At 63.0% G+C, this 56,176-nt stretch carries 55 protein-coding genes (2 of these 55 only partly in view); 10 read left to right on the forward strand and 45 right to left on the reverse strand.

Annotation, left to right across the window (positions count from 1 at the left end; translation table 11 throughout):
• The 23 genes from ACB030_RS06540 to ACB030_RS06650 form a co-directional block, all read right to left on the reverse strand.
• On the reverse strand, nt 1-1,663 hold the 5' portion of the coding sequence (locus ACB030_RS06540) for a YhdP family protein (protein ID WP_371158690.1). The gene continues 2,240 nt to the left of window position 1, outside the view; 1,663 of the gene's 3,903 nt are visible here — the first part of the coding sequence; its start codon is at nt 1,661-1,663; its stop codon lies beyond the left edge, outside the window.
• A complete protein-coding gene (rng, locus tag ACB030_RS06545; RefSeq protein ID WP_025325452.1) occupies nt 1,664-3,133 on the reverse strand; it encodes a ribonuclease G in 1,470 nt (489 codons plus the stop codon).
• A gap of 79 nt (nt 3,134-3,212) precedes the next feature.
• Nucleotides 3,213-3,800: a nucleoside triphosphate pyrophosphatase gene (locus ACB030_RS06550; RefSeq protein ID WP_139439228.1), complete on the reverse strand. Its 588-nt coding sequence runs from the start codon at nt 3,798-3,800 to the stop codon at nt 3,213-3,215.
• Nucleotides 3,801-3,851: 51 nt separating this feature from the next.
• A complete protein-coding gene (gene mreD, locus ACB030_RS06555; protein WP_010672635.1) occupies nt 3,852-4,337 on the reverse strand; it encodes a rod shape-determining protein MreD in 486 nt (161 codons plus the stop codon).
• Complete coding sequence (mreC, locus tag ACB030_RS06560) at nt 4,337-5,245, reverse strand: rod shape-determining protein MreC (RefSeq protein WP_371158691.1); 909 nt, start codon at nt 5,243-5,245, stop codon at nt 4,337-4,339. Before mreC ends, mreD begins: the two co-directional genes overlap by 1 nt.
• Before the next feature lie 41 nt (nt 5,246-5,286).
• A complete protein-coding gene (locus ACB030_RS06565; RefSeq protein ID WP_005308111.1) occupies nt 5,287-6,327 on the reverse strand; it encodes a rod shape-determining protein in 1,041 nt (346 codons plus the stop codon).
• Between the two features lie 216 nt (nt 6,328-6,543).
• Entirely contained in the window at nt 6,544-10,326 is a 3,783-nt protein-coding gene (locus ACB030_RS06570; RefSeq protein WP_371158692.1) for a DUF6701 domain-containing protein, read from the reverse strand.
• Entirely contained in the window at nt 10,323-10,799 is a 477-nt protein-coding gene (locus tag ACB030_RS06575) for an MSHA biogenesis protein MshP (protein WP_371158693.1), read from the reverse strand. The genes ACB030_RS06570 and ACB030_RS06575 overlap by 4 nt, the downstream gene beginning before the upstream one ends.
• Nucleotides 10,789-11,676, reverse strand: coding sequence for a PilW family protein (locus ACB030_RS06580; protein WP_371158694.1), 888 nt, complete (start codon nt 11,674-11,676; stop codon nt 10,789-10,791). The genes ACB030_RS06575 and ACB030_RS06580 overlap by 11 nt, the downstream gene beginning before the upstream one ends.
• A complete protein-coding gene (locus tag ACB030_RS06585) occupies nt 11,676-12,251 on the reverse strand; it encodes a prepilin-type N-terminal cleavage/methylation domain-containing protein (protein ID WP_371158695.1) in 576 nt (191 codons plus the stop codon). Before ACB030_RS06585 ends, ACB030_RS06580 begins: the two co-directional genes overlap by 1 nt.
• Complete coding sequence (locus ACB030_RS06590; protein ID WP_371158696.1) at nt 12,238-12,717, reverse strand: Tfp pilus assembly protein FimT/FimU; 480 nt, start codon at nt 12,715-12,717, stop codon at nt 12,238-12,240. The genes ACB030_RS06585 and ACB030_RS06590 overlap by 14 nt, the downstream gene beginning before the upstream one ends.
• A gap of 68 nt (nt 12,718-12,785) precedes the next feature.
• Nucleotides 12,786-13,247, reverse strand: coding sequence for a prepilin-type N-terminal cleavage/methylation domain-containing protein (locus ACB030_RS06595; protein WP_371158697.1), 462 nt, complete (start codon nt 13,245-13,247; stop codon nt 12,786-12,788).
• Between the two features lie 18 nt (nt 13,248-13,265).
• Entirely contained in the window at nt 13,266-13,925 is a 660-nt protein-coding gene (locus ACB030_RS06600) for a type II secretion system protein (RefSeq protein ID WP_371158698.1), read from the reverse strand.
• A gap of 76 nt (nt 13,926-14,001) precedes the next feature.
• A complete protein-coding gene (locus ACB030_RS06605) occupies nt 14,002-14,463 on the reverse strand; it encodes a hypothetical protein (protein WP_371158699.1) in 462 nt (153 codons plus the stop codon).
• Between the two features lie 143 nt (nt 14,464-14,606).
• Nucleotides 14,607-15,827 carry a type II secretion system F family protein gene (locus ACB030_RS06610; protein WP_371158700.1) on the reverse strand — a complete coding sequence of 407 codons (1,221 nt, stop codon included), beginning with the start codon at nt 15,825-15,827 and terminating at the stop codon, nt 14,607-14,609.
• 3 nt (nt 15,828-15,830) lie between these two features.
• Complete coding sequence (mshE, locus tag ACB030_RS06615) at nt 15,831-17,540, reverse strand: MSHA fimbrial ATPase MshE (protein WP_371158701.1); 1,710 nt, start codon at nt 17,538-17,540, stop codon at nt 15,831-15,833.
• A 218-nt stretch (nt 17,541-17,758) separates the two neighbouring features.
• Nucleotides 17,759-18,919 (reverse strand): tetratricopeptide repeat protein, encoded by a 1,161-nt coding sequence (locus ACB030_RS06620; protein WP_371158702.1) that lies wholly within the window; start codon nt 18,917-18,919, stop codon nt 17,759-17,761.
• A complete protein-coding gene (locus ACB030_RS06625; RefSeq protein ID WP_371158703.1) occupies nt 18,916-19,806 on the reverse strand; it encodes an ExeA family protein in 891 nt (296 codons plus the stop codon). The genes ACB030_RS06620 and ACB030_RS06625 overlap by 4 nt, the downstream gene beginning before the upstream one ends.
• A 68-nt stretch (nt 19,807-19,874) precedes the next feature.
• Complete coding sequence (gene mshL, locus ACB030_RS06630; protein ID WP_371158704.1) at nt 19,875-21,554, reverse strand: pilus (MSHA type) biogenesis protein MshL; 1,680 nt, start codon at nt 21,552-21,554, stop codon at nt 19,875-19,877.
• A gap of 70 nt (nt 21,555-21,624) precedes the next feature.
• Nucleotides 21,625-21,939 carry an MSHA biogenesis protein MshK gene (locus ACB030_RS06635; protein WP_371158705.1) on the reverse strand — a complete coding sequence of 105 codons (315 nt, stop codon included), beginning with the start codon at nt 21,937-21,939 and terminating at the stop codon, nt 21,625-21,627.
• Entirely contained in the window at nt 21,932-22,579 is a 648-nt protein-coding gene (locus ACB030_RS06640) for an MSHA biogenesis protein MshJ (RefSeq protein ID WP_265435505.1), read from the reverse strand. The genes ACB030_RS06635 and ACB030_RS06640 overlap by 8 nt, the downstream gene beginning before the upstream one ends.
• Nucleotides 22,579-23,172 (reverse strand): PilN domain-containing protein, encoded by a 594-nt coding sequence (locus ACB030_RS06645; protein WP_371158706.1) that lies wholly within the window; start codon nt 23,170-23,172, stop codon nt 22,579-22,581. Before ACB030_RS06645 ends, ACB030_RS06640 begins: the two co-directional genes overlap by 1 nt.
• A 109-nt stretch (nt 23,173-23,281) precedes the next feature.
• Entirely contained in the window at nt 23,282-24,145 is an 864-nt protein-coding gene (locus tag ACB030_RS06650) for an MSHA biogenesis protein MshI (protein WP_371158707.1), read from the reverse strand.
• Between the two features lie 69 nt (nt 24,146-24,214).
• On the opposite strand from ACB030_RS06650, the gene ACB030_RS06655 reads away from it, so the two are divergent.
• Entirely contained in the window at nt 24,215-25,162 is a 948-nt protein-coding gene (locus ACB030_RS06655) for a 1-aminocyclopropane-1-carboxylate deaminase/D-cysteine desulfhydrase (RefSeq protein WP_371158708.1), read from the forward strand.
• Between the two features lie 80 nt (nt 25,163-25,242).
• Here the strand turns inward: ACB030_RS06655 and ACB030_RS06660 are convergent, their stop codons facing one another.
• Nucleotides 25,243-27,162 (reverse strand): EAL domain-containing protein, encoded by a 1,920-nt coding sequence (locus ACB030_RS06660; RefSeq protein ID WP_371158709.1) that lies wholly within the window; start codon nt 27,160-27,162, stop codon nt 25,243-25,245.
• Between the two features lie 508 nt (nt 27,163-27,670).
• Between ACB030_RS06660 and ACB030_RS06665 the strand changes: the two genes are divergently transcribed.
• Nucleotides 27,671-29,221 carry an EAL domain-containing protein gene (locus ACB030_RS06665; protein ID WP_371158710.1) on the forward strand — a complete coding sequence of 517 codons (1,551 nt, stop codon included), beginning with the start codon at nt 27,671-27,673 and terminating at the stop codon, nt 29,219-29,221.
• A 232-nt stretch (nt 29,222-29,453) separates the two neighbouring features.
• Here ACB030_RS06665 and ACB030_RS06670 read toward each other — a convergent pair whose 3' ends face one another.
• On the reverse strand, nt 29,454-29,582 hold the full coding sequence (locus tag ACB030_RS06670; RefSeq protein ID WP_371158711.1) for a hypothetical protein: 129 nt from the start codon (nt 29,580-29,582) through the stop codon (nt 29,454-29,456).
• Between the two features lie 232 nt (nt 29,583-29,814).
• Here ACB030_RS06670 and ACB030_RS06675 point away from each other — a divergent pair, with 232 nt between their 5' ends.
• Nucleotides 29,815-30,912 carry a calcium:proton antiporter gene (locus ACB030_RS06675; protein WP_371158712.1) on the forward strand — a complete coding sequence of 366 codons (1,098 nt, stop codon included), beginning with the start codon at nt 29,815-29,817 and terminating at the stop codon, nt 30,910-30,912.
• Between the two features lie 274 nt (nt 30,913-31,186).
• On the opposite strand, the gene hutH is transcribed toward ACB030_RS06675, so the two are convergent.
• The 10 genes from hutH to ftsY all read right to left on the reverse strand — a co-directional run bounded on the left by hutH (nt 31,187) and on the right by ftsY (nt 43,187).
• Nucleotides 31,187-32,719 carry a histidine ammonia-lyase gene (gene hutH / locus ACB030_RS06680; RefSeq protein ID WP_371158713.1) on the reverse strand — a complete coding sequence of 511 codons (1,533 nt, stop codon included), beginning with the start codon at nt 32,717-32,719 and terminating at the stop codon, nt 31,187-31,189.
• 1 nt (nt 32,720) lies between these two features.
• Complete coding sequence (gene hutU, locus ACB030_RS06685) at nt 32,721-34,424, reverse strand: urocanate hydratase (protein WP_371158714.1); 1,704 nt, start codon at nt 34,422-34,424, stop codon at nt 32,721-32,723.
• Nucleotides 34,425-34,490: 66 nt separating this feature from the next.
• Nucleotides 34,491-35,429, reverse strand: coding sequence for a formimidoylglutamase (gene hutG, locus ACB030_RS06690; protein ID WP_371158715.1), 939 nt, complete (start codon nt 35,427-35,429; stop codon nt 34,491-34,493).
• Complete coding sequence (gene hutI, locus ACB030_RS06695; protein ID WP_371158716.1) at nt 35,422-36,657, reverse strand: imidazolonepropionase; 1,236 nt, start codon at nt 36,655-36,657, stop codon at nt 35,422-35,424. Before hutI ends, hutG begins: the two co-directional genes overlap by 8 nt.
• A gap of 155 nt (nt 36,658-36,812) precedes the next feature.
• Nucleotides 36,813-37,517, reverse strand: coding sequence for a histidine utilization repressor (hutC, locus tag ACB030_RS06700; RefSeq protein WP_139439250.1), 705 nt, complete (start codon nt 37,515-37,517; stop codon nt 36,813-36,815).
• Nucleotides 37,518-37,528: 11 nt separating this feature from the next.
• Entirely contained in the window at nt 37,529-38,188 is a 660-nt protein-coding gene (gene can / locus ACB030_RS06705; RefSeq protein ID WP_042076162.1) for a carbonate dehydratase, read from the reverse strand.
• Between the two features lie 189 nt (nt 38,189-38,377).
• Nucleotides 38,378-39,232, reverse strand: coding sequence for an RNA polymerase sigma factor RpoH (rpoH, locus tag ACB030_RS06710; protein ID WP_205642670.1), 855 nt, complete (start codon nt 39,230-39,232; stop codon nt 38,378-38,380).
• 453 nt (nt 39,233-39,685) lie between these two features.
• A complete protein-coding gene (gene ftsX / locus ACB030_RS06715; protein ID WP_371158717.1) occupies nt 39,686-40,639 on the reverse strand; it encodes a permease-like cell division protein FtsX in 954 nt (317 codons plus the stop codon).
• 97 nt (nt 40,640-40,736) lie between these two features.
• Nucleotides 40,737-41,408, reverse strand: a complete 672-nt coding sequence (ftsE, locus tag ACB030_RS06720; RefSeq protein WP_005323433.1) for a cell division ATP-binding protein FtsE — start codon at nt 41,406-41,408, stop codon at nt 40,737-40,739.
• A 129-nt stretch (nt 41,409-41,537) separates the two neighbouring features.
• Nucleotides 41,538-43,187, reverse strand: a complete 1,650-nt coding sequence (gene ftsY, locus ACB030_RS06725) for a signal recognition particle-docking protein FtsY (protein ID WP_371158718.1) — start codon at nt 43,185-43,187, stop codon at nt 41,538-41,540.
• Between the two features lie 110 nt (nt 43,188-43,297).
• Between ftsY and rsmD the strand changes: the two genes are divergently transcribed.
• Nucleotides 43,298-43,927, forward strand: a complete 630-nt coding sequence (gene rsmD / locus ACB030_RS06730) for a 16S rRNA (guanine(966)-N(2))-methyltransferase RsmD (protein WP_371158719.1) — start codon at nt 43,298-43,300, stop codon at nt 43,925-43,927.
• A 120-nt stretch (nt 43,928-44,047) separates the two neighbouring features.
• Nucleotides 44,048-44,362 (forward strand): DUF1145 domain-containing protein, encoded by a 315-nt coding sequence (locus ACB030_RS06735; protein WP_025325417.1) that lies wholly within the window; start codon nt 44,048-44,050, stop codon nt 44,360-44,362.
• A 37-nt stretch (nt 44,363-44,399) separates the two neighbouring features.
• Here the strand turns inward: ACB030_RS06735 and ACB030_RS06740 are convergent, their stop codons facing one another.
• Nucleotides 44,400-44,765, reverse strand: a complete 366-nt coding sequence (locus ACB030_RS06740; protein WP_205642674.1) for a YijD family membrane protein — start codon at nt 44,763-44,765, stop codon at nt 44,400-44,402.
• 19 nt (nt 44,766-44,784) lie between these two features.
• Entirely contained in the window at nt 44,785-45,405 is a 621-nt protein-coding gene (gene fabR, locus ACB030_RS06745; RefSeq protein WP_025325415.1) for an HTH-type transcriptional repressor FabR, read from the reverse strand.
• 149 nt (nt 45,406-45,554) lie between these two features.
• On the opposite strand from fabR, the gene ACB030_RS06750 reads away from it, so the two are divergent.
• On the forward strand, nt 45,555-46,673 hold the full coding sequence (locus tag ACB030_RS06750; RefSeq protein ID WP_371158720.1) for a fatty acid desaturase: 1,119 nt from the start codon (nt 45,555-45,557) through the stop codon (nt 46,671-46,673).
• Nucleotides 46,674-47,149: 476 nt separating this feature from the next.
• Here ACB030_RS06750 and ACB030_RS06755 read toward each other — a convergent pair whose 3' ends face one another.
• Nucleotides 47,150-48,400 (reverse strand): phospholipase D family protein, encoded by a 1,251-nt coding sequence (locus tag ACB030_RS06755; protein WP_371158721.1) that lies wholly within the window; start codon nt 48,398-48,400, stop codon nt 47,150-47,152.
• A 75-nt stretch (nt 48,401-48,475) separates the two neighbouring features.
• Here ACB030_RS06755 and ACB030_RS06760 point away from each other — a divergent pair, with 75 nt between their 5' ends.
• Entirely contained in the window at nt 48,476-48,637 is a 162-nt protein-coding gene (locus ACB030_RS06760) for a hypothetical protein (RefSeq protein ID WP_193353982.1), read from the forward strand.
• 4 nt (nt 48,638-48,641) lie between these two features.
• On the opposite strand, the gene ACB030_RS06765 is transcribed toward ACB030_RS06760, so the two are convergent.
• The 3 genes from ACB030_RS06765 to tatA form a co-directional block, all read right to left on the reverse strand.
• Complete coding sequence (locus ACB030_RS06765) at nt 48,642-50,102, reverse strand: transglycosylase SLT domain-containing protein (RefSeq protein ID WP_371158722.1); 1,461 nt, start codon at nt 50,100-50,102, stop codon at nt 48,642-48,644.
• Between the two features lie 224 nt (nt 50,103-50,326).
• Nucleotides 50,327-50,629, reverse strand: coding sequence for a YfcZ/YiiS family protein (locus tag ACB030_RS06770; protein WP_205642679.1), 303 nt, complete (start codon nt 50,627-50,629; stop codon nt 50,327-50,329).
• Nucleotides 50,630-50,643: 14 nt separating this feature from the next.
• Complete coding sequence (gene tatA / locus ACB030_RS06775) at nt 50,644-50,805, reverse strand: twin-arginine translocase TatA/TatE family subunit (RefSeq protein WP_205642680.1); 162 nt, start codon at nt 50,803-50,805, stop codon at nt 50,644-50,646.
• A 281-nt stretch (nt 50,806-51,086) separates the two neighbouring features.
• Here tatA and ACB030_RS06780 point away from each other — a divergent pair, with 281 nt between their 5' ends.
• Nucleotides 51,087-52,088 (forward strand): LysR substrate-binding domain-containing protein, encoded by a 1,002-nt coding sequence (locus tag ACB030_RS06780; RefSeq protein WP_139439258.1) that lies wholly within the window; start codon nt 51,087-51,089, stop codon nt 52,086-52,088.
• A 30-nt stretch (nt 52,089-52,118) separates the two neighbouring features.
• On the opposite strand, the gene ACB030_RS06785 is transcribed toward ACB030_RS06780, so the two are convergent.
• A complete protein-coding gene (locus tag ACB030_RS06785; protein WP_205642682.1) occupies nt 52,119-52,718 on the reverse strand; it encodes a YhgN family NAAT transporter in 600 nt (199 codons plus the stop codon).
• A gap of 109 nt (nt 52,719-52,827) precedes the next feature.
• Nucleotides 52,828-53,073, reverse strand: coding sequence for a YecH family metal-binding protein (locus ACB030_RS06790; protein WP_025325408.1), 246 nt, complete (start codon nt 53,071-53,073; stop codon nt 52,828-52,830).
• 207 nt (nt 53,074-53,280) lie between these two features.
• Between ACB030_RS06790 and ACB030_RS06795 the strand changes: the two genes are divergently transcribed.
• Nucleotides 53,281-54,564 (forward strand): dicarboxylate/amino acid:cation symporter, encoded by a 1,284-nt coding sequence (locus ACB030_RS06795; protein WP_371158723.1) that lies wholly within the window; start codon nt 53,281-53,283, stop codon nt 54,562-54,564.
• Between the two features lie 21 nt (nt 54,565-54,585).
• On the opposite strand, the gene ACB030_RS06800 is transcribed toward ACB030_RS06795, so the two are convergent.
• Nucleotides 54,586-54,900: a DUF2007 domain-containing protein gene (locus ACB030_RS06800; RefSeq protein WP_371158724.1), complete on the reverse strand. Its 315-nt coding sequence runs from the start codon at nt 54,898-54,900 to the stop codon at nt 54,586-54,588.
• An 86-nt stretch (nt 54,901-54,986) separates the two neighbouring features.
• Nucleotides 54,987-55,889: a LysR substrate-binding domain-containing protein gene (locus tag ACB030_RS06805; RefSeq protein WP_371158725.1), complete on the reverse strand. Its 903-nt coding sequence runs from the start codon at nt 55,887-55,889 to the stop codon at nt 54,987-54,989.
• Nucleotides 55,890-55,987: 98 nt separating this feature from the next.
• Here ACB030_RS06805 and ACB030_RS06810 point away from each other — a divergent pair, with 98 nt between their 5' ends.
• Nucleotides 55,988-56,176: the 5' end (the start) of an HlyD family secretion protein gene (locus ACB030_RS06810; RefSeq protein WP_371158726.1), read on the forward strand. Its footprint extends 864 nt past the window's final position; 189 of the gene's 1,053 nt are visible here — the first part of the coding sequence; it begins with the start codon at nt 55,988-55,990; its stop codon lies off the right edge, out of view.

A 56,176-nucleotide genomic window follows, 5' to 3' on the forward strand; every position in this document is an offset into this window, starting at 1 on the left:
GCACGGCAACCTGGAAGACCCCCTGGCCCTTGTCGTAGGGGAAGTCGCGGAACTCCCCATACCAGAGCAGATCGGCCCCCTTGGCCTTGCCCCCCTTGATGGCGCCGCTCAGGTAGTCCACCAGGCCGTCGCTCATCACGGCCAGCGGATAGTAGCGATCCGCATGGGCCGCATTCTTCACGTCGATGCGGCCGGTCAGGGCGAGGAAGGGGTGCTCGAACAGATCGAGGCGGAAGCGGCTGGCGAGGCTCAAGTCCTCGTTATCCAGCGCTATGTCCTGGCCGTAGAGCACCCAGCCTTGGGTCTCGCGCCACCAGTCGAGGCGCGCCGAGAGGCTGTCGACCGGGATCGGCACCTTGAAGTGTCGGGCGGGATCCACCTTGCCCTTGCCCAGGGTCAGGCGGGCGCTGCCCCCGGCCGGGGTCAGCCAGAAGTCGCCGTCCAGTTTCTGCAGCCCGGGCACGTCGTGCCAGGCGCTGGTCTCGAAGCCCCTGAGCTGGCCGCTCAGGGAGAGCCCCTGCCAGTCGCCATCGGCCTGCAGCACCAGCTCCTGCACCTTGCCCTTGGGCTGGGTGTGCTTGAGGGTCTTGGTCAGCTCGGGATAGAGGCCCGAGACCAGCTGGCTCAGGTTGGCCATCTGGTTGAGATCGATGGCGGGCACATAGCCCTGGATGCGGGAGCCGACCCGCTCTAGCTGCAACCGGCTCTGCAGCCAGGTCGCCCCGTCGAGCTTGAAGGTCACGTCATGGCTGGCGAGCTGCCACTCCTCACCGTCGCGCCGCAGCTGGATCTTGCCCCCCTGCAGATCGAGCCGGTGCGGCTCCCCCTTGACCTCGTCCTTCCAGATCAGGTGGTTGTTGCCAAAGGCCAGCAGGGAATTGCCGAGCCTCCCCCCCTCGAACTCGCTCCACAGCTGGAAGTCGAGCTGGCCGGTCACCCTGGGTTCGCCGGCGTGGATCCGCGCCAGCATGGGGCTGATGTCCAGCTCGCTGGCCCCCAGGTAGAGCTGGCCCTTGAGCCTGTCGAGGCGCACTTGTGGGGCATCCACGTCGATGATGAGATCGATGGCGCTCTCGCCCACCCCGTTGATGAGGTAGGCCTTGCCCACCCCCTGATGCCGCTTGCCGCGATTCTGCCAGCGCAACTGGGCGATGTTGAGGGCGCGCACCTCTCCGAGCGCCGTGGTGACGCTCAGGCGGCTGTCATGAATGTCGAAGGTGGAGAGCTGGGTCAGCAGGAAGCGCAGCAGGGCCCGCTGCTGGTTCGGGCCCTTCTCGTCGGTCGGGGCGGCCGGCTGCGCCAGATCCAGCGCCATGTCGCCGTCGCTCAGCAGCAGCTGGCCGAACACCGGCTTCCAGTCGTTGAGGGAGCGCCAGAAGTCGAGGTGGGCCCACACCTTGCCAAGGCGCAGGGAGAAGCGCCCCGAATCGGGTGCGATGGCCAGCCCTTGCAGCTCGAGGGCCGGGCCGCGCTGGGTCCAGCTCAAGCCGACATGCTCGACGCTCACCTCCAGCTCGCTGTCGCCGATCAGGGTGGCGATCAGTGCCTGCCTGTGCTGGTTGAGCAGGGGGCCGCCAAGGCGTACCACGCTGACCAGGATGGCCAGCAGCACGAAGAAGACCCCGAGGGCTAACCAGCCCCGACTCAGCCAGCGGTAGATCAATTACATCATCACCACATCGAATTGTTCCTGCCCACAGAGCGGCTCCGTCACCACCCTGACCTGCTTGCCGATGAAGACTTCCAGCTCCGCCAGACTGTGGGACTCCTCCCCCCGCAGGTAGTCGGCCACCGAGGGGGCCGCATAGACGGTGAACTGATCCGCATCGTAGGCGCGGTTGACCCGGATGATCTCCCGCAGGATCTCGAAGCAAACCGACTCCACCGTCTTGACCCGGCCGCGCCCCTTGCACTCGGGGCACTCGGAGCAGAGCACGTGTTCCAGGCTCTCCCGGGTGCGCTTGCGGGTCATCTCCACCAGCCCGAGCTGGGAGAAGCCATTGACGTTGGTCTTGGCCCTGTCTTTGGCCAGCGCCAGCTCCAGGCTGTGCAGCACCCGGCGGCGGTGATCCTCGGACTGCATGTCGATGAAGTCGATGATGATGATGCCGCCCAGGTTGCGCAGCCGCAGATGGCGGGCGATGGCCGCCGTCGCCTCGACGTTGGTATTGAAGATAGTCTCTTCCAGATTGCGATGGCCGACAAAGGCACCGGTGTTGATATCCACCGTGGTCATGGCTTCGGTCTGGTCGATGATGAGGTAGCCGCCGGATTTCAGCTCCACCTTGCGCTCCAGGGCGCGCTGGATCTCGTTCTCCACGTCGTAGAGATCGAAGATGGGCGACTCGCCGGAGTAGTACTCCAGCTTGTTCGCGAGCTCGGGCACATACTCCCCGGTGAAATGCGAGAGCAGCTCGAAGCTCTGGCGCGAGTCGACGCGGATCTTGTCGAGCTCGGCACCGACGAAGTCGCGCACCACCCGGAAGGCCAGGCTGGGATCCTCGTAGAGGATCTTGCAGGGCGGGTACTTCTGCTTGCGCTCCAGGATCTTGCGCCACAACCGTTTCAGGAAGGCGGCGTCCTGCTCCAGCTCCTGCTCTCCCACCCCTTCGGCGGCGGTGCGGATGATGTAGCCACCCAGCTCGTCCACATAGCCGGCCACGGTGCGCTTGAGACGCTCCCGCTCCGCTTCGGACTCGATACGCTGGGAGACGCCGACGTGGGCACTGCCCGGCATGAAGACCAGGTAGCGGGACGGCAGGGTGATGTCGGTGGTGAGGCGGGCACCCTTGGTGCCCAGGGGATCTTTCACCACCTGCACCATGATGTCCTGGCCCTGGCGCACCAGCTCGGCGATGTTGCCGGCCTGGAACTGCTCCTTCTCCTTGATCGCCACGCACTCGGTGTGGGGCACTATGTCGGAGGCGTGCAGGAAGGCGGCCTTGTCCATGCCGATGTCGACGAAGGCGGCCTGCATGCCGGGCAGCACCCGGCTGATCTTGCCCTTGTAGATGTTGCCCACTATGCCGCGCTTGGCCTGACGTTCTACATGCACTTCCTGCAGCAGCCCGTTCTCGACCAGGGCGACCCGGGTCTCTGAGGGGGTGACGTTCACCAGCAGTTCTACTGACATAAGTTACCTTGCCTTTCTAGTTTTGAATTCTGGCACGACGAACAACGGGTAACTCAGCAGCGTACTGCTGACGAGGGGATTACCGAGTCTGCTCGAGGTGCTGCTTGATCAACAGGTCCGTCTCCAGCAGGGGCAGGCCGACCACGGCACTGTAGCTCCCCTCGATGCGGCTGACGAACTTGCCGGCTATCCCCTGGATGGCATAGGCACCGGCCTTGTCACAGGGTTCACCTGTGCGCCAGTAGGCCTCTATCTCGGCCTCGTCCAGCTTGCGGAATGCCACATTGGTGGTCACCAGCCGCACGTCGCAGCGCTCCGGGGTGGCCAGCGCCACCGCCGTCATCACCTGGTGAACCTTGCCGGAGAGCGCCTCCAGCATGTCCTTGGCATCGAGCAGGTCGGAGGGTTTCTCCAGCACCCTGTCCCCCAGCACCACTATGGTGTCGGCGCCCAGCACAGGCAATGGGGTCGGGGCCGCGGCCACACCGGCCATCGCCTTGTCACGGGCGAGCCGGCAGACGTAATCCTGGGGCTTTTCGCCCGCTTCCCGTTGCTCGGGCACATCCAGCCTGAGCACCTCGAAACGGTAGCCCAGCTGGGTCAGCAGTTCGTGCCGGCGGGGCGAGCCCGAGGCGAGATAGAGTTGCAGTTCGTTGTGCTTGTTCATATTCACTCAATGAGATGAGACGCAGTTACAATCCGTTGTTTTTGCTCATGTTCACTTGATATTGAAGCGACGGCGTACCTTGCGCAAGACCATAAAAATCCAGGGCCATATTAACATCGTTGTCAACGTCGACCAAAAGTAGGCGAAATTGAGGCTGGCACGGCTGAACAGGTGCTCGGCCCAGAACACGGTGATCTTGCCCACCAGGGAGAGCAGACCGATGATCAGCGCCTGCTGCCAGAGGGAGAAGTTGCGGATCTTCTGGAACTGGAAGGCCGCCAGATAGGTGGTGATGGCCATGGCCATGGCCCGCACGCCCAGGGTGCTGCCGAGCAGCACATCCAGCAGCAGGCCCGCCACCCAGGCGGTGCCGACGTTGGTGCGGTGCGGCAACGCCAGCGCCCAGTAGATGAGCACCATGGCGAGCCAGTCCGGCCGGAAGGGCTCGAATTGAAAGGGAAGCGGCAGGATAGAGAGGCACAGGGCCAGCAGGATCGAACACCAGATCCAGATCCTGCCGCTGGCGGGTTGCAGCATCAGCGTGTCGCCTCCGCCGCCGAGGTGGCCGTCGCCGCAGAGGGCGCCACCGCAGGCGCCAGGGCCTCGTCGTCATGCACTTCCGGCTTCTTGTCAGTCCACAGCAGCAGCAGGTAACGCAGCCTGTCCAGCGCCACCAGGGGCCTGGCCTCGATCTGGGCGAAGGGCTTGCCCTCCACATAATCGGATCGGGTCACGGTCGCCACCGGGTAGCCTTCCGGGAAGCGGCCGCCGAGGCCCGAGGTGACCAGCAGATCGCCGACCTGGACGTCGGTGTTGCGCGGCAGGTTGCGCAGCTCCAGCTTGTCCAGCTCGCCGCTGCCGGAGGCGATGGCGCGCAGATCGTTGCGCAGTACCCGCACCGGAATGCCGTGGCTGGAGTCGGTGATGAGCAGGACGCGGCTGGTGGTGGAGCCCACGTGCAGCACCTGACCGACCACCCCCTGATCGTTGATCACCGGCTGGCCGTTATAGACGCCGTCCAGCGCCCCCTTGTTGATCAGCACCTGATGGCTGAAGGGGTCGGAATCCACCGACAGCAGCTCGGCCACCATCTTGCGGGACTCCTTGTGCACGGGCGAACCCAGCAGCTCGCGCAGACGCTGGTTCTCGTGCTCCAGCTGATCCAGCTTGAGCAGGCGGGAGCGCAGGGTGAACAGCTGCTGCTCCTGCTGCTTGGTCTGCTCGATCAGGCTGGATCGGGTCTGCACCTGGGTCGACATGGTGTCGAGCAGGATACCGGGCGCGTTGGCGATGTATTGCAGCGGGCTGACGAGGGAACTCAGATAGACGCGGACGTGCGTGAACACACCGAAGCGGGAATCCGCGACGATGGCAGCGACAGAGATGATGACGGCGAGAAACAACCGTAACTGAAGCGAAGGGCCTCTACCAAAGATGGGTTTCATGAGTCGTCAAAAAAGAGCCGGCGCTCGGCCGGCTTTGGGTCTTATTCGTAGTGGAACAGATCGCCACCGTGCATATCGATCAGTTCCAGCGCCTTGCCACCGCCACGGGCGACACAGGTGAGGGGATCTTCAGCCACGACGACCGGGATGCCGGTCTCTTCCATCAGCAGACGGTCGATGTCTTTGAGCAGGGCGCCACCACCGGTCAGCACCATGCCGCGCTCGGAGATGTCGGACGCCAGCTCGGGCGGGGACTGCTCCAGCGCTACCATGACGGCGGAGACGATGCCGGACAGCGGCTCTTGCAGCGCTTCCAGGATCTCGTTGGAGTTCAGGGTGAAGCTGCGCGGCACGCCCTCGGCCAGGTTGCGACCACGAACTTCGATCTCGCGCACCTCTTCGCCCGGGTAAGCGGAGCCGATCTCGTGCTTGATGCGCTCGGCGGTGGCTTCCCCGATCAGGCTGCCGTAGTTGCGGCGCACGTAGCTGATGATGGCTTCATCAAACTTGTCGCCACCGATACGCACGGACTGGGAGTAGACCACGCCGTTCAGGGAGATGATGGCCACTTCAGTGGTACCACCACCGATGTCAACCACCATGGAACCTGTTGCTTCGGAAACCGGCAAGCCGGCACCGATGGCGGCGGCCATGGGTTCGTCGATCAGGTAAACCTCGCGGGCACCGGCGCCCAGCGCGGATTCCTTGATGGCACGGCGCTCGACCTGGGTGGAGCCGCACGGCACGCACACCAGCACACGGGGGCTGGGGCGGAAATAGTTGTTGTCGTGAACCTGCTTGATGAAGTGCTGCAGCATCTTCTCGGTCACGTAGAAGTCGGCGATCACGCCGTCCTTCATCGGACGAATGGCGGAGATGTTACCAGGGGTACGACCCAGCATCTGCTTGGCGGCATGACCGACGGCAGCGACCGATTTGGCGTTCCCGCGCTCTTGGCGAATGGCGACAACTGAGGGTTCGTTAAGGACGATCCCTTGATCTTTTACGTAGATCAGGGTGTTGGCAGTTCCCAAATCGATCGACAGATCGTTGGAAAAGACGCCTCTGAGCTTTTTGAACATGGCTACGGGAAATCCTAAGAATTTGGAGGTGCAGAAAACCGGCTAACTTTACCAATGCCCACCCCAATGGGCAAGCGCTCAAACTGTCGCCAGTCAATCAAGCGCGACAAAAATGCGAGTCATCACTCACCCGCTCAGGCCGACAAACACTACGAAACAAGGAGATAAGACGCAGGCCCATCCCAAAGCGCCCCTCTCCTTGTCCCCATATCATTTTCAGGGCATCACTTCGCGGCGATAAATAATGCGATCGTTGCCTCGAGTGGAGCCGAAAATGGCCTCCCCCGCCTGAGTGAGTGGATCCGACAGCCAGAGTGGCCGTGACGGCTGTTTCGACAATTCCACCTTGTAGGGAATTCGCACCTCGACATTTGGTGCAGAGAAATGAAACAGGATCTCACCTTTGTTTGCCGTCGCTACACTGGCTGGCGCAGCCAGACCACTGAGGGTCAAAGTACTACTGAAGGATTGCGGCGGCGTGGTTTCTGGTACCTGACCCGTGACCTCATAAGAGCCGTTGTTGAAACTGATCTTGCGCGTAAGATCCAGCTTAGTTGTCGGATCAAAACCATTATTAGCCAGAGATAGTTGTGTACAAACATCCGCTTGATTGATTTTCCAACCACCCCCTTCGAAATATTGCACCTGCAGAGGCAACGTAAGCGGGGCGCTGGCAACCCCCTGCCGGGTACTGGCCTGTAATCGACCGAAATAGGCTTGCATCGGCACACTGTCGAGCAGCCGGGCATTGCATCCGCTACCGCTGCAATCCCCCGCCACCGTCTCATTGAAGTTCGGGCTGGCAATCTGGGAGTTATCACCATCGTTGTCCCTCATATAGAGACCAAATAACAGCGACTTGTAGGGTCCGTCTGGCTGGGTGTCGGACAGGCGCACGAACTCGCTGCTACCGGTAAACGCCGCTCGCCCGTTGAGCCATGGCAGGGGTTGTAGGCTACGCAAGCGGCTCGACAGCGAGTTGCCATCCTTGTTGTTGGCTGTCGTGATATAAGCTCCCCCCTTGGCAAAGAGACCCGTATAGTTCTGGGTCTCGCCCCCGGCCATATTACGGGCCACCACCTCCAGCTTGATGCCAAATGGCTGACTCATATAGGTAAAGTCTCGCTCTGGTGCCGTCGTGTCCACACAGGCTGGCACAACATCACTGCTCACCAGATTGAAGTCCCAGGGCACGAAGCGCCCGACCGGCACGCTGGCAGCGGGCGGTATGGTGTAGTTGAAATAACCTGCCGCCGGTGGGGTCGCCGTCATCCGGAACACTCCCACCTCACTCACTGTCTGGCTAATGGTATTGGCACTGTTGGTCGCTGCCACATGGTTATAGGTGGTAGTACCCAGCGCGGCATTGGTGCCCGGGCTTGGTGCCACCAAGGTGCTACCCAAGCCAATGCCACTCAGCACAAAGTTGGGCGTAGTCTGATTCCCTGCGCAGATATCCCCATCATTGGCCGACTCCCAGGCCATCGCCTTGATATCTATCTGGAACGTCTCCCCCGCTTTTCTGAATACAGGGCAGCTGCTATCACCTGCCGCGCAGACCCCTTGCGGGGGCGTAATACACAGACCGACCGGACGCGCCACAAACTGATCCGCGCCTAGCATCACCAGACCCGCCGTCTCACCACTGCCATTATGGCGGGCATAGAGCTGCATCTGACCAGCATCGGGGTAGGTCACTTTTTTCAAGGTCGCCTTACCCTGATTATCAAAAGTCAGGTTGAGGGTGGTTGGTGTTGGTAAAGGAACACTGGCGGCATAAGTAGCAATGACATTGCCATCGATGGAAATCTTGCTACCAAAGCTATTGGTATTTGGATTGTTGTACGTTCCCCAAAAGCCGACAGACCTCACCCCGGTAAATCCTGGCACACACTGCTGGGTAAGATCGTCTTTCTTGACCGCACTAATAGTCACATCCTGAGGCTGGTTGGAATAGGTATCCGGCACGTTGAACACAAAGCCGCTGTCGGCAAAGTCCAGGGTACAGGCGGCGTCGCTCAGGGCACCGCTGCCCGCCCGGCAAAGCGTCGTGCTAAGCGGCTTGGTGGACGGTGTCGAGCCACTCACCCCCACCCTCATGGCGCTCGCCAGATTGTTGCGCAGCTGCAATTTGGTGGTGCCGCCGCTGAAATTCACGGTAGCGGTGTTGCCGCTGTAGCTCACCTGGCTGTCGGCCACCCAGCCGTTGCTGCCGTTTTTAAGCGGCGTCAGGACGGCGCTCACCGGATCCATGAACAACTGGCTGCAGCTGGCGTTGGCGCAGGCCCGGATGATGAGGGTTTCCGGGTTGCAGGTCAGGGCCTGGCCGGAGTGATCGAACTCGAAGTGATCGATCTGGGTGCCCACAGGACTGGACTTGAGGGCGCAGATCCGGACGTTGTCGATCTGGTGGGCGTTGGTCGCATCCCCGGTCGAGCCGGTCAGAGACAACAGCAGATTCTCGGGAATGGCCGCCTGGCCGCTCTGGGCGGCGGCATTGAAGCTGTCGATCAGGGTGCTGTAACCGCTCCCCGTGTTGCGCTCCACCTTGACCATGGACTGGTCCTTGGTACGCGAATCTATGGTCAGTCGATAACGGTGAGGACGATTGCTGTCCGAGCCGCTGTCCACGGTCGGCGACAGGCAGTTGCCGCTGGCGTTGTCGGCGCCGTCTTTGCAAGTCCCTTTGAGATAGTTGTAGCCGCTGGTGCCTGAGCCCGAGCCACGCACCACCACGGACTGCTTGCGCCGCCCCTTGTTGAGCGTACCGCCCTCCCCGGAGAAGTTGCCGTACTCATCTATCCCCACCCCGAGCCAGCCTCCGGCAAAGCCGTTGACCCCTGGCTTGAAACCATACCCGAGGGGCCCGCCGAAGGCGCCCGGCTGGGGGGTATCCTTGGCATTCGAGAGCACCACCGCCATGCCGTCTGCCCCATTACCCCCGTGGGCATACTGGTCAAACTCTATGGTCACCAGGTTGTTGGCGGCGGGGAAGATCCGCTGGTAAGTCGCCGAGGTGGATTGCTTGGGGCTGGCCTGGGTCATGCCGAGCCGGCCATTGACGATGGCGGGGGTAAAGTTGCCGCTGCTGCTTGCCACCACCCAGTTATTGCTGAGGGTACTGGCGGAGAAGTCGTCGCTAAAACAGGTGAGCAAAGGCTCCCCCCCGTCATAGATGACCTTGCTGTTTCCCTTCAAATTGACGTTCCTGGCGCTCAGTTGGCCCCGCAGAACCACGTCGTTCTCGAAGGTTGCATCTCCCTCTGCATAATAGGTCCCTGCCAACTGGTCACTACCAGTAAGAGTGAGGCTACCGACCACATAGGCCTTGAAACCGGATCCCGTCTGCAGTTGTGAATCGTTATGGGCCGAGACATTGCCCTTAACATAAAACGAGGTCATGCCAGTGCCAACCAGCTTGATGAGACTGCCCCCATTCAGATTCAGGTCCCCCTCGATGATGTAGGTCTTGCCCGCCGTCAGCGTCATCACGCCACTATTCTGCATGGTCAGGTTTTTCATCACATAGGTGGTGTAACTGTCCGAGAAGCTGACATTGCCCGACCCATTGGAGTTGACCGAACCATCTATGGTCAGGTTGCCCAGATCCCAGCGACTGCCGCTGGCTGACTTGCCGTAATTTGGGGTAGTACCGAGAATGACCGTGGGCGTCGTCCAATTCGCAACTGTATAACTGGCAGAATCCGTACTGCCTGGAAACGTGGGTCGAGTCTGCTTCAAGCTAGCAACGCCGGTTATCTGGCATTTGCCCGAACCACAGGCTTGCGAGTTCATTTCATAGTCATAACCCGTGACACGTTTGAAACAGACCTCCAAGCCATTGTAATTCTCCACCCGCGCACCTGACTGCATGTAAAGCGTGCCAGCCGAGTCATGGCTCTGGATCGGGCCAGGGAAGATGCTGTTGCAATCCAGAGCTGCCTGCACAGGCACGCCTATCAACAATAAAAACAGAGCGGAACAAAGACGACCTATCACGGCATCACTCCATCAAAGGCTTCCGCCACCAGGGTGCGGCTGACGGCAAAATCCGGGTTGGCACCCGCCTGAGCTTCTGTACCACAGGTGCCCAGGCTGGTGAGCCGGTAGGTGGTGCTGGTCTCCCCCCCCTGACTGGCCTGGATCTCGTTGCAGCTCACCGAGACCCGGCACCCGCTCAGGCCGGGCTCCTTGTCAAAGGCCCGGGACGCCGCCACCCTGGTGCAAGCGGCGGGCAACTCGGCGCCACTGCGATTGGGAAACAGCTGATAGAGTGCGATTTCCAGCCCGCTCTGGGCCGCCATCAGGGCACGCACCCCGCGCACCTCCACCGTGTTCTTCTCGCCGCTGTCCACCAGGAAGCGGCCCATGGCTGCCGCCAGCAGGGCCATGATGACGATGACGAAGAGGGCGACCATGATGGCGCTGCCGCGCTGGGCCGCCATGGTGGAGGGGAAAGATCTAGGGGACATTGAGCGGCTCCAGCTTGTGGTTGAAGAGGACGCGCTCGCCGCGCTGCTCGAACACCAGCCGCAACCCCACCTCGCTCGGGCTGAACGCGGCGGGGTCTCGGTAGAAATAGGATTCGGATTCGGTGGGCCGAATATGTTCTGCCATCAGGGCGTGCGCGGACCCACGCGTAGATTCACTGTACCGCATCAAGGTACCCTGAACGTCGATACAATAACGCACCTGCTGATTAGCAAAATAAATGCGTTTGGCGGGGGATTCCCCATCAAACGCTGCATCCACGGTCACAGTCCCTATCCCGTTCACGGCGCTCGGTGGTGGCGCCTTCACAGTCGCCACACAGTTGCCATAGATGCATCCCGCTTCTAGACCTCCATCTCCGGAGATGGGATACACAACGGCCCAATCCTCAGCAGTAGGAAGTTCACTGGCGGATGAAGCCACCAGCGTTAGCTCGAAACGACCTGCTACGGGCTTATTGAGGCTCAGATAGCGACTAGCGGTGGCGATGGGCCAGAAGCGCAGGCAGGTCCCCTTATCCAGAGGGTTGCCCGCCTCATCCTCGATGCGCACCGAGCCCGGCACCGCATCGCGCAGCTCGCGGTTGAGCCGCTCCAGGGCGAAGCGGGCATCGCTCATCAGCTGCTCCCGGCGGCTGGCATCGCCATAAATCTGGGTGCCGATGCCGATAAACTGGCTGGTAAAGGTGGCCATGACCCCGAGCAGCAGTATCACCATCACCAGTTCCACCAAGGTGAAGCCCTGCATACGCCCAGGTCGGGCGCAGGTTCGATGAGCGAAGCCTAATCGGACGCGGTAACGGGCTGTGGTAACAGATGCGTCATCGGACGCGGCATAACGGGAATGCGGCTTGCCCATCAGTAGTTCCCCCGGTAGAGGGTGAAAGCCAGCTCGCTCTGGTCCGGCAGCCGCACTGTCAGGGCGACGCGCTTGCCGATGGATTCGGCCCCCAGGCCCGGGCTCCCGAACAGGGTGTCCGGGGTGACGGCGATCCTGACCTGATAGTGGCGATACTCCTGGTCGCTGACCCCCTCGGCATTCGTCTGGGTAAACAGGTTGGCGTCCACCCAGTTGCCCGCGGTATCGAAGTCATCCACGTCGTTGAACTCGTAGGGGCGCGTCTCGCCCCCATCCGGGCCGTAATCGGCGACCGGGGTGCAGGCGGGATAGGTTACCGCAGGGGTGCCGACTCTCTCGCCACAGCGAAAACGGCCGCCATTGTGATCCGAGTGTTCATCGAAGGATTTTTGCAGCACCTCGCCGAGGATCCGCTGGGCCAGCTGGGCGCCCCGCACCTGCTGCACCGGATCCACCCCCTGGGGTGCCTGATTGATAAGAAGCCCCAAAATGCCGGTCAGTGCTATGGCCAGCAGCACAATGCCGACCACGAACTCGATCAGGGTGAAGCCGCGACCGGCCTTAGGGGATCGCATGGATATACCCTTCCGGCTCGATGCGCAGCCGGGCGCTCTCCTGCCCGCTGCTCACCACCAGGTTGCAGCCATTGACGCAGGTGGAGGGTGAGAGCGGACGGCCGCTGCGCTTGTCGAAAAAGAAGCTGCCTTGCGGCAGGGCGGTGCCGCCGGAGGCCGTGACTACGCGCCCCCGGCTCTGTTCGTCCGCATCCCAGTTCGAGATGGACTTGGCCACGCAACTGCCCGTCTGGGTCAGATGAGCGAAGCGGCTCTGCTCCAGCACCAGCTGGGTGCAGCGCGCCTCCCCTTCATGCATGTTCATGGTCTGCACCAGCCGCAGCCGGGTCACCAGCTCGTCACGCAGGGTATGGGTTTCAAAGCCGCCTTTGCCCAGCCACTTGGGCACGGCAAAGGCGGCCAGAATCCCGAGCAACAGGATTACGATCACCAGTTCTATCAGGGTGAAACCCTTGGCTGTCGTCATTCACTCTCTCATCGGGGATATCGTAGATAAAGAAAAAGCGAGGCCGAAGCCTCGCCATACTCTGCTATTTAGCCACAGTTGTCGCCGGTTACTTCAACAGTGAATGCTTCACCTTCAGACTGAGCTTCTTTGTAAGTTACAGTACAGCTGTTGGCTTGGTCGGACGTGAATTCAGCCGCAGCAGTACCATCCCCATCTTTACTCAGGGTCCAGCCTCCATCCAGAGAAACCACCATACCAATGCCGGCGGATGTAGCTTGAGGATAACCAAAAGCTATCGTGGCATGACCGGTGCCTACTGCAACAGAAGCACCTTCGGTACGATCCATTTTTTCTGTTCCATCGATCGCCGAACGACTAAAGGCCAGCTGGGCTCCACTCTTCACAGCAGCAGCAACGCCCTGAGCCGCAGCTTTATTGGCATCATCCTGCAAATTCAGGAACTTGGGCGCGGCGGTGACCGCCAGAATGCCCAGGATGATGATCACGATCACCAGTTCGATCAGGGTAAAACCCGCCTGCTTTTTCATTACGTTTTCCTCGGTTTATCAATTGATATTGGTAGTCACCTGGCCGGAGGCCGGGCGGTAACTGAAACTCATGTAGGCATCGGTGCTCCCTTGCGGGTCCTGATAGCGCCCATCACTTCCCTTGCTCAGGCTGTTGACCAGATAGTAACGGCAGACCGAATCCAGTCCATTGTTGCTCACCGTGGCATAGAACTTCAGGTCATTGCCACTACCGCGCACCTCGTCAAAGTTGGCAGTAGCCTTGGGAGGATTCTGCAACAAGCCCTCCCAAATATTGAGACAGCGGGCCGCCGTCAGATTGGCCGGATCCACATCGGGAACGCTGCTCGCCGCCGTGTCCATGGGATAGCCGGGGGAGAGCTCGCCGTTGCTGACCTGGCTGTCGGTCGGCGTGGTCAGATAGAAACGGGAACCGTCGTACAGCACCGTATTGAGGCTGTCCTGCTTGGCGCGCCCCTCGGCTTCCCACTGGGCCCGCACCAGGGAGACCCCGGTGGCGAAACCGCCTGACACCCCTTCCACACTGGCCTTCTTCGCCTCGTCGGTCACGTCGAGAAAACGGGGCAAGGCGGTGACGGCCAGGATCCCCAGAATCACGATGACGATCACCAGCTCGATCAGGGAAAAACCGGCCATCTGACCCTGTCCCTGGCCGGCGCTCACTCTCTTTGCTGCCATGCTGCCTCCGTAATGGTCCGCATTATTTCATGCAGATAGAAAAAAATCATGTCGCTGAAGCACTTGAGGGATCGACTCAAGGCTTCGTCAGTACCCGGCCATCGCTGAAACGGTAGAACAGCCAGTGCCCTTCCCAACCAAACTCGCACCCATCCCCATGCTGGCTGGCGAGCGCCTGCCAGGAGGGCAGCCCCGGATCCTCGGGGCCTATCAACGTCAGCCAGAGCTGGCGGCAGTTGGCGGAGGGTGACTGCAGCGGCAGCACCGCCAGCGGCCAGCCCCGCCCATCGAACTGCCAGGCCACCCCTTCTGCATGCAGCACCTCGGGGCGCCGCTCATCGAGCCAGCGCCCGTGCAGTCGCTGGGCCCGCTCGGCAAATTGCTCCCCCAGCAGGCTCAGGCTGACCGCCAGCGCTTCTTCCCTGTGGCTGCGATAGCTCAGGGCCAGGGTGGCAAGGATGACCAGCAGCAGGAGACAGGCGACCAGCCGCCTGTAGCCTCCCAACCAACGCTCATCCTGCTCGGACTGTCTGCTCATGCCTCTCCCGCATCTTGTCTACCGCAAACCGCACGCTTCATCATGTCCCACCATCAGGGGAGTGAAGATACCGCGACCTGTCATTGACCCCGAACCGCTCGCATCATGTCCCCCACCAGGAGGAGTGAAGATGCTAAACCACATCACTGGCCGCGAACCGCTCGCATCATGTCCCACATGGGCGTAAAGATACCGAGCGCCAGCACCAGCACCATGACGGCCACTATGCCGATGAGGATCGGCTCGATGCGGGCGGTGAGGCTCTTGAGGTCATAATCCACCTCCCGCTCGTAATACTCGGCCGCCTCGTGCAGCAGCTCGTCCACCTGGCCCGTCTCTTCCCCCACCGCGATCATCTGCATCACCAGGGGGGTGAACAGGCCGCTGGCCCCTGCGGTGCGCAGCAGGCTCTCGCCCCGCTCTATGCCCGCCCGCATGTCGCGGATCTGCCCCGCCATATAGGCGTTGTCCACCGCATCGGCCACCAGGGTCAGCGCCGTGTTGAGCGGCACCCCGGCCTTGAGCATCATGGAGAAGCTGCGGGCGAAGCGGGCCAGCAGGGAGCGCTCTATGATGGTGCCGACGATGGGCAGTTTGAGCTGCCATCTGTGCCAGGTCAGCTTGCCCCGGGGGCTGGCGACCCAGCGGCGCCAGCCAAACACCATGCCCGCCAGGATGGCCAGCAGCAGCCACCAGTAGTGGACGAAGAAGTGGGAGGTGGCGAGCAGGATCCGGGTCGCCAGCGGCAATTCGACGCCAAATTTGGCGAACATGCCGGCAAACACCGGGATCACCATGATGTTGAGGATCACCATGGCGATGCCGATGGCCATCATCACGAAGCTGGGGTAGCGCATGGCGGTCTTGATCCGCTTGCGGGTCTCCAGCTCCAGATCGAAATAGTTGGCGAGCTGCAGGAAGGCCTCCTCCAGCTGGCCGGTGTTCTCGCCGACATGGATGATGGCGACGAACAGGCTGTTGAACACCTTGGGGTGCGCCTGCATCGAGCTCGACAGCGGCCGCCCGTTGCCGAGATCCTCCCCCAGGGCGTGCAGTGCCCGCTTGAGGGGCTTGCTGTGGGCGCTCTCCTCCAGCCCGGCGATGGCGCGCAGTATAGGGATCCCCGCCCGGGTCAGGGCATACATCTGGCGGCTGAACACCACCAGCTCCTCCAGCTTGACGCCCCCCTCCAGCAGCAGCGACCAGTCGATACCGGCAGACTTGGCCTTGCCCGCTTTGAGCTCGGTGGGCATCACCCCTCGGCGCATCAGCTGCTCGGCGGCGGCCAGTTCGCTGGCGGCCTCCAGCACGCCGCTGACGGCGTTGCCCTGACTGTCGCGCCCCTTGTAGTTGAAGCTGCCCATGGCTTATCCCAGATCCTCGGCCAGCCTGAGCACCTCATCCACCGAGGTGATCCCCTCACGGGCATAATCGAGTGCCGTCAGGGCCAGGGGCCTGTAGTGCTCGTGCTCGCGCGCCGCCCGGGCAAAGCCCTCCGCATCGTTGCGGCGCAGGGCATCCATCATGGGCTGATCCAGCTCCAGCAGCTCGTAGACCCCGATCCGGCCCGAATAACCGGTGAAGTTGCAGCTCTGGCAGCCACGCCCCTTGCGGTAGAGGTGCTGCCCGGGCTCCTCGCCGGAGAGCATGGTGAGCCAGGTGGCCTGCCCCTGGTCCGGCGCCGTCTCGCAGGCGCAGTGCTCGCAGACCCGTCGCACCAGACGCTGGGCCACCACGGCCCGCAGGGCGCTCGCCACCAGATAGCCGGGGGCCCCCATGTCGATGAGGCGCAGGGCGCTGGTGACGGCGTCATTGGTGTGCAGCGTGGTCAGCACCAGGTGGCCGGTGATGGCGCCGCGCAGGCCTATCTCCACCGTCTCGTTGTCCCGCATCTCCCCCACCAGCAGGATGTCGGGATCCTGACGCAGGGTGGAGCGCAGCACCTGGGAGAAGGTGAGGCCTATCTTGGGATTGACCTGCACCTGGTTGACGCGCGGCAGCCGGTATTCCACCGGATCTTCCACCGTGATGATCTTGTGGCTGGCCTGGTTGAGCTCGGAGAGGGCGCCGTAGAGCGTCGTGGTCTTGCCGCTGCCGGTGGGGCCCGTCACCAGTATCATGCCGTGGGGGCGCTTGAGCTGGCGCCGGAAGCGGCTCAGGATGGCCGGCGGCATGCCGGTTTCCGCCAGCGACAATATGCCGGAGGATTGATCCAGCAGTCGCATCACCACGGATTCCCCGTACTGCACCGGCATGGTGGACATACGCACATCCACGTCCCGGCCGCGCACCTTCATGGCGAATCGGCCATCCTGGGGCAGCCGCTTCTCGGAGATGTCTAGCCCGGCCACCAGCTTGAGGCGCAGCACCAGCGCCTGGGCGATGCGCACCTCGTTGAGGATATTTTCGTGCAGCACGCCATCGATGCGCTGGCGAATGCGCAGCACCTTCTCGTCCGGCTCGATATGGATATCCGACGCCCCCACCTGCACCGCGTCCTCGAACAGGGAGCGCAGCAGCTTGGCCACCGTCGCCTCCCCTTCATCGCCAGCGCCGAGATTGCCGCCACCCAGCTCGAAGCCGGCGTCCTGATACTCCTCCTGCAGCTGTTCGGCGAAGCTCTCTATCTCCCGGGTGCGGCGATAGAGGCGGTCGAAATACTCCAGCAGCTGGCCTTCCCGCGCCACCGCCAGCACCATTTCACGGGGGCTGAGCAGGGCGGCGATGGCATCCAGGGCGCTCAAGTCGGCAGGATCCGACATGGCCACCGTCACCTGGTCGTCGCTGAGGTTGACCGCCAGGGCGCGATAACGGCGGGCCTGTACCTCGGGCAACAGGGTCACGGCCGAGGCGTCTATGGTGAGGTTGTTGAGATCGAAGAAGGGCACGTCCAGCTGGCGGGCGAGGAACTGCAGCAGCTGCACCTCGCTGATGAAGCCGAGGTCGATGAGGGTAGTCCCCAGCTTGCGCCCGGTCTGACGCTGCTGCTGCAGGGCGAGCTGCAACTGATCATCCGAGATGATCTGCTCCTGTACCAGCAGGTCGCCGAGGCGCATTTTCAGTCTGGGTTGTGCCATTGTTGCTCCGATTCCTGTGATTGCACGTCATTCAAACCTGTTGCCACATTCGATGGCGAATTGGGTACCAGAATCCGTCACCTCGTCCGATCACGCCGCTGCGCGGCTAATCGAACCCAGGGGTCGCAACAACCCCACCCCAGCCCTCCCCTTGGTAAGGGGAGGGCGCGAACTACTCCCCCCCTTTCGAAGGGGGAGGCCGGGAGGGGGTTGCTGTGTCAAGGCGTCAGCTGGGCAATCCGCTGTTCCAGCCAGCGGGTCGATGCCTCGCCGAGATCCCCGTGCAACTGGGCATTGCCATAGGCGTCCAGCGCCCGCTGGCGGTGGCCCTGACCATCCTCCGCCACCCCCAGCCCCAGCCACCAGCGCCCCTGATCCGGCTGCTGGCGCAACAGCTTGACGTAGAGCTCGGATGCCTGGGCCGGCTGGCCCAGCTCCTGGGCGAGCCCTGCCCAGGTGGCGTAATAGTCCAGATTGGCGGCCAGGTCCGGCTGATAGCCGGTGAGCCAGTCCAGCGCCTTCTGGCGATCGCCGCCACTGATGGCCACCCGGGCCAGCAGCAGCCGCAGATCGGCCTGCGCGGGATCCAGCCTCAACCCCTCCTCCAGCACCTGGCTGGCCTCGGTCAGCCGTCCCTCGCCGTAGAGCAAGGCCGCGAGCTGCTCGCGCGCCCCCTGATTGTGCGGGTCATAGACCAGCACCTGGTAATAGTTGTCCTGGGCCTCCCGCATCTGGCCCTTGGCCATGGCGGTGGTCGCCTTGCGCTCGGCCAGGGCCGCCAACTCGGGCTCGGAGAGATCCACCGTCTCTATCTTCAGCACGCCGGGTTTGCGCGGGGCAGCCACCTCCTGGGGGGCAGCCTCCTGCTCTGCGGCCAGCTCGGCATAAAGATCCGGCTGCAACTCTTCGTCGCTCGGCGTGACCTCATCCTCTGGCAGCGTCTCGGCCAGGGTCTCTGACGCCGGGGCCTCGTCGGCGAGCGCCTCGGTCGTGGAAGATCCCTCTGCCCCCCCGGCAGGCGCGCTGACCTTTGCCATTGCGGCCACAGGGGCGACATCCAGAGCGACCACCCCGGAGGCGGCCCCACTGGGCGCGGGGGACGCGACGACCATCTCGGTGGCAGAGGAGGCAGGCTGCGACGGCTCGCTCACCGGGGCGAGCCGGGTCGTCAACTGAACGGTCGGCTGCGCCGTGCGCTGGCTCTGCTGCCAGTAGATCCAGGTGCGCCAGCCGAGGATGGCCAGCGCCAGGGTGCACAGCAGGGTCAGCACCAGCATCCACCACCCCTGCTGACGCGCCGGCGCCACATAGACGGCGGCGCCATCGGATCCTGACTGGCGCTGCTCCAGATCTTTGAGCATCTGATTGATCACGCTCATGACCAGACTCCATAGGCCAGGGCCGTGCCCAGCAGCAGCAACAGGGGCCACCAGCGCACGAATGAGCCACCACGGGCGTCATCGGTATCGCGAATGGCGAGGCGCACCAGGGCGCAGTCTATCCGCCGCGTCCCGCGGCCGTAGGCCAGCATCAGACACTTCTGGGCCAGCACGTTGATGAGCCGTGGAATGCCGCGGGACGCCCGCCACAGCAGGCGCAGGGCCAGACCGCCAAACAGCGTCGCCCCGCGATAACCCGAGACGTGCAGCCTGTGCTCCAGATAGGCCCGGGTTTCGTCGCACCGCAAGGGGCGCAGGCAGTAGGAGAAGCCGATGCGCTGGCGCAACTGGCGCAGGTGGGGCCTGGCCAGCCGGACATCCAGTTCGGGTTGGCCGAACAGCACGATCTGCAGCAGCTTGCTCGACTCCGTCTCCAGGTTGCCGAACAGGCGGATGGCCTCCAGGGTCTCGTCCGGCAGCGCCTGCGCCTCGTCGATCAGCACCACCACCCGGCTCCCCTGCTGGTGCAGGGCGATGAGGTGGCGATGGATGCGATCCGTGAGATCCAGCTCGCTCTCCCCCTGCACCGCCAGCCCCAGCTCCAGGGCAAGGGCGGTGCGCAGCTCCCCCGGCGTGAGGTGGGGATTGGGCAGCCAGGCCAGGCGCACCGGGCACGCCTCGGAGCCGAGCTCGCTCAGCAACTTGCGGCAGAGCAGTGTCTTGCCGGTGCCCACCTCGCCGGTCACCTTGATGAAGCCCTCTCCCTGTGCCAGCGCCCAGTTCAGCACCTGCATGGCCTCCTCGTGAGGGGGCAGGCCGTAATAGAAGCCGGTGTTCGGGGTCAGGCCAAAGGGCGCCTCCTGCAAACCGAAATGGCTCAGGTACATGGGCAATCACCTGTCATCTGTGCCCGGGAGCCAGTCATGGCTATGGCAAGCGGGTATAGGCTCATGACTCAACCCTTGGGCGGATACCATTTGTCGAGCAGCTCGGAGGAGCGTTGCAGCTCCTTCTGCCAGGTGTCTTTCTCCACCACTGTCGGCTTGAGCAGGATCACCAGCTCGACCTTCTTGGTGCTCTCCCGGCGGTTGGTAAAGGCTTCGCCGACCCAGGGAATGTCCCCCAGCAGCGGCACCTTGCTGACGATCTCCTGTTTGTCGGTCTTCATCAGGCCACCGATGACGATGATGTCGCCGTTGTTGGCCTGCACTACGGTATCCGATTCACGAATGGCGCTCTTGGCGAGCGGCAGCACCAGGGGATCCGCCGTGCCGACGTTGATGGTCTTGCTCTGCTCTTCGGTGTCGATGACGGAGGGGTGGATGTGCAGCAGCACCCGGCCTGCCTCGTCGATCTGTGGCGTCACGTCCAGCGCTATGCCGGAGAAGAAGGGGGTCAACTCCACGTTCGGCGTGACGATGGGCGCCGAGTTGCCCGAGGTGGTGGTGGTGGTCGAGGCGTTGGTGACGAAGTATTCGTCCGTGCCTACCTTGATCACCGCCTTCTGGTTGTTGGTGGCGGTGACACGCGGGCTGGATAGGGTATTCACATCCCCCTGGGTCTTGAGCAGGCTGACCGCCACGTTGAAGTTGCCATCGGAGATGGTGAAACCGGCGCCGCCCCCCAGGGCCCTGAAGATCTGGTTGGGGGTCGAGGCGATGGGGCTGTCGAGCAGGGAGCCGCCCCCCGTGATGCCCTTGTTGCCGTCCCAACTGGCGGAGAGACCGCTCCAGTCCACCCCCTGCTCGTACCCCTCGTTGAGGGAGACCTCCAGGATCCGAGCCTCCAGCACCACCTGGCGCTTGAGGTGTTCGCCGGACTGATCCAGGAACTCGCGCACCGCCTTGAGCTCCTTCGGATAGGCGCGCACGGTGACCAGACCCGCCTGGGGACTGGTGATGACGGCCCGGCCCTCGCCTGTGCCGATCAGCGTCTGCAGGGCGTCCCGCAGATCGCTCCAGTAGTCGTTGTTGCTGTCCGTCTCGATCCGGGTGCCGTTGCTGTTGTTGCTGTTGCCGTTGTCCCCGTTGGAGGAGCCGAGGTTGTTGTTGCCGTTGTTATTGTTGCCGCTGCTGTCGAAGTTGTTGTTGCCGTTATTGTTGTTGTCGTTGGCCGTCACCCCGCCGGTGCTGACCGAGGTGCGGGAGAGGCCGCGCCGGGCCATCATCAGGTAGTTGACCGGGATGGTCTCGGTGCGCAGGCCAGCCGGATAGATGTGAAACACATTGCCCTTGCGCTGCACGTCGAAGCCGTACATGTCGCCGACTGTGGCCAGCGCCTCCTGCAGGGTCACGTCCTTGAGCTCTACCGAGATGGCACCGGCCACCCCGGGATGGACGGCGACGCTGTAGCGGGATCCCTTGAACAGGGAGCCGAAGAACTCCACCGCATCGACGTCATGGGCCGCGATGCGCAGCCGCTTCTCCGGAACCGCCAGGGGCTGCTGGGGGCGATTGAGCTGCAGCAGTTCGCTCTGCACCGAGGGGGGCAAAGTGGTCAGCAGCGCGGTCGGAGTCTGCTCCTTCATGGCCTGCTTGAGGGCATCTTTGGCCTGCACCGGTTCGGGGTGCTGATAGCTGGTACAAGCCGCCACCGCCAATGCGAGGGGAAGCAGACAGAAATGGTGTTTTTTCATGTTATAGGTGCACCTGACTCGCAGTGAAACTCGACAAACCTGGCCCGCAGCATCCCGCGCGGAACCGACTTCACATCCGGATCTTGCTGCCAAACAGGGTCAGTGTCTGACGCTTGCCGGCCTTCTCCAGTACCACGGCATCGGCGCTGATGCCCACCAGCAGGAAGCCGTCGATCCGCTGGCCCACCCGATAGCTCTGACCGTTGAGCACCGCCAGGGCGGGTCCGCTCCCCAGGATGACGCTCTGCAACCTGGGCAGACCGGCCCCCTTGCTCGGGCTCGCCGCCGCGCCGCTGCCGGCCAGAGGGGCGGTCGGATCCTGCAACACCTCCGCCTGGGCCAGCGGGCCCAGCAGGCAGCACAACAATGTCAGCCACTTAGCCACGAATGAACTCCTTGCTGGTGCTCAGGGTGTAGATCTCCATCTCCACCGCCGCCTTGGGATGCTCGACCACCCTGTAGTCGAACCCTTTCCAGTAGAAGTGGCGGGGCAGAGCCTCCAGCGCCTTCAGGTACTGGTAGACATCGAAATAGCCCCCCTCCAGCTGGAGCCGGATCCCGTGCTTGAACAGGTTGGCCTTCTGCTCGCCGGCCATCAGCGGCTCGGGCTTGAGGGAGGTGAGCGCCAGCATATGCAGGTTGGCGGAGCGAGACAACAGGGCTTCCAGCACGGCCGGCATCTCGTGGGCCGGGATCAGATCCACCGTCTGGGCCTTGAGCTCTGCGTCCAGCCGACCGAGGGACGCCTCCACGCCAGCCAGCTGCTGGCGCACCTGGGCGTTGGGATCCCGCCCCAGCCGGGCCTGCTTGCCCTGGTTCTCCAGGGTCAGGATCTCCAGATCCCGCTGCGCCGCCGTCAGCGCCTGCCGCTCCTGGCTCAGGCGGGTGTCGGCGGCATCCAGCCAGCCGTAGATCCCGGCTGCGCCCAGCAGTATGGTGCCCGTCAGCAGGATCAAGACCCGCTCCCGCAGGCTGAGGGCGGCCACACTCTGTGCCCAGGCCCGCCACTGTGCCGTCATCTCCATCATGGGGTCTCCCGTGCTATGCCGCTGAGCTGGAAGGCCAGCTGGCCCGCCTTGTCCCGACTCAGGGTCAGCTCGCCAAACTGCTTGCCCGCCAGGGACGGGGTCTGCTTGAAGCGGTTCACCCAGGCAGGCACATCCTGACTGCGCTCGGCCACCCCGGAGAGGTTGATGCGCCCGTCACTTATCTCGATCCGTTGCAGGGAGAGGCGGGCATCCCGCAGGCGGGCCAGGTCCGCCATCACGCTGGCGTAGCCCTGGGATTTTTGCAGGGAGAGGCTGCCGAGCTGGCGTATCAGCGCCTGCTTGGCGGCCAGCTCCTCCCGCTTGTCGACCAGCTGCTGTTGCAGCTGACCGTCCGCCTGATGGCGCGCCAGGGCGGCATCGAGCCGTGATGCCTCGCTGCGCTGCACATCGAGCAGCGCACGCACCTGGGCCAGCTCACGGTCGACCCCCCGCTGTTGCCAGCCATAGAAAAAGGTGGCCGCAACCAGCAGCAGCAGGCAGCCACCCCAGACCAGGGCCATCTGATTGAGGCTGGCCCACAGGCGCCTTGGCCTGAATTCGGCGCCATAGAGATTGATATGGTGCTTCATCCTTCGCTCCCGCCCAGGGCCGCACCATAGGCACAGAGGTATTCGACGCCGGCGAGCCACTGGGTCTTGTTGGCCATGGCGGTGTGGAGGATGACGTCAGCAATCCGGCTCATCGCTCGCCTCCCAGGGCCGCACCATAAGCGCAGAGGTATTCAACTCCGGCCAGTACAGCCTTGTTGGCCATGGCGGACACAGGGAAGCCGAACGCCTGCTCCAGGTGGCGCACCAGGGTGCCGATGAAGGGGGAGCCGATGGCGAGCTGCATCTGGCCGGGTTCCGGCAGCTTGAGCTGACCCGCCAGGTAGTCGAGGGAGCGCTGGATCTCCAACGCCAGCCCGTCGAGCATCCCCTGATCGGGCTCATGGGCCCCGGTGAGGCTGACAAAGCCGCGCAGCGGGCGCGAGAAGCAGAGGCCTCCCCGATAAAAGACCAGCAGTTGCAACTCCTGCCCTTTGGGCTGCCAGAGCAACATGCGCACCGTCTGATCCGCCTCGTAGAGGGCCGTCATGGCCAGCTCGTCGCTGACGATGGCCTCCAGGGTCGCCACGCCGTTGACCGCATCCGCCAGCTGCTGCACCCGGCTCTTGGGAACGCAGATCACGTTGATTCGTGGTCGACCCGCAGGGGGGGTCGGCAGATCCACATAGTCCATGGCGAGCTGCAACACGGGTTCGTTGACAAAATCCTTGATGGCCCAGGGCAGGGCCCCCGCCATCTCGGCATCGGGCACGGCGGGCTTGTCGATCTGGATCTGCTGATAAAGGCTGGCGGCCAGGGCCACCCGCACCTTAGACTTGGCCAGGCCATGCTGGGCAAACAGCTCCCCCATGGCCTTGGGCCAGTCGTGGGGGCCGTTGATGGCGCGACTGGTAAAGATGGGGACGGGTTCCACGCAAGCCAGCAGGATGCGATCGCTGGCCAGCAGGAGTCCCACCTGATGGCTGGGGGGCGAGCGTCGGAAAAGTGACTTCATCGAGACCTGGACCTGACTGCATGAAACGGACTAAACCTTAACATAAACAGGCTATTAGCCTCCATAATTATGACAAACGATGCTTTGACCGCCACGCTGGCGTCCTTAGGGGATGCCATCCTGGCCCCCGCCCGGATCCCCTCGCCCCTGCACCCCGTCCACCACCCTCTGCTGGATGCCCAGGGCGTGCGGCTCTGGTGCAAGCGGGACGATCTGATCCACCCGACCCTCTCCGGCAACAAGTGGCGCAAGCTCAAGTACCACATGCAGCAGGCGCAGCTGCAGGGCAAGACCCACCTGCTGTCGTTTGGGGGGGCCTACTCCAATCACATTCACGCCCTGGCGGCGGCCGGGCTCAGGTCCGGGCTGCGCACCACCGGCATCATACGCGGTGAAGCCGACACCGTCAGCAACGCAACCCTGAGTGCGGCCAAAAGCTGGGGCATGGAACTCGTTTTTGTCGACCGCCAGAGCTATCGGCGGCGCCAGGATCCGGAGTGGCTGGCCCGGTTCGAGGCGCCGGACACCCTGATAGTGCCGGAAGGGGGCAGCAGCCCGCTCGCCATCCCCGGGGTAGCCGAGCTGGTGGCCGAGGTGCCCTTCTCGCCGGATCTCTGGGTGCTGCCCTGCGCCAGCGGCGGTACCCTGGCGGGGCTCATCGCGGGCAAGCGGGAAAGAGAGCGGATCCTCGCCATCGCCGTGCTCAAGGGGGGCGCCTTCCTCCACGATGAGGTGTGCCGGCTTAATCCGGCGGCGGCCACCACCGGCGGCTGGCGGATAGCCCAGGATCACCACGATGGCGGTTACGCCAGGTTCAGCCCGGCCCTGTGGCAGTGGGTGCAGGCCTTCAGCGCCCACACCGGCCTGCCGCTGGAACCCATCTACAGTGGCAAGGCGATGTGGGGACTGTTTCGGGAGCTGGCCACGGGCCGGATCCCCCGCGGCAGCCAGGTGGTCTTCATCCACACCGGCGGCCTGCAGGGGCTGGCGGGTCTCAGGGAGCAGGGCAGGCTGTAAGCCAGGACCATTCGGTCGCCCTTGGGACCGGGGCTGCCCCGCAGGCAGGAAGTCAGGCCCCTAGCGGCGGACAGGCTCCGTCATGTGGGCATCACCAGCCGCTCTGGTTCGGCGAACCAGGGCCCCTGGCCCGCGTGCACGCCGAGGTGGCGCAGCATCTTCCACTCGTCGCCGCTCTCCACCCCCACCGCAATCACCCGGGCCTGGGTATTGGCACAGCCCCCCACCAGGCTGCGCACCGCCATCTGGTTCACCTGACGAAGGTGGATCTCCCGCACCAGGCTGGGGTGCAGCTTGAGGAAGTGGATCTCGAACTCCTTGATGTACTGGGTGCTCACCACATCCTGACCGGCGTGATCTATGGCCAGTCGACACCCCAGCATGCGCAGCGCCCGCAGTGGCCGCTTGAGCGCCTCGTAGTGACGGGTCACCTGGGACTCGGAGAGTTGCAGTATCAACCCCTCATTGATGCTGCGCGGCAGCTGGAACAGCTCAAAGAAGAGCTCCCGCTGGAACTCCCGGTTGAGCAGGTTCTGGGCACTGAGGGACAGGCTGACGGGGCAGCTCGACTCCGGTCGCTGGCGCAGCAGGCGAAGGGTCTGGGTGACCACCAGCCGGTCCAGCGGCAGCAGCAGGCCGGCCTTCTCCGCCATGGGCATGAAGACCCCCGCCTGCAACTCCCGCCCCTGCTCGTCATGGAGGCGGATCAGCAGCTCCTGTTGCAGCACCACCTGATCCCGCTCCTGCTGCACAGATTGCAGATAGAAGGAGATCCCCTGCTCCTCGATGCGGCGGTTGATCAGGGTGCGCCAACGCACAGTCCCCTTGTTGCTCGCCTCTTCGTCCAGGGACTTCTCGTAGAGGAACCAGCCGCTGTGGCCCTGCAGCCGCGCGCTCTTGAGGGCCAGCTCGGCCTCTTCCTGCACCTTGAGCAGGGAGTCCTCTGCCTGATAACAGACGGCGCCGAGGTAGACGGCCGTGTCCAGATTGACCAACTCGGGCCAGTGCAGCCGCTGCAGACTCTTGAGCAGCTGGCTGGCGCCGTCCACCATCTCGCTCTCGGACATGTTGGGCAGCAGCACGGCAAAGACCTGGCCGGCGTAGCGGGCCTGCAGGGCGCCGCTGTGCTTGCGCACGAAGGTACCGATGGAGGCGCTCGCCTCCATCAGCAGATCCTGGCTCGGGCGTCCGTTCAGCTCGGGATCCAGCTCCTCCAGCCCCGCCAGCTCGATCAGCAGCACGCCGCCGCTGATCACGCTCGCCTCCATGATGGCGTTTTCCAGCCGGTTGTCGAAGAAGAGGCGGTTGCCTATGCCGGTCGTCTTGTCGACGAAGGCGTTGCTGCGGATGAAATTGTCGAACCGGCTGCGCTCCTTGCGGGCATCGGCCAGTTCGGCCAGCAGATGGGTGAGGGCCTGGCTGGCGGAGAGGGGCCACTCGTCGGCGGGATCATGGGCCAGCTTGGTCAGCTTGCCATCTAGGATCAGCTGGGCCCGCTCCGCCAGCAGCTCGGCACCGCGCAGCTGCTGGCGCAGCCAGCGGATGGAGTACCAGAGGCCGAACACCACTATGAAGACCCCGAGGGAGATGCCGAACATGGCCTGCATGGAGTACTCGAACTCCTTGAAGGGCCTGTCCAGCTTGAACTCGGCCTGCATGCCGGCCTGATTGGGAATGGCCTTGCTGTAGGGGATCAGCAGACTCTCGTCCGTCTGCTGCTGCACATCGCGAAACCAGTAGACCCGCTGGCTGTCCTGGCGGATCTCCAGCTCGACCACGTGGGAGGCCCGCAGCAATGAGGGCAGCCAGCGGGCAAGGGCCTGCTGATCGTCGGTCACCCCCAGCTGCTTGTCGATGATCTCCACCAGGGAGTCGACCCGGTTCTGCTGCAGCTCCATCCCCATCTGGCGGAAACTGAATACCCCGCCGAGCATCACCACGGCCATGGCCGAGATCACGCACAGCGTAATAAAAGAGACGAGTTGAGTGGTCAGTTTCATGTGCCTTTCCGTAGCCGACAGCATCCATAAGGCCTCATGGTATCAGCCTTGGCCAAACCCCGCCTATGGATGAAGGTCCCGCTTCTGCAAATAAGCGCGCAGGCCGATCATGCCTGGGGGTGACCGCTGGTGAAGGAAGAGACTCGGGGGAGGTGAAAATCGGGCAACCGGCTGGGCAGCGGACAGAAAAATGGTCCCACTGCGGGGACCAAAAGAAACACTCATATCAAAACTAACACTCTGTGCTACTGACAAAAATAGATACAGGAGTATTGAACACACGGTGAGTCAAACCGCCCCGCTACTCTAGCCATTTCAGATAAGCTGGACAATTGTCATTTATGACAGGTCAGCGATTGAATCTTCACCACTCGATTTGTCATGTTGTTGTTTATCAATGAATTATGAATGTTGTTCCAAGTGTGACCGATACGACTCAAATCGAACCAGCTAATGCTATGATGTTGCCATCCATTTGTATCCCATGTCCCCACCAGGCAGGTGTCCCTTGCGACGAGCGTCTCCCTTCTGGATCAGTCTGCTGCTGCTCTGCCTGCCCGTGCTGGCGAGCCTGCCCCTCAGCCAGCTGCTGGGCAATCCCCTGGCCCACCGGCTGTTGCAGCAGAAGAAGACGCAGATAGAGGCCGCACTGGCGGAGCGCCGCAAGGCGCTGGATGAGAGCATCCGTGCCCAGCTGTCCAATTTCGCCTTCGATTGCGGCCCCGCAGACATGGTCCTGCTGCGGGATCCCCGTTTCTACAGCCGCCACATCCGGCTGCAGGGGCTCAGGCTCGCCTCTGGCGGCGGTTGTTCCAGCCTGGGGGAGGGTCTTCCCCTCGCCACCGTCTCGTTGCCCCCCTATCCCGAACAGGAGCAGTTTGGCCTCGCGGCAACCCAGGCCAGCGTCAACACAGAGCAGGAACTGGTCGCCTATTTCAGACAGGGAGGCAACATTGCCTACTGGGTGCTGAACAACAGCTGGAGTCACGATCTGCTGCAGTCCCCCTGCCCGGACTGCTTCTATTTCGAGTTCGGCCAGCAGCATCCTGACGGCACCACGCAGCAGTTTCCCCGTGGGGATAGCGCCATCAAGAGAGATGAGGGCAGCCAGAGCCTGAGCTTCTTTGCACCCGACAACCACATCAAGCAGACCCTGTGGGCGGGCAAGGCGCTGGAGAAATACGCCAGGCAGCAGGCCCGCCACTATGGCCTCTGGTATGGCGGCGCACTGGGACTCCTGCTGGTGGCCGCCTACTGGGTGCTGCGCAGCTATCGCCGCTCCCTCAAGGGACTGCTGCAGGCAGCCCTGGTACGGCGCGAGTTCGTCCCCTTCTATCAACCCATAGTGGACAGTCGCAGCAGAAAGGTGGTCGGTTTCGAGGCGCTGCTGCGCTGGCAGCGGGGTCGGGAGCTGGTGCCGCCGGGCACCTTCATCGACTATGCGGAGCAGCAGGGGCTGATCCTGCCCATGACGGAGCAACTGCTGGAGCGGGTCATCGCGGATCTGCCCTGGCTGGAGCCGACCCAGTGGGTCAGCGTCAACATAGTGGCCGCCCACCTGGAGCAACCCCATCTGCGCCCCCTGTTGCAGCGCCACGACTGGCCCTCCCCGGCCAGACTCACCTTCGAGCTGACCGAGCGCAAGCCGATCACCGATATCAAGGCGGCCATGGGAGAGATAGCGCAGCTCCAGGCGAAGGGGTATCACTTCAAGCTGGATGACTTCGGCACCGGTTATGGCGGTTTCGCCTACCTGCAGCGCCTCGGCATCCGCCAGATCAAGATCGACAAGATGTTCGTCGACACCATAGGCACCGACGATCTCAAACGCAGCGTGCTGGATGCCACCATCGCCTTTGGCCGCGAATCTGGCATGGAGATGATCGCCGAAGGGGTCGAGACCCAGGAGCAGGTCGACTACCTGCACCGCCGTGGTGTCCACCTGATCCAGGGCTATGTCTATGCCAAGCCCATGGCTCTCCACACACTGAAGATCTGGCTGCTGGCATGGCGGCAGAACAACCCGGGCAAAGCGTCACCGGCCACTGAGCCGGCCTGATCCAGGGCTATGTCTATACCCAGTCCCATGGCCCTCCACACGCTGAAGATCTGGCTGCTGGCATGGCGGCAGAACAACCCGGGCAGAGCGTCACCGGCCACTGAGCCGGCCTGATCCAGGGCTATGTCTATACCCAGTTCCATGGCTCTCCACACACTGAAGATCTGGCTGCTGGCATGGCGCCCGGGCAGAGCGTCACCGGCCACTGAGCCGGCCTGATCCAGGGCTATGTCTATACCCAGTCCATGGCTCTCCACACACTGAAGATCTGGCTGCTGGCATGGCGGCAGAACAACCCGGGCAGAGCGTCACCGGCCACTGAGCCGGCCTGATCCAGTGCTATGTCTATACCCAGTCCCATGGCTCTCCACACGCTGAAGATCTGGCTGCTGGCATGGCGGCAGAGCCAGCCCGGTGGGCAATGAGAGAGAAACATCAGGGTCCCAGCCCGGGGATCCTCATATCTTGCAACAAAATGATCCTCCTCTGACGGGACAACTCCCTTTATCATGGACTGGCGCGCCCCCCTGTGGCGCGGCCTGTTGTCTCCCTACCCGTCGGCCACGGCCGCCCCGAGATGAGAACCACTGCCTATGAAGTCATTTATCCGGCAAGAGATTGCCCTGCCCGTCGGCCTGCTGACCCTGCTCTTCTTCAAGACCCTGGGCAGCGACCTGCTGACAGAAGCAACCCCCCTTGCGATCTACCTGCCGGTGTCACTGGCCCTGCTCGCCATCGTCACCTGGGCTATCTTCTCCGTCGTGCGTCACTCCGACGCCCTGGCCATCAAGTTGGGTGAACCGTTCGGCACCCTGATCCTGACCCTGTCAGTCATCTCCCTCGAGGTGGTGATGATCTCCTCCGTGATGCTGACCGGCGAGCCCAACCCCACCATGGCCCGCGACACCATGTTCGCCGTGGTGATGCTGGTGACCAACGGCCTGGTGGGCTTCACCCTGCTGTTTGGCGGCTGGCGCTATCACACCCAGAACTTCAATCTGGACGGGGTCAAATCCTACCTGGTCGCCATCATTCCCCTGGCCCTGCTCTGCCTGGTGCTGCCGAACTTCACCCGGGGCGGTACCCTGGGCAGCATGTCCAGCGCCATGTCCTGGATGCTGATCATCATCTCCGTGCTGCTCTACGGCGTCTTCCTGCTGATCCAGACCCGCAGCCACAGCCACTTCTTCGTCGACAGCGACCACGAGGATCACGAAGAGCACCACGGCATACTGCGCAGCAACGTCTACCACACCCTGCTGCTGCTCGCCTACCTGGTGGTGGTGATACTGCTGGCCAAGACGCTCGCCATCCCCATCAACTACGGGGTCCATGTGATGGAGGCCCCGGCGGCGCTGGGCGGCTTCATCGTGGCCTGTATCGTGCTCGCACCGGAGGCGGTCGGCGCCATCAAGGCCGCCTTCAACAACCAGTTGCAGCGCGCCATGAACCTCTACTTCGGCTCGGTGCTGGCCACCATAGCCCTGACGGTGCCCTCTGTGCTGTTCATCGGCTCCCTGATGGGTCAGGAGGTGCGCCTCGGCCTCTCCCCTGCCGACATGGTGCTGCTCGTCACCACTCTCATGGTGTGCAAGGTGACCTTCAGCAGCGGCCGCACCCATGTGCTCCATGGCGCCACCCATCTGGTGCTGTTTGTCGTTTATCTGTTCCTGATGTTCGAACACGAGTAGCGGGTCCCAGCGCTCAGCGGATGCTGTTCGTGGTCTAGCTGTTCCTGATGTTCGAGCACGAATAACTGGCGCCAGCGCTCAGCGGGTGCTGTTCGTCGTTTATCTGTTCCTGATGTTCGAACACGAATAACCGCATCCAGCCAGCGCCAGAAACGAAAAGACCGCCCATCGGGCGGTCTTTTATCATCTACTCCCGGATCTCACGGGCGCCAGTGAAGCGGCTTCCCCCTCATCCCCTACCCTTCTCCCGCCAGGGGAGAAGGGGGACCAAGGCTTACAGGCTGGGCAGCACCCCGGCCGGGATCAGATCGTTGTAGCTGGCTCGCCCCAGCAGGGCGGCGGCGGCCTCGATGTCCGGCGAGAAGTACCTGTCCTTGTCGTAGAAGCTGACCTCTTCACGCAGTCGTCCCTTGGCCAGCTCGATAAGCTCGGTGCTGCGCAGGGGCGCGCGGAAGTCCAGGCCCTGGGCGGCGGCGAGCAGCTCGACCGCTAGTATGCCTCGGGTGTTCTCCGCCATGTCCGCCAGACGGCGACCGGCGAAGGTGGCCATGGAGACGTGATCCTCCTGGTTGGCCGAGGTGGGCAGGCTGTCCACCGAGGCCGGGTGGGCCAGGGTCTTGTTCTCGGAGGCCAGTGCCGCCGAGGTGACCTGGGCGATCATAAAGCCGGAGTTGACGCCCCCATTGTTGACCAGGAAGGCCGGCAGACCGGACATCCGCGAGTCGATCAGCAGCGCCATGCGTCGCTCGGAGAGGGACCCGATCTCGGCGATGGCCAGGGCCAGGTTGTCGGCGGCGAAGGCCACCGGCTCTGCGTGGAAGTTGCCGCCGGAGAGGATCTCCTCGTCATCGGCGAACACCAGGGGGTTGTCGGAGACCGCATTGGCCTCGCACACCAGCACCTCGGCGGCGTGGCGGATCTGGGCCAGACAGGCGCCCATCACCTGGGGCTGGCAGCGCAGGGAGTAGGGATCCTGCACCTTCTCGCAGTTGTGGTGGGACATGCCGATCTCGCTGCCATCCACCAGCAGGTGGCGATAGCAGGCGGCCGCGTCGATCTGGCCGCGCTGGCCGCGCACCTCGTGGATGCGGGCATCGAACGGACGGCGGCTGCCAAGCGCCGCCTCCACGCTCATGGCACCTATGGTGATGGCACCGGCGAACAGATCCTCGGCATGGAACAACCCTTCCAGCGCGAACGCCGTGCTGGCCTGGGTGCCATTGAGCAGGGCCAACCCCTCTTTGGGTGCCAGGGCGATGGGCTCCAGGCCCGCAATCTTGAGCGCAGTGGCGGCGTCGATCAGCTCGCCCTTGTGGCGGGCCTTGCCTTCGCCTATCAGCAAGCAGCTCATATGGGCCAGGGGCGCCAGATCGCCGGAGGCGCCGACGGAGCCCTTCTTCGGCACCACCGGATAGACTTCGGTGTTGATGAGGCGCATCAGGGCCTCGAGCACCGTCAGCCGAATGCCGGAGAAGCCGCGGGCGAGCGAGTTGACCTTGAGCACCATCATCAGCCGCACGGTAGCGTCATCCATATACTCGCCAATCCCTGCCGCGTGGGAGAGCACGATGGAGCGCTGCAGTTCATCCAGCTGCTCCACCGGGATGCGGGTGTTGGCCAGCAGGCCAAAGCCGGTGTTGATGCCGTAGACCACGCGGTTTTGCTCGATCACCTTGGTGACCACGGCCGCGGAGGCGTGGATCCCCGCCAGGGCGGCCGGCTCCAGGCTGACATGCACAGGCTCGCGGCTGACGCGGCGCAGGGTGGCGAGGCAGAGCTTGCCCGGTTGCAGATTGAGTTCAAACATCTTATTTCACCCCTTTGCCGGTAGCGTCGATCATCGGCAGATCCAGTTTCGCCTCATGGGCACAGTTGATGGCAATCTCGTAGCCGGCGTCGGCGTGACGCATCACCCCGGTGGCCGGGTCGTTGCGCAGCACGCGGCCGACCCGCCTGGCGGCGTCATCGGTGCCGTCACAGACGATCACCACGCCGGAGTGCTGGGAGAAGCCCATGCCGACCCCGCCACCGTGGTGCAGGGAGACCCAGGTCGCGCCACCCGCGGTGTTGAGCAGGGCGTTGAGCAGCGGCCAGTCGGAGACGGCGTCGGAGCCGTCCATCATGGATTCGGTCTCGCGGTTCGGGCTCGCTACCGAGCCGGAGTCCAGGTGGTCACGGCCGATGACGACCGGCGCCTTCAGCTCGCCGTTCTTCACCATCTCGTTGAAGGCGAGGCCCAGGCGCACTCTATCCTTGACCCCGACCCAGCAGATCCGCGCCGGCAGGCCCTGGAAGGCGATGCGCTCGCGGGCCATGTCGAGCCAGTTGTGCAGGTGGGGATCGTCCGGGATCAGCTCCTTCACCTTCTGATCGGTCTTGTAGATGTCTTCCGGGTCGCCGGACAGCGCCACCCAGCGGAAGGGACCAATGCCTTCGCAGAACAGCGGGCGTATATAGGCCGGTACGAAGCCGGGGAAGTCGAAGGCGTTTTTCACCCCCTCCTCCAGCGCCATCTGGCGGATGTTATTCCCATAATCGAGCGTGGCGGCGCCACGGGCTTGCAGGGTCAGCATGGCTTCCACCTGACGGGCCATGGAGCGGCGAGCGGCCTGGTTCACCTCCTGGGGCGCAGATTTTTGCAGCTCGCGCCACTTAGGCAAGCTCCACCCTTGCGGCAAGTAGCCATGGATCGGGTCGTGGGCCGAGGTCTGGTCGGTCACCACATCCGGGGTGATGCCACGGGCCACCAGCTCGGCGAACACGTCGGCGGCGTTGCCGAGCAGGCCGACGGAGACGGCGGTGCCGCTCTGCTTGGCCTCCTCGACCATGGCCAGCGCCTCATCCAGGCTATGGGCCTTCTTGTCGACGTAGCGGGTCTTCAAGCGAAAATCGATGCGGGTCTCGTCGCACTCTACGGCGATCATGGAGAAGCCGGCCATGGTGGCGGCCAGGGGCTGAGCGCCGCCCATGCCACCCAGGCCCCCGGTGAGGATCCAGCGCCCCGCAGGCGACCCGTTGAAGTGCTGGTTCGCCACCGCGAAGAAGGTCTCGTAGGTGCCCTGCACTATCCCCTGGGTGCCTATGTAGATCCAGGAGCCGGCGGTCATCTGGCCGTACATCATCAAACCCTTCTTATCGAGTTCGTTGAAGTGCTCCCAGTTGGCCCAGTGGGGCACCAGGTTGGAGTTGGCGATCAGCACCCGGGGCGCGTCCTTGTGGGTCTGGAACACCCCGACCGGCTTGCCGGATTGCACCAGCAGGGTCTGGTCGTCCTCGAGACGGGTCAGCACCTCGACGATCTTGTCGTAGCAGGCCCAGTTGCGGGCGGCGCGGCCGATGCCGCCATAGACCACCAGGGACTGGGGATGCTCGGCCACTTCCGGATCCAGGTTGTTCATCAGCATCCGCAGGGGCGCTTCGGTGAGCCAGCTCTTGGCGGTCAGCTCGGTGCCGCGGGGGGCGCGAATGACCCGGCTCGGGTCGTGACGGGGATCCTGGTGTTGCACAGACATAGACACTCCTTGTTTATCAATGCAGCCGCCATGCGGGGGCACAGTGCCCCCTGGCGAGTCGGCCGACTACTTGGTTAGTTGATGGACCAGCCGGGCGGCCACGCGGGCGCTGCGGTTGTCCAGATCCAGACTCGGGTTGTACTCGGCCAGATCGGCGAGCCTGAGCTTGCCGCTGGCCCGGATATGGGCGATCAGGGGTTCGATGACCGCCAGCTCCACGCCGCGGGCGGCGGGAGCGCTCACTCCCGGCATCACGGCGGCAGGCAGCACGTCGAGATCTATGGTGAGATAGAGGTAATCGCAGCGGGCGATAAAGGCATCCAGCCCGTTCAGAAGCTCGGGCAGTGCGGCCTGGGTCATGGCCTCGTCCAGCACGTGCCAGACTCCCAGTTCATTGGCGCGGGCAAAGAGCGCTTGGGTATTGGCGGTCTCAGCCACCCCGAGGCAGGCGTAATGGAAAGGCGTTCCCTGAGCGGCGCACTGCTCGGCAATCTGGAAGAAGGGGGTGCCCGAGCTCGCCTGCTCCTGCTTCATGCGCAGATCGAAGTGGGCATCGAAGTTGATGATGCCGACCCGGCCCTTGCCACCCAGATGGCGATTGAGGCCACTCCAGCTGCCAAACGCCACCTCGTGGCCGCCCCCCAGTACCAGCGGGAAGTGACCCAGATCCAGCGCACGGGCAACCCGTTCCGCCAGCCGGTCGTGGGCGGCATCGAGATCGCCGTCCTCGCAGGCCAGATCGCCACCGTCATGGACGGGCCGGCCCAGATGCCAGGCGGTGTTGGCGAGCAGCTTGCGTACCGCCAGCGGGGCCGCGACCGCCCCCACGCGCCCCTTGTTGCGGCGCACCCCCTCGTCACAGGCAAAACCGAGCAGCACCACACCGGGCTCGCTGTCGGCTTGCCAGGGCAGAACTTTGTCGTGCCAGCGCAGGGCCAGTTCACCATCTTCCGGATCCTGGCGCCCCTGCCAGACCGACATGTCGGCCATGTTGAGCTTATCCATGGAGCGTCTCCTCGCCATTGACGATACGGCTCACCAGCTGATCGACCCCGATCAGGTAGCTGATCTCGGAGGGATGAGCGCAATTCCAGATCAGAAAATCGGCCAGCATACCCACCCTCAACTGCCCCAGACGCTCCTGCTCGCCGAGCGCCCGGGCGGCGTGGCGGGTCACCCCGGCCATTGCCTCCACCGGCGTCAGGCCGAACAGGGTGCAGGCCATGTTCATGGCCATGCGCAGGGAGACGATGGGGGCCGTGCCCGGGTTGATGTCGGAGGAGACCGCCATGGGCACGCCCGCCTTGCGCAAGGCGGCGACCGGCGGCAGCCTGGTCTCCTTCAGGAAATAGAAGGCGGTAGGCAGCAGGGTGGCGACCACGCCACGGTGGGCCAGCGCCTGGATCCCGTCCTGATCCAGATACTCCAGGTGATCCACCGAGAGGGCACCGAAGTTGGCGGCGAGGGTGCTGCCCCCCAGGTTGGAGAGCTGCTCCATGTGCCCCTTCACCGCGAGATTGTATTGATCCGCCGCCAGATAGACCTGCTCGGTCTGAGCCAGGGAGAAGCCGATGTGCTCGCAGAAGACATCCACCGCATCCGCCAGACCCGCCTCGGCCGCCGCCGGGATGATCTCCTGGCAGATGGTCTCGACCCAGGAGTCGGGATCGTCGCGGTACTCCGGCGGTACCGCATGGGCGGCCAGCAAGGTGGTCTTGACCCGGATGGGCAGTGCCTCCCCCAGCCGGCGGGCGACCCGCAGCATCTTGAGCTCGTCCGCCAGGGTGAGGCCGTAGCCGGACTTGATCTCTACCGTGGTGACCCCCTCCCGGATCAGGGACTTGATCCTCGGTACCGCCAGCTCATAGAGCCGATCCTCGCTGGCGGCCCGGGTGGCCCGCACGGTGGAGAGGATGCCACCCCCCTTGCGGGCGATGTCGCTGTAGGGCACGCCCTGCTGGCGCAGCTCGAACTCCTCGGCCCGGCTGCCGGCAAAGATGAGGTGGGTGTGGCAGTCGATGAGGCCTGGGGTCACCAGCCTGCCCTTCATATCCCGCCAGTGGGCGGGATAGGGCCCCTTGAGATCCTGCATGGGGACCAGGGCGTGGATCCTGCCCTCATGCACGCCGAGGGCATGGGGTTCCAGCAGACCGTAGTCCGCCAGATCGGAGCGCAGGGTGGCGGGTGTCACGTTGAGCCAGACCCGCTCGCAGTTCAACAGTTCCTTGTTCATACCGACCTCAAAATGTATATACAATAATTTATAGCCGATCTCTGACGAGAAAGAAAGGATCAAGTTCACATCTTGATAACAGCGGTTTCATTAGAGTTTAAGCACAAAAAAGCCCACCAAGGGGTGGGCTCTTAAAACAAGATATGTATATACAATTAAGTTAATCGGGTCTTGGAGCTCAGCTTGTAGCGGGAGCCTGGCGAGAGCAGGCGGGCATAGGAGACCAGAAAGCCATCCGACCAGGTGCGGCGATGCAGCAGCAGGCAGGGGGTATCGACCCTTACCTGCAGCAAGCCCGCCTCGCCGGCACTCGGCAGCACCGCCTCCACCACGTGCTCCATCTCGGAGAGGGGGCAGACTTCCATCAGATAGCTGTTCGGCGTCTGCCTCGTGAAGTCCTGCTCGCCATAGCCGGGCAGGCGCTCGGCATCGACGAAACGCTCCTCCAGCTGCAGCGGCTCCCCATCGGCCTGATGGACGATGAGGCTGTGGAAGGTGGGCGCCCCGACCCGCAAACCCAGTCGCACCGCCACCTTCTCGTCGGCGGCCTGGCGCTGCAGCCGGATCACCCGGGCGCTGTACTGGCTGCCCCGCTCGGCTATCTCGTCGGCTATGTTGCGAATGGCCAGCAGCGGCGACTCGGCACGCCTGTCCGCCACGAAGCTGCCGGATCCGGCGGTGCGATTGAGCCAGCCCTCGGCCACCAGTTCACGCAGCGCCTTATTGACCGTCATCCGGCTCACGGCAAACTGCTCGCACAGGGCGGCCTCGGTCGGGATCCTGTCGCCCGCCTGATAGTGGCGTTCGCGGATCCCGTCCAGGATGTGCTGTTTGATCTGCAGATAGAGGGCGGGTGCCACCGATGGGGTCCTCAGCGACGACGGTGAGGCGGACGCATGTCCGGCCAGGCGCGGTAGACGTCCGGGATCTGGTCAGGGCCGCTGATGCAGAGATCGAGATCGTGCAGCAGACCGTCCTTGATGCCGTAGATCCAGCCGTGCACCGCCAGCTCCTGCCCCTTGCGCCAGGCATTCTGGATGATGGTGGTGTGGCAGACGTTGGCGACCTGCTCGGCCACGTTCAGCTCGCACAGGTAGTCGAAGCGCTCGTGCTCATCCTCGATGGCTTCGAGCTCTTCGCCGTACTTGAAGTAGACATCCTTGATGTTGCGCAGCCAATTGTCGATGAGGCCCAGCTCCTGGTTCTGCATCGCCGCCTTGACGCCGCCGCAACCGTAGTGGCCGCAGACGATGATGTGCTTCACCTTGAGCACCTCCACCGCGTATTGCAGCACGGAGAGGCAGTTGAAATCGGTGTGTACCACCAGGTTGGCGACGTTGCGGTGGACGAAGACATCCCCCGGCAGCAGCCCCATCAGCTGGTTGGCGGGAACCCGGCTGTCGGAGCAGCCGATCCAGAGGTACTCGGGCGCCTGCTGGGCGGAGAGGGTAGCGAAGAAATTGGGATCTTCGGCCTTGATCCGTTCCGCCCACTCGCGGTTATTGGTAAACAGGTCGTTCAACAGTTTCACTTCTGCTCTCCCTAACTGTGGCAGTGGCGGCAACATACCATACACAAGGGTAACCAAGGCAAGGCCGACCAGATCCCCGCGAAACAAAAACAGGGCCATCAGGCCCTGTTTTCTACAAGAGAATGCCCTCAGGCATCCATGGCGTCTTTCAGCTTCTTGAGCGCGTTCTTCTCAAGCTGGCGAATGCCCTCAGGCGGCCATCGCATCCTTCAGCTTCTTGAGCGCGTTCTTCTCAAGCTGGCGCACACGCTCGGCGGACACACCGTAGTGGTCGGCCAGCTCCTGCAGGGTGGTCTTGCTCTCCTCATCCAGCCAGCGGGCGCGGATGATGTGCTGGCTGCGATCATCCAGGGTGGCCATGGCCGCGCTCAGGCGACGAGTGGCGTGGCTATCCCAGTTGTCGTTCTCTATGGTGGCGGCCAGATCGGAAGACTTGTCTTCCAGATAATGGACGGGGGCGAAGCCGCCTTCATCCTCATCGTCACCGACCAGATCGAAGGCCTGATCGTAGTTGCTCATGCGCGCTTCCATCTCGGTGACGTCGGCGGCAGAGACGCCGAGGTCGGCGGCCACGGCCTGCACCTCTTCGTGGTTCAGCCAGCCAAGACGCTTCTTGGACTTGCGCAGGTTGAAGAACAGCTTGCGCTGGGCCTTGGTGGTGGCCACCTTGACCATGCGCCAGTTGCGCAGCACATATTCGTGGATCTCGGCCTTGATCCAGTGCACGGCGAAGGAGACCAGACGCACGCCCACGCTCGGGTCGAAGCGCTTGACCGCCTTCATCAGGCCGATATTGCCTTCCTGCACCAGATCGGCCTGAGGCAGGCCATAGCCGGAGTAGCTCTTGGCCACGTGAACGACAAAACGCAGATGCGACATGACCAGCTGACGGGCAGCCTCGAGATCGCCACCCTGCTGCAAACGCATCGCCAGTTCACGCTCTTCCTCCGCGCTCAGCACGGGGATCGAGTTGACGGCTTGGATATAGCCTTCCAGACTACCTTGCGGAATCAGAGCCATAGTGCGTTGCAATGAAGTTCCCATGTTCTACCTCTTACTTTTCAATCGAATCAGTCTAACACCCTGAGAGGGCCTGTCTACTGACCGGGGGTCATTCTGCGGCCCACATTAAACATCGGCCCCAGCGTGAACCCGGGCTATCTTAGGCTGACGGGATGAATCATAAATGAACGGTCAAAAAAAAGGGGTCACAGTGAAGGACCCCCGAAAAGTAGCATGCTAAGTCCATTGTTGCGGAGCTCGCAACCTTCACATGCTTGCCAAGTCAGACGAGCAAGGCAGAGGGGCCACACCCGTATACATTCTGTTGCACTGTATAGACTGTTTATAAATCAAAAGGTTCACAGGATCCAAATATGATCCTTGGTACAGGCCTCATTCAGATTACTCTGAGAAAGTGGCCCTTGCCAGAAACGGGCCACTCTTTTACTTGATCCAGTTCGCAAAATCCAGCGCTTTGCACTGCTGGCAAATCAATCAAGAAGGTTCTATGTCGCGAATGTGTCTGTGCACCGAGAACCAGGACGCAATCAGCCCCAGCAGAGCACCAAGCAGTATGAGGTTGAAGCCGTCGAACGCCCCCATCCCCACCAGCCGGAAGCTGCTGTTGTAGAGCCCCGCCAGCTCCTTCACCACCCCCTCGCTCCAGATCACCATGACTTCGGTCAGCCACCAGGCCAGCATGCCGCCGATGACCCCGAACCAGATGCCGGTGTAGAGAAAAGGACGGTGAATGAAGGCGTCGGTCGCCCCTACCAGCTTGAGCACTTCGATCTCGGAGCGCTGATTGAGGATATTGAGGCGCAGGGTGTTGCCGACGATCAGCAGCACGGCGGAGAGCAGCAGCACCGCAATGCCGGTGATGGTGTGACGCAGCAGGTTCATGATCCCCTGCAGCCGGGTCAGCCACTGCAGATCCAGCTTGCCCTGCTCGATGCCGGGCTCATTCTCCAGCTTGGCGAGCAGTTCGGCGGCCCCTTCCGGATTCTGCCAGCGCGGATCCGGGATCACGCTCAGCACCGGCGGCAGCGGGTTGCTGTCGAGATAATCGAGGGCATCACCGAAGCCTGAGATCTCGCGAAACTCCTTGAGCGCCTCGTCCCGGTTCATGTAGGTGACCGACTCCACCTCGGGATAGAGCAGGATCCGCTGCTTCATGTCGAGGATGCTCTGCTCCGGCAGATCCTTGCGCAGATAGAGGGAGATCTGGGAACTGGTCTGCCAGCTCCCTTCCACCACTTCGGCGTTTTTCAGCAGCACGTGGAAGCAGGAGGGCAGCGCCAGGCTGACCCCGAGCACCGCCAGCGTCATCAGGGAGGCAAGCGGATTGCGCCACAGCTCTCCCAGACTGGCAAAGGCCTGACGCACGTGGTCCACACCGTACATCATCAGACGGCGCAGCGGCGGCTGTTTGTGACGAACAATAGCCATCAGAACTCCCCCCCGTGTCGAATATCGGCGACCTGATCCATCCGAGTGACCATCATCAGAGGGCACAGAGGGGGCTGTTTATGACGAACGATGGCCATCAGCTCTCCTCCTGCTCTTGGGAATACATGCGCCCCGCCTTCAGGGTCAGGGTACGATAGCGCATGCGGGCGATCAGCCCCAGATCGTGGGTGGCAATCAGCACCGAGACCCCGAAGCGGTTGAACTCCTCGAACAATCGCATGATGTCCATGGAGAGCTGGGGATCCAGGTTGCCGGTCGGCTCATCCGCCAGCAACAGGGGCGGCTTGTTGACGATGGCGCGAGCGATGCCGACCCGCTGCTGCTCACCACCGGAGAGCATGCGCGGCTGGTAACGCTCCTTGCCGAGCAGCCCCACCTTGTCCAGCGCCGCTGCCACCCGCTTGTTGATATCGGCATGGCTGTAGCCATCGATCACCAGTGGCAGGGCCACGTTGTCGAACACGGTTCTGTCCATCAGCAGCCGGTGATCCTGGAAGATCATCCCGATCTGGCGACGCACATAGGGGATCTGGCTGCGCTGGATATGGCTGACGTCATCGCCATGGAAGAAGACGCGACCATCGGTCGGCCGCTCCATCACGCTGATGAGCTTCAAGAGGGTACTCTTGCCCGCCCCCGAGTGGCCGGTCAGGAAGGCCATCTCCCCCTTGCGCAGGTGGAAGCTGACCTTCTGCAGCGCCTGATGGCCACCGCTGTATACCTTGCTGACCTTGTCAAAACGGATCATAACGACTCCCTGACATTGACAAGCCCCGACCTGAGTCGGGGCATGTATTGAGACACATCTCGCGAACGCCCGATTACGCCGCGACGCGGCTAATCGAACCTACGGAATGCCTTCACTCAAGTGACTGGCTTACTCATCGCGACTGAAGAGCGCCTCGATAAAGTCGTTGGCGACGAAGGGACGCAGATCGTCGATCCCCTCGCCCACCCCGATGTAGCGGATCGGGATCTGGAACTTGTCTGCCACCGCGAAGATGATGCCCCCCTTGGCAGTCCCGTCCAGCTTGGTGAGGGTGATGCCGGTCAGGCCCACCGCCTCGCTGAACAGCTTGGCCTGGCTCAGGGCGTTCTGGCCTGTGCCCGCATCCAGGGTCAGCATGACCTCATGGGGCGCCTCTTCATCCAGCTTCTTCATCACCCGCACCACCTTCTTGAGCTCTTCCATCAGGTTGCTCTTGTTCTGCAGGCGGCCGGCGGTGTCGGCGATCAGCACATCGGCCCCGCGGGAGCGGGCGGCCTCGATGGCGTCATAGATGACGGAGGCGGAGTCGGCCCCTGTGTGCTGGGCGATCACGGGGATGTTGTTGCGCTGACCCCATACCTGCAACTGCTCGACCGCGGCGGCACGGAAGGTATCACCCGCCGCCAGCATGACGCTCTTGCCTTCGGCCTGGAATTGCTTGGCCATCTTGCCGATGGTGGTGGTCTTGCCGACGCCGTTCACGCCGACCATCAGGATCACATAGGGTTTCTTGCTGGTGTCGATCACCAGCGGCTGCTCGACCTTGGTCAGCATCTCGCCCATGTCCTGCTTGAGCAGGCCGTAGAGCGCCTCGGCATCCTTGAGCTGCTTGCGATCCGCGTGCTGCACCAGGCCTTCGATGATACGAGTGGTGGTATCCACGCCGAGATCGGCGGTCAGCAGCTGGGTCTCCAGCTCCTCGAACAGCTCGTCATCGATCTTCTTGCCACGGAACAGGCCGAAGAAGCCCGAGCCGATATTCTCCTTGGTACGCACCAGGCTGCGCTTGAGGCGGGCAAAGAAGCCCTCCCGCTGCGGCTTGTCCTGGGTGTCGTCGTCCACCTTGGCTGCCAGTGGCAGGGCGGCCAGCGCGGCGGCTTCAGCCTCCATCTCGGCTACCAGGCGCAGATCTTCCGCTCGCTGGGCCTCTTTGGCGATACGCGCCTCTTCAGCAGCCTGGGTTTCAGCGGCAATGCGAGCTGCTTCGATAGCCTCTGCCTCGGCAGCAATACGGGCAGCTTCCGCAGCACGGGCTTCGGCAGCAACACGAGCCTCTTCCACTGCACGGGCCTCGGCGGCAAGACGGGCTTCTTCTGCGGCGCGAGCCTCGGCGGTAACGCGTGCGGCTTCGGCAGCCTGCGCCTCGGCGGCAACACGGGCGGCCTCCGCGGCTTGTGCCTCGACGGCAACACGGGCAGCTTCGGCAGCCTGTGCTTCGGCGGCAATGCGGGCTGCCTCGATAGCCTGTGCGTCGGCGGCCTCTGCCTCGGCGGTGATCAGCGCCTCATTGACGATGACGGGCTCGAGTTCGGAGGCAGGTTCCTCCACCACCAGGGGGCCTTCATCAGGGGTCGCCAGGGGCGCCTCGTGAGGTACAACAGGGGCCTCGGTCAGGGAAACATCAGCGACGGGAGCGGGGGCAACGGTGGCCTCGGACTCGGCGACAGCCGGGGTGGCGACAGGGGCCTGTGATTGGACGGCCTCAGCCTCTTCTTTCTTGCGGCCGAAACCCAGCCAGGAAAACAAACCTTTTGCCATCTAAAAATACTCACATCAAAGGCTGACTGCTAAGATAGCCGTCCCTCGGCGGGTCGGCATAAAAATGAACCGCCTTATACTACCACTTTATTTTCTGACGACGAAACGCGATGCCCAGAGTGAAATCCAGCCGTAACAGCCCGAGCAAGAGCCCAGCCCCCCAGGGGCGAGCGGGCGTGGTAAGAATCATCAGCGGCCAGTGGAAGGGCCGCAAACTGCCGGTCAGGGATGTGGACGGACTCAGACCCACCACGGATCGCGTCAAGGAGACCATCTTCAACTGGCTGGCCCCCCATGTCCGCGGTGCCCGCTGCCTCGATCTCTTTGCCGGCAGCGGCGGCCTGGGGCTGGAGGCGCTGTCGCGCTACGCCGAGCAGGTGACCCTGGTCGAGATGGACAAGGGCGCCGCCGATCAGCTCAAGAAAAACCTGCTCACCCTGGGTTCAAGCCAGGGACAGGTGATCCAAGCCGATGCGGTAAGCTGGCTGCAAGGCCCGGCAACCCCCTTCGATCTGGTGTTCCTGGATCCGCCGTTTCGCCGTGAACTACTGCCCCAGGTGTGCGATCTGCTGGAGCAGCGCGGCTGGCTGGCGCCGGATGCCCTCATCTATCTTGAACGGGAAAAGGAGATGAGCGATCTCCCCCTGCCTGCCAGCTGGCAACAGCTCAAGGACAAGCAGGCAGGTCAGGTCTGCTACCAGCTCTATCTGCGGGACAGCAAGGATGACGCTGCGGTTTAAATGCCAGGCGGGAGGGGAATTGAACGATTGCCACTCCCTGCCAACTTGGACAACAGCAACGACTCAAGGACAAGCAGACCGGTCGGGTCTGCTCTCAACTCTATGTACGGGAGATAAGCGATGAAGCGGGTGTTTAATCTATTGGCGATGGGCGTGCTGTTGTTCTTCTGGCTCGGCGTGGTGCTCGCCCTGCTGGGTACACTGCCGGGCAAACTGAACGGTTTTCTGCCGGTCTGCGGCGTCATAGTGATACTGATGCACTGGGTGCAGGCCAGCATGATCAAGGCCGCCTGCAAGCCCTATTTTGCCATCACCCGCCTCGAGTTCACCCAGGTGCTGATCTTCGGGGTGTTCGGCATGATGGAGATCCGCGCCAAGCTGCAGGCCATCATAGACGCCAGGCAGAGGGGAGAAACCCCGCCCCGGGCCGACTGACCCGAGACCGCCAGATCGACCCCGAAGGAGTGATGCGTCACTCCTTCACTTTTTTCCCCAGGCTGATGCCGAGCTTGATGGAGAGCACGGCGAGCAGCAGCAGCATGGCGATCAGGGAGAAGAAGTTGCTGCCAAGCTCGGGGTACTGCACCTTGAGCAGCGCCGTATGCCCGAACACCCCGATGAAGAAGCAGAGCAGGATGCAGCTGGGGGTGTTGCCGACCATGGGCTCGTGGCGATAGTGCTGATAGAGCTGGTAGGCCGCCAGCAGCAGGGCAATCAGGGGGAAGAAGGAGAAGGGCACGACCGACTCGGTCAACACCGACAGGAAGGCATCACCGCAGATGCCGATGAGCAGGGCCAGCAACAGGGGCTTCTTCGGGATCGCGTTCGATTCATGCATGGGACTGTCCATCCTTGACTTAAGAGAGAGATTCGCGGCGCTTGCGGTTCTGCACCTCGGCGCCCATGGCGATCATCCGCAGCTGGCTGATGGTGCGCTCCGACAGGGCCCGGCACTCTTCGGGGGTCATGTCGAGGGCATCGGCACCGGCGCTGAAGACGATGGTGACCATGGCTTCGGCCTGGATGTAGGCCTCTTCCCGTGGCGCCTGCGTGGTCGCCTCCAGATAATCGGTCAGCTCGGCGATGAAGTGCTGGATCTCGCGGGCCACCGCCTGACGGAAGGCCGCCGAGGTGCCGGAGCGCTCGCGCAGCAGCAGCCGGAAGATGTTCGGGTTGTTTTCGACGAATTCCATGAAGGTCTGCACCGAGGTGCTGATGACGCTGCCACCACCGGCGATACGCTGACGCGCCTGGCGCATCAGCTGGCGCAGGGTCAGGCCGCCCTCGTCCACCAGGGTCAGCCCCAGCTCTTCCATGTCGCGAAAATGACGGTAGAAGGAGGTCGGCGCTATGCCCGCCTCCCTGGCCACTTCCCGCAGGCTGAGGTTGGAGAAGCTGCGGTTGGCACAGAGTTGACTGAACGCCGCTTCGATCAGCGTACGCCGGGTCTTTTCTTTTTGTTGCGCGCGAATACCCACGAAAACAGTCACCTTGCGATTAGCGAGGCCAGATGATAACCCGAAGGCGGGGCCTGGATCAGGTTTGTCTCCGACTTTTTTACCATTGACCCGCATTCCGGCTCAATGGAGAATAGTGGACAGCTGTTCGCTGAATGGAGCCGAGTGAAATGGACCGCCCCCCGATCATCATGACCAACACCCTGCTGTTCACCCTCTCCGGGCTGACGGCACTGATTGCGGTACCCTGGTACGGCCTGACCCATGGCTATGACCTCTGGCAGTGGGGCAGCTTCCTGCTGCTGTTCTGCTACTGCGGCATCTCCATCACCGCCGGTTATCACCGACTCTGGTCGCACAAGGCCTACAAGGCACACCCCGCCCTGCAATGGATCTTCGCCATAGGCGGTGCCCTCGCCCTGCAAAACTCGGCCCTGCACTGGTCGTCCGATCACCGCCGTCACCACCGCCACGTGGATGACAACCAGAAGGATCCCTACAGCGCGGGCCGCGGCTTCTGGTACTCCCACATCGGCTGGATGCTGCGGGAATACCAGCGCGAGATCTACCACGACTACAGCAATGTGCGGGATCTGCAGAACAATGCCATCGTCGCCTTCCAGCACAAGCACTATCTGGCATTGACCCTGGCCACCAACATCGGCATCCCGCTGCTGCTCGGCCTGATCCACGGGGATCTGCTTGGCATGCTGCTGCTCGCCGGGGTGCTGCGCATGGTGATGACCCACCACACCACCTTCTTCATCAACTCCCTTGCCCACATCTGGGGCAGCCAGCCCTTCACCGATCGCAACAGTGCACGGGACAACGGCATCCTGGCCTTCTTCACCTTTGGCGAGGGGTACCACAACTTCCATCACCTGTTCGAAAACGACTACCGCAACGGCATCCGCTGGTGGCAGTTCGACCCCACCAAGTGGCTGATCCGCACTGCCGCCTGGTGTGGGCTGGCCGGGGATCTCAGATCCTGTCCTGAGGAGCGGATCGAGCAGGCCAGGCTGGAGATGCAGCTCAAACGCGCCCAGGCCAGGCTGCGCAAGGCAGAGGACAGGGAGCTGTGGCAGGCGCTGCTGCAGGAGGAGTACGACAAGCTGAGCCTGCAGATCCAGCACTACTACGCCAGCCGCAAGCAGTTGCTGGAGCAGCGCAAGCGCAAGGCGCTGGCGCGCTACGACAGGCTCAAGCTGCAGCTGGAGTATCGCAACCTGAGGGATGGCTTCCTCGTTGCCAAGCGCAACTGGAGTCGCCTGCTGGCGGGCATCGCCTGAGGGGAGTGACCGCCAACACCCATTGCCCAAGACCGCCCGCTGGCGGTCTTTTCATGGGCGTCTGGCGATGCCTTGGCATAAAAAAATGGGGCGACATTCGCATGTCACCCCCTCGCAAATAGCATGTTCCATATTGGGATCCGGCAATAACGGTGCTGATCCGCGTCACGGGTTTCCGCTCCCGATCCGCATCGCCAGCCAGAACACGCTGGCCGACCCATCCCCTTGCTGCCTTCACCCACACGGCAGACCAGCCGCCGTGTTTGTCCTTGCAACCGAAATACTACGCAGTTAAATAAAATAAAAAACCGTTATATGCGGCCCTGTATGCAAGCGAGGGCGCTGCATCAGGTTGCACCTGTCGACATAAAGTGATTAAAAACAATACGATAAAATCTCAATCCGGCTTTGGATGGCAAACGTTATCCTCGAAGGCGCACAAGGCTTTGCGAGATCTCGCACAAGCAGGGCCCCATTCACAGCCAGGGGCGCAGCGGCAGCCAGTCGCTCAGTCGCGCCAGCAGACGCCGCAGCGTCGAGGGCGCCACCACGGGATGGACCGCCGCCCGTTGCCAGCCGCAGAGCCAGTGCCGCAGCTCGGCACAGAGCGCCGGACAGCTCAGGTGCAGCATCAGCTCGGTGTTGAGCATCAGGGAGCGGGGATCCAGATTGAAGCTGCCGAGCAGGGCCTCCTCCTCCCCCATCAGGATCAGCTTGGCGTGCAGGCTCTGCGCCTCATCCGACAGTTCGGACAGCACTATGCCCTGCCGCTCCAGCCAGGGGCGGTGGCGCCGATAGGCACCATACACCAGGGGCACATCCGTGCTGGCCAGGGAGTTGGTCAGGATCTCGATGCCGACCCCCGCCTGACGCTGCCGCTTGAGATGGCGGCGCAGGCTTCGGGTCAGGATCAGGTAAGGACTCACCAACCGCAGCGCACCCCGGTTGCCCGCCAGCTTGCGCCCCAGCCGGGGCGCCGTGGTCGGCCGGGAGATAAGCCCCTTGCCGGGCCTGTCAAACCAGCACTCTCCGGCCCCCGGATGCCAACGCAGAGGGAGAGGCGCTTCATCAAACAGGCTGGCGGGCAGATCGTAAACCAAGGCCACCGCCGGGTCGGTCAGGGTCAGCAGGAAGTCGTTCACCACGCGGATCTCGGCGGGCAGCAGGGGGCGCCGCAACAGGCGCCGGATGGGGTGGCTCCAGCGACTGCGCCAGAACAGCTCGAAGCCCTGCTCGGCCTGGCGGCAGAGGGGGCCGCGGCAGATCAGATCCAGATCGACGAAGTGAGGGGGCGCCCCCAGCCCGAAGTAAGGATCGCCGATGTTGCGCCCCCCGATCACCGCCTCGTGGCCATCCACCAGCAGCAGCTTGTTGTGCATGCGGTGGTTGATGCGGCGAAAGCTGAGCAGGCCTTCCAGCAGCAGGGTCAGGGGGCGCCAGCCCCTGAGCCAGAACGGGTTGAACAGCCGCACCTCGATGCCAGGCTCTGCCGCCACCACCTCCAGGAATCGGTTGTCGCCGGCATAGAGATCGTCGATGAGCAGCTGGACCCGGACCCCGCGCCGCGCCGCATGGAGCAACTCGGACAGCAGCAGCTTGCCGCTGCTGTCCTCCTCCCAGCTGTAATACTGGGCCTGGATCCGGCTGCGGGCGCCGCGGATCAGCTGACAGCGCGCCTTGAGGGCGGCGCCGGGATCGTCGAGCAGGGCAAATTCGGCGGGGATCAAGGGTCATCTCCTTGTCATGAGACGGTGGCATAACCCAGACAACAGCCCCGATTGCAGCGTGTCAAGGAGTCGATGATGGAAGTGCGCGACCACCCCTACCTCAGCCAGCGACCACAAGCCAGTCAGCCGGATCCCACTCCCGCCAGACTGCTGACCCCCTGGTACCAACAGCACAGGGATCAGGGCTGGGAGGCCTTTCCCTTTACCCCAGAGGATGGCCTGCCCGACCGGCACTGAGCACTCAGGGCTGCGCCGCCTCCATGGCCTCTGTCTTGCCCTCCAGCTGGGGCAGGCTGAAGCGGTAGGCCACGTAGTATTTGTAGATGGTGCCGACGTAGTTGATGGGACCCTGGCCGACCTCGTTGGCCACCAGCTGCTCCACGTTGCCAAACCAGAGGTTCGGATCCAGCCCCCTCTCCCTGGCCTTGGCCTGCAGCGCCTGCACCCGGTTCGGGCCTGCATTGTAGGCCGCCAGGGCGAACAGGTGACGGTTGAGCTTGTCCATCCCGGGATCGTTGAAGTAGGTATCGAGAATGAGCCGCATGTAACGACAGGCCGCCTCGACATTGCCTTCCAGGCTGGTGAGCCGGGCGCCACGGATCCCCACCTCGCCCCCGGTGCTCGGCAGCAGCTGCATGATGCCGACAGCCCCGCGGTGGGAGCGGACATTGGTATTGAGCCCCGACTCCTTGTAGGCCAGCGCCGCCAGCATCAGCCAGTCCAGCTCATATTTGTCGGCCTGGGTTTCCAGCACCTTGCGGATGGTCGACAACCGCCCCAGGGGGTCCGGCGCCAGTATGTTGCTCATCTTGTCACTCTGGGCCAGCAGACGACGCAGTGTCATGTCGCTGTAGAGGGTGCGTTTGCTCGACTCCGAGATATAGGCATTCACCGCCTTGAGCAGCTCGGGGCTGTTGTTGCGCAGCGCCCAGGCGCTGCGCCCCTTGTCCCGCAGCGGGATCAGCTTGTGGGCCTTGAGGCCCCCTATCATGTCGAGCCAGATCCGCCCCTTGAAGCTGTCGGTGACGGTCAGCGGTATGATGCCGGCCGCCACCATCTCCAGCAGATCCCCGTCCTGCAGGTACTCGGGTACTGTCTCTATGTAGACGGGGGGCAGCCCCAGCTCGCGGAACAGCCAGTTGAGCTGACGCAGGCTCTCGTAATAGCTGGAGCTGGCCCGCACCCAGATCCGCCGACCAGACAACTGGGTGATGCGGTTGAAGCCCGTCAGCTCCCGCTGGCTCACCACCCACTCCTCGATGGGCGAGATGAGCGGCTGGGAGAAGGTAACCTGCTCGCGCCGGGTCGGCGTCACCGTCAGGTTGGCCGCCACCAGATCCCCCCGCCCCTCGGTGAGGTAGTCCAGCAGCTTGTCCTGACGCACCGGGATATAGATGATCTTGAGCTTGAGCTTCTCCTTGGGAAGATAGGTCTGGTTCAGCCAGCGCTCGAAGCCTTGCAGTTGATTGACCAGGATGCCGTACTGGGCCCCTTTGTCGAAGAAGAAGAAGCCCCGTTCATAGACCACCAGGGCCCTGAGCTCTTTCTGTTGCAGTATGTGTTCGAGATCCCCGGGTTGGGGCAGGAGTTTGGGTTTGACGTCCGCGGCACGCGAAGGGGCATCACCAGGCTGGGAACCGGGATCCGCCGCCAGCAGAGGGAGAGAACAGAGGACCAGCAGGGCCCAAAGCCATCGCATCATGATGTAACCACCTTCTGTTGGTCGACTCGAGCCGGATGATTGCCCGGCAGGGCAAGGCCTGGAACCCATGACAGAGTGCCATCGCGGCATCAGGGCAGTCGGAGCCACTGGTGCCGGACTGAAACCGGCTCGTCCGTGGGATAACTCACTATACAACGCAAAGAGAGGGAAAAGGCGAGGGGCAAAGCAATACGGCAGGCAAGCCTGCCGTCTCATCAGGGGGCTCAGATAGAGCGGGCACGCATCTCGAAAATCAGCTTCTCGGCGGTGCAGGTGAATTGCAGGCGGGCCTTCAGGATCACGCCGTCGGCGCCCTGGGTCAGTTCGCTGTCGATCACGGCTTCGGCGGTCACCTGCTTGGCCAGCGCCTCATAGGCTGCCAGCTTGGCACGGGCATCGGCTTCTGCCGCGGCCTCGATCACCAGCTCCATCACATCGTCGCCTTCACCTATGATGGTACCGATCTCGGCGTAGCAGCCGCAGCTGTCGCAGGTTTCATTCAATTCCACTTTTTCGTCTACAGACATACTTCCACTCCTACTCATTTCGGATGTACTTCATCGTCACGCAAGGCTTTACGAAAATCCCTGATGGCGGTGCCCAGATCCTCACCGGTGCCGGCCAGGCGTTTGCTGCCAAACACCACGACGACGACCACCAGCAGGATCAACAGATGCCAGATATGAATTCCACCAAGTCCCATAGGGATATCCCTGATAGATAGATACCCGTTGTTTGTATCAAAAGAAGGCGCAACGATTGTTGGGCAAAATCAAGGCAGGCGCAAGTTGGCAGGAAAATCGTCAAAAAACCTAAAAAGATACGGCGACCCTTGGCCGCCGTATGAGTCGGTGCTACTTGTCCCCTCAACCGCTACATCCTGTACCAGTCGCCATGAAGGCGAGAGACAGGTCGAGCATAGGGTCGCCAAGATATGAAAACAAATGGTATAAATTCATCTAAGAATTGAAGAGGATTCATATCATGTTGCTGGAACAGCTCGGGCGCATAGACCTTAATCTGTTGATTATCCTGCAAGTCTTGCTGGAGGAGCGCAATGGCAGCCGGGCCGCCCGCCGTCTGCACCTGAGCCAGTCCGCCGTCAGCAAGGCCCTGGGCCGCCTGCGGGAGACCTTCGACGATCCCCTGTTCGTCCGCTCCGCCTACGGGCTGGATCCCACCCCGCGCGCCCTCGATCTGCAGCAGCAGTTGCAACCCATACTGCTCTCCCTGGACAACCTGATCCAGCCCCCTGCCTTCGATCCCGCCAGCACAGAGCGGGAGTTCGTCATCGCCAGCATGGACAGCGCCTTCACCCTGTTCGCGCCGCTCTACCTGAGCGAGCTCAAGCGCCAGGCACCTGGGATCCGGCTGCGTTACGAGGAGTGGACAGAGCACAGCCTGACCGAGATGAGCCAGGGTCAGGTGGACATCGCCTTCACGGTGCGGGAGAACTGCATCAACTCGGATTTCAGGCTGGATACCCTGCCCAACGCCATCTGCCAGCGACTGCTCGCCATCGATGACCTCACCTGCCTGGTACAGCGGGATCACCCGGCCCTGCGCGAACCCGAGTGGGATCTCCCCCGCTACCTGGCCTATCCCCATGTGCAGACCTATTGCGAGGGACGGGATCGCTGGATGCTGGATCACAAGCTGGCGGAGCAGGATCTCTACCGCCGGATCGAGGCGACAGTGCCCTCCTTCGAGGCGGCGCTGCGCATGGGCATGCATTCGGACATGATAGTGACCCTGTCACGGCTCTATGCCCGCCACGCGACCCAGGTCTATCCGCTGGTGCCGCTGCCGCTGCCCATCGCCCTGGACAGCATCTCCCACCTGCTCATCTGGCATCAACGCCACGAGGAGGATCCCGGCCACCGCTGGCTGCGGGAGACCCTGCTCACCCTCATCATGGGCAAGCTGGAGACCCCAGGCGACCCGTCCCGCCAGGACGAGGCGCTGGCCGTCATGGACGCACAATAAGAAAGGGGCTGCCTGGCAGCCCCTTTCTTCTTACCCCTGGCCCGTCACCGCCAGATAGTGGTGCACCCCATCCAGCAGCATCTGCACCGAGATCATCACCAGCAGCATGCCCATCAGCCGCTCCACGGCGGTGAGTCCTCGCTCACCCAGCAGCTTGTTGAACAGCTCGTAGAACATCAGGATCACGGCGCTGGCGCCCCAGGCCATCAGCAAGGCCAGGGACCAGTCCGCCATCCGGGTCGGCTCCTGGTTCGCCAGCAGCAGCAGGGAGGCCAGGATGGAGGGGCCCGCTATCATGGGGATGGCCATGGGCACCAGGAAGGGCTCCTCCCCCGCCGCCAGCCCGGTCACGCCGCCGGGGCTCGGGAAGATCATCTTGATGGCGATGAGGAACAAGATGATGCCCCCGGCGATGCTGACCGCCTCCTGGCGCAGGTTCAGGAAGCTCAGGATCTGCTGACCGGCAAACAGGAAGCCCAGCATGATGCCTAAGGAGAACAGCAGCTCGCGGAGCATCACCTTGCGCCGCCGCTTGGGATCGACGTGGCGCAGGATGGAGAGGAAGACCGGCAGGTTGCCCAGCGGATCCATGATCAGAAACAACATGACGGCAGCGGAGAAAGTATCCATACAGGTTCCCGGGCGTTGCCCAGGCCAAGCCTTTAACAGAGGGGGGAGAGGGCGAAATATAACAAAGGAGGCGGGATTCGGCGAGCGCCCCGGTGCGCTCGCCGCGGGATCAGCCGTGGTTGCAGATCTTGTCGGCCCGGGTCTGGAAACCCTGCTCGGACTCGATGAACTTGCCGCGTTTGGCCAGCAGGCTGATCAGCGCCTCCGCATCCATCTCGCTCGCGCTGCAGGTATGAAAGCGGGCATCGGCGCCAAAGCGCGCCTCAATCGCCTCCCTGAGGCTGGCCCGGGTAAAATGGCCCCCCTCTTCCAGCATCATCTCCATCACTTCGTGACCGTGTATCGACTGGGACATCTCAAGCCTCTTTAATCATCATGTCAGATGTCCATTAGAGCCTGAACCCCGTCCCTCGACCTTGATATAAGCCAACAAAACGCCTTTTTTAGCTCCCCTGGGCTGGCCGTGGGCCTCGCTTTGTCGATAATGTGGCAACCTGATCGGGGGATGGCTACACTAGCGCCCCCTTTGCCATCGCAGACAGAAAATAAGGACATTGGCGTCATGCTGTTCCATGGATTGGTCTTCAAGCCCTGGCGGATCTGGACCCGCCGCCCGCTCTGGTTGAAGACACTGCTCGGCATGCTGACCGGGATAGGTCTCGGGCTCTGCTTCAGCGAGCAGGCACTGCTGCTCAAGCCCATCGGCGTCCTGTTCGTCAACACCATACAGATGCTGATGGTGCCCCTCATCTTCTGCTCCGTCATCGCCGGCCTCACCGCCCTGCTCAAGGGCAAGACCCTGGACAGGATCGGCAGCAAGGCCATAGGCCTCTATCTCTTTTCCACCGCCATCGCCATCTGCATCGGCCTGGTGATGGGCTGGCTGCTGGAACCCGGCATGGGCGCCAACATGGGGCCCTACGAACGGACCGGCGTGACGGTGCAGCCGACCCTGGCCAGCGTGCTGAGCCATCTGGTGCCCCACAACCCGGTGCAGGCCATGGTGGATGGCAAGATACTGCAGGTGATCGTCTTTGCGGTGGCCCTCGCCCTGGCCCTCAATGCCACCGGCCGGCGCGGCCGCCCTGCCATCCTGTTCTTCACCTCCCTGGCGGAGGGGATGTTCAAGCTGACCCAGATAGTGATGGCGCTGGCCCCCTATGGCGTCTGCGCCCTGATGGCCTGGATGACGGGCAGATACGGGGTGAGCCTGCTGCTGCCCCTGCTCAAGGTGATAGGCGCCGTCTACCTCGGCTGCCTGCTGCACGTGCTCGGGGTCTACAGCAGCCTGCTGATCCTGCTGGCCCGCCTCAATCCGCTGCACTACTTCAAGAGCATCGTCGACGCCCAGGCGGTGGCCTTCACCAGCAGCTCAAGCAGCAGCACCCTGCCCATCAGCCTGGCCTGCGCCGAGCGCCGGCTGGGGGTCTCTCCCGCCATCACTGCCAAGGTGCTGCCCATAGGCGCCACCATCAACATGGATGGCACCGCCCTCTATCAGGGAGTGACGGCGCTGTTCGTGGCCCAGGCGTTCGGGGTGGATCTGCACCTGGTGGATTACCTGACCATCATCAGCATCGCCACCCTGGCCAGCATAGGCACGGCCGGCACGCCGGGCACCGGGCTGATGCTGCTGACCCTGACGCTGACCGCGGTGGGATTGCCGCTGGAAGGGGTGGCGCTCATCGCCGGGATAGACAGGATCCTCGACATGGCCCGTACCACGGTCAACGTCTCCGGCGACATCCTGGTGTCAGTGCTGATCGCCCGCAGCGAGAAGGAGCTGGATCTGGCGATCTATCACGATGCCAGCGCGGGCGAGGACATCGACTTCACCCTGCGCTGAGGGTGACGGGAGGTAAAGATCTCAGTGATCCTGGGGATCGTGATGGCAGCGCCAGCAGATATCGAAGTTGGCGCCGTTCTCCTCCCCACACTGACCGCACAGCCAGCCATTGCCCTGGCGCTGCTGGTAGCGCTCTATGATCCGGCCTGCCCGCCGGCGATCCTGCTCGCTCACCATCAGGGTGACCTGCAGCAGATCCACGGGCAACTCCCCCAGTGCCCCCGAGAGCCCCTCCCCGCTGAGCCGCACCCGCACCCCTTCGACTTCAAGCGCCCCTTTCAAGGCATGCGCCTCCAGTGAATGAGAGGCTCGATACAAGTTAATCCACTGCTCCATATATCCTCTCCTCGCAACCCCTTGTCGATGCACCGGCGGTGCCAGCCCACGGACCATCACTCTTTCTCTGCATGACCATTTACCGCTCACAGCAGGTTGTCGATGCCGTAAGTCGGGCCGTTGGCCACCAGAAAATCGATAAACACCCTCAACTTGCGCGGCATCAGCCGACGCTCGGGAAACAACAGATAGATGGGCACCTTGGGCTGCTGCCAATCCGGCAGCAGGGCCACCAGAGAGCCGTCGGCCAGCTCATCATGGCACAACATGGCGGGCAGGGAGGCAAGCCCCAGCCCGGCCTTCGCCGCCTCTCTGGCACAGGTGATGTTGTTGACCTGGAAACGGGACGGCGGATCCACCAGCACTTCCCGGCCATCCAGTTCAAAACACCAGTGGGAGGCGAGAAAACCGCTGCTGACCGCGACCCGCTCATGGCGCACCAGATCCTCGGGGCGGGAGATTGCCGGGCCGCGCGCCAGATAATCCGGGCTGGCGCAGAGCAGGCGCCCGGTGCTCCACAGGCGCCGTGCCGCCAGGTTGGAGTCGCTCATGTCGCCGATCCTCACTATGGCATCCAGCCCCTCGCTGATGGGATCCACTATGCGGTTGGTCAGCTCCAGATCCACCCGCAGCCCCGGATAGGCTTGCAGAAAGTGGGCCACCAGCCGACCCATCACCAGCTGCCCCGTCTCGATGGGGACCGCCAGCTTGAGGGTGCCGGTCACCTCCTGCTGACTGGCACTCAGCATCAGCTCGGCCTGGGCCAGCTCCTCCACCGCCTTGCTGCAGCGCAGGTAATACTGCTCCCCGGCTTCGGTCAGGGTGAGCTGGCGGGTGGAGCGATAGAGCAGCCGCACGCCGAGGTGCTGCTCCAGTTCGGCGATGCGGCGGCTCACCGTCGCCTTGGTCATGCCCAGCTCCTGGGCGGCGGCGGTAAAAGAGCCCTTGTCGACGATGCGCACCAGAATCAAGGCTGCATTCAAGTCCATTGTTTCACCAGTGAAACTGTATATCTCATGAATGGATACTAATCGAAACAGTTACGCGATGTTAGCCTGCCCGCCACAGTTCAGGAAAAACCCATATCATGAGTCAACACAAGAAGATCCCCCTGCTGGCAGCCCTGCTGCTGGCCCTGCTCGGCATGCTGTTTGCCGCCTACTGGTATCTGCACGGCCGCCATTTCGAGAGCACCGACAACGCCTATCTGCAGAGCGAGGTGACCGGCATCGGCTCCAAGCTGCCCGGCTACATCAGCGAGGTGCTGGTGACCGAC

The sequence above is a fragment of the Aeromonas sp. S16(2024) genome (assembly GCF_041403065.1).
Taxonomy (GTDB): Bacteria; Pseudomonadota; Gammaproteobacteria; order Enterobacterales; family Aeromonadaceae; genus Aeromonas.

Coding starts and splice junctions, on each gene's coding strand:
- ACB030_RS06585 (WP_371158695.1), bottom strand. CDS start 12,251: ATGCGATCCCCTAAGGCCGGTCGCGGCTTCACCCTGATCGAGTTCGTG.
- ACB030_RS06735 (WP_025325417.1), top strand. CDS start 44,048: ATGAAGCGGGTGTTTAATCTATTGGCGATGGGCGTGCTGTTGTTCTTC.
- mreD (WP_010672635.1), bottom strand. CDS start 4,337: ATGCTGCAACCCGCCAGCGGCAGGATCTGGATCTGGTGTTCGATCCTG.
- ACB030_RS06780 (WP_139439258.1), top strand. CDS start 51,087: ATGTTGCTGGAACAGCTCGGGCGCATAGACCTTAATCTGTTGATTATC.
- ACB030_RS06575 (WP_371158693.1), bottom strand. CDS start 10,799: ATGTCCCCTAGATCTTTCCCCTCCACCATGGCGGCCCAGCGCGGCAGC.
- ftsE (WP_005323433.1), bottom strand. CDS start 41,408: ATGATCCGTTTTGACAAGGTCAGCAAGGTATACAGCGGTGGCCATCAG.
- rpoH (WP_205642670.1), bottom strand. CDS start 39,232: ATGGGAACTTCATTGCAACGCACTATGGCTCTGATTCCGCAAGGTAGT.
- mshE (WP_371158701.1), bottom strand. CDS start 17,540: ATGGCACAACCCAGACTGAAAATGCGCCTCGGCGACCTGCTGGTACAG.
- rng (WP_025325452.1), bottom strand. CDS start 3,133: ATGTCAGTAGAACTGCTGGTGAACGTCACCCCCTCAGAGACCCGGGTC.
- ACB030_RS06650 (WP_371158707.1), bottom strand. CDS start 24,145: ATGAAGTCACTTTTCCGACGCTCGCCCCCCAGCCATCAGGTGGGACTC.
- ACB030_RS06600 (WP_371158698.1), bottom strand. CDS start 13,925: ATGGCAGCAAAGAGAGTGAGCGCCGGCCAGGGACAGGGTCAGATGGCC.
- rsmD (WP_371158719.1), top strand. CDS start 43,298: ATGCCCAGAGTGAAATCCAGCCGTAACAGCCCGAGCAAGAGCCCAGCC.
- ACB030_RS06790 (WP_025325408.1), bottom strand. CDS start 53,073: ATGTCCCAGTCGATACACGGTCACGAAGTGATGGAGATGATGCTGGAA.
- ACB030_RS06795 (WP_371158723.1), top strand. CDS start 53,281: ATGCTGTTCCATGGATTGGTCTTCAAGCCCTGGCGGATCTGGACCCGC.
- ACB030_RS06625 (WP_371158703.1), bottom strand. CDS start 19,806: ATGTACCTGAGCCATTTCGGTTTGCAGGAGGCGCCCTTTGGCCTGACC.
- hutG (WP_371158715.1), bottom strand. CDS start 35,429: ATGGATAAGCTCAACATGGCCGACATGTCGGTCTGGCAGGGGCGCCAG.
- ACB030_RS06765 (WP_371158722.1), bottom strand. CDS start 50,102: ATGATGCGATGGCTTTGGGCCCTGCTGGTCCTCTGTTCTCTCCCTCTG.
- ftsY (WP_371158718.1), bottom strand. CDS start 43,187: ATGGCAAAAGGTTTGTTTTCCTGGCTGGGTTTCGGCCGCAAGAAAGAA.
- ACB030_RS06740 (WP_205642674.1), bottom strand. CDS start 44,765: ATGCATGAATCGAACGCGATCCCGAAGAAGCCCCTGTTGCTGGCCCTG.
- mreC (WP_371158691.1), bottom strand. CDS start 5,245: ATGAAACCCATCTTTGGTAGAGGCCCTTCGCTTCAGTTACGGTTGTTT.
- hutH (WP_371158713.1), bottom strand. CDS start 32,719: ATGTTTGAACTCAATCTGCAACCGGGCAAGCTCTGCCTCGCCACCCTG.
- ACB030_RS06770 (WP_205642679.1), bottom strand. CDS start 50,629: ATGTCTGTAGACGAAAAAGTGGAATTGAATGAAACCTGCGACAGCTGC.
- ACB030_RS06605 (WP_371158699.1), bottom strand. CDS start 14,463: ATGAGCAGACAGTCCGAGCAGGATGAGCGTTGGTTGGGAGGCTACAGG.
- tatA (WP_205642680.1), bottom strand. CDS start 50,805: ATGGGACTTGGTGGAATTCATATCTGGCATCTGTTGATCCTGCTGGTG.
- ACB030_RS06550 (WP_139439228.1), bottom strand. CDS start 3,800: ATGAACAAGCACAACGAACTGCAACTCTATCTCGCCTCGGGCTCGCCC.
- ACB030_RS06805 (WP_371158725.1), bottom strand. CDS start 55,889: ATGGACTTGAATGCAGCCTTGATTCTGGTGCGCATCGTCGACAAGGGC.
- ACB030_RS06660 (WP_371158709.1), bottom strand. CDS start 27,162: ATGAAACTGACCACTCAACTCGTCTCTTTTATTACGCTGTGCGTGATC.
- ACB030_RS06800 (WP_371158724.1), bottom strand. CDS start 54,900: ATGGAGCAGTGGATTAACTTGTATCGAGCCTCTCATTCACTGGAGGCG.
- ACB030_RS06750 (WP_371158720.1), top strand. CDS start 45,555: ATGGACCGCCCCCCGATCATCATGACCAACACCCTGCTGTTCACCCTC.
- ACB030_RS06620 (WP_371158702.1), bottom strand. CDS start 18,919: ATGAGCGTGATCAATCAGATGCTCAAAGATCTGGAGCAGCGCCAGTCA.
- ACB030_RS06610 (WP_371158700.1), bottom strand. CDS start 15,827: ATGGGCAGCTTCAACTACAAGGGGCGCGACAGTCAGGGCAACGCCGTC.
- hutU (WP_371158714.1), bottom strand. CDS start 34,424: ATGTCTGTGCAACACCAGGATCCCCGTCACGACCCGAGCCGGGTCATT.
- ACB030_RS06640 (WP_265435505.1), bottom strand. CDS start 22,579: ATGGAGATGACGGCACAGTGGCGGGCCTGGGCACAGAGTGTGGCCGCC.
- mshL (WP_371158704.1), bottom strand. CDS start 21,554: ATGAAAAAACACCATTTCTGTCTGCTTCCCCTCGCATTGGCGGTGGCG.
- ACB030_RS06670 (WP_371158711.1), bottom strand. CDS start 29,582: ATGGGACTGGGTATAGACATAGCACTGGATCAGGCCGGCTCAGTGGCC.
- ftsX (WP_371158717.1), bottom strand. CDS start 40,639: ATGGCTATTGTTCGTCACAAACAGCCGCCGCTGCGCCGTCTGATGATG.
- ACB030_RS06785 (WP_205642682.1), bottom strand. CDS start 52,718: ATGGATACTTTCTCCGCTGCCGTCATGTTGTTTCTGATCATGGATCCG.
- ACB030_RS06760 (WP_193353982.1), top strand. CDS start 48,476: ATGGAAGTGCGCGACCACCCCTACCTCAGCCAGCGACCACAAGCCAGT.
- ACB030_RS06595 (WP_371158697.1), bottom strand. CDS start 13,247: ATGAAAAAGCAGGCGGGTTTTACCCTGATCGAACTGGTGATCGTGATC.
- hutI (WP_371158716.1), bottom strand. CDS start 36,657: ATGAACAAGGAACTGTTGAACTGCGAGCGGGTCTGGCTCAACGTGACA.
- ACB030_RS06645 (WP_371158706.1), bottom strand. CDS start 23,172: ATGAAGCACCATATCAATCTCTATGGCGCCGAATTCAGGCCAAGGCGC.
- ACB030_RS06590 (WP_371158696.1), bottom strand. CDS start 12,717: ATGACGACAGCCAAGGGTTTCACCCTGATAGAACTGGTGATCGTAATC.
- ACB030_RS06565 (WP_005308111.1), bottom strand. CDS start 6,327: ATGTTCAAAAAGCTCAGAGGCGTCTTTTCCAACGATCTGTCGATCGAT.
- ACB030_RS06655 (WP_371158708.1), top strand. CDS start 24,215: ATGACAAACGATGCTTTGACCGCCACGCTGGCGTCCTTAGGGGATGCC.
- ACB030_RS06675 (WP_371158712.1), top strand. CDS start 29,815: ATGAAGTCATTTATCCGGCAAGAGATTGCCCTGCCCGTCGGCCTGCTG.
- ACB030_RS06580 (WP_371158694.1), bottom strand. CDS start 11,676: ATGGGCAAGCCGCATTCCCGTTATGCCGCGTCCGATGACGCATCTGTT.